A 57,444-nucleotide genomic window follows, 5' to 3' on the forward strand; every position below is an offset into this window, starting at 1 on the left:
GCGTGCAGCGCCCGGAACATCTCCAGTGACGCATCGGGCGGCGTGTAGGGGCGGGTGGGCGAGAACGGATAGGTCGAGGCCGGCCCGAAGATGTGCGTGTGGGTATCGACGCTGCCGAGCGGCGGCAGGAAGCTCGGGGTCTTCGTCGCTTGATCCGGGCCGGCGATGCTGGGGATCTTGACCTCTTCGGCGGAGAGTTGCGCAGGGACAGCGCCGAGCACGCTCGCCGCTCCCAGTCCGGCCATGGTGGCCAGCAGATTTCGTCTCAACATCAGAGCGTCCTCCTCGGAATGGCTGTGGTCGCGGGCAGGCGGCGCCTGCCGGGCTCCGGCATCGTTCGTGTTTGCTATCGTCACGCCACGATGGAGAGGTCAGGCGACCTCTCAACGTGGCGTCGTGATCATGGCGTGCTTCGGATCCGGAGCCGGCGGATCGCTGTGGTCCCAGTTGTTCCTGATCGAGGATCTTGCAGCCTCTGCAGCATGACAAGAAGCATTGGGTGAACGGTCAGTTCGCTTGTTTGGACAATGCTCTGCAGTCCAACTGCCAACGTTGCTGAGACCCTCCGTTCGAGCTGCGTTGCAGCGCGACTGGGCGAGTGCTCTTCAACCAGTCTGCGAGAAGGCAGCCCGAGCGCGCCGATCTGCAGAATTGTTCGTGCGACGGAAAGGTGAGTTGCGTCAACGCCGTGGCGTGCGTTTTGGTCATGCGCCGGCAGCTTCAAGCGCCGTTGTGAAGACCGCATGCGCAATGCTATGCGACAGCAAAGAGAGGCGTGCGGGCGCCGAGATGCTGCGCGGCTGTCAGCTCACAACAATATCGGGCAAGGGAAACACCATGGTCGACGCGCTCATCATCGATGCCTGCAGAACGCCGCGCGGTATTGGCAAGGCCGGAAAGGGCGCGCTCGCCGGGCTGCACCCGCAGCATCTCGGCGCCACCGTGCTGCGCGCGCTGGCCGATCGCACCGGCATCAACACCGGCGACGTCGAGGACGTCATCTGGGGCTGCTCGTCGCAGCGCGGTCCGCAGAGTGGCGATCTCGGCCGCATGTCGGCGCTCGACGCCGGCTACGACATCCGCGCCTCGGGCGTCACGCTCGATCGCTTCTGCGGCTCCGGCATCACCAGCGTCAACATCGCAGCAAGCTCGATCATGGCCGGGCAGGAGGACCTCGTCGTCGCCGGCGGCTGCGAGATGATGTCGATGGAGGGCCGGCGCGGCGAGGGGCCGCTGATGATGGACGCCGGCAATCTGCATCTGCGCGCGCTGCATCCGCAGTCGCACCAGGGCGTCTGTGCCGACGCCATTGCCACCATGGAAGGCATCACCCGCGCCGACGTCGACGCGCTCGGGCTGGAGAGCCAGAAGCGCGCGGCGGCTGCGATTGCGGCCGGCCATTTCAAGAAGAGCCTGGTGCCGGTGCATCGCGAGGACGGCAGCCTCGCGCTCGACCACGAGGAATACCCGCGGCCGCAGACCACGGCCGAGGCGCTGGCAGGGCTGAAGCCGGCGTTTCCGGCGATCGCCGACTACGCGCTGGACGAGAAGGGCACGACGTATCGCAACCTGATCCTGCAGCGCTATCCCGGCCTCGAGATCGACTTCATGCATCACGCCGGCAATTCCTCTGGCGTCGTCGACGGCGCGGCCGCGATCCTGCTGGCGTCGCCGTCCTATGCCCACGCCCATGGCCTGAAGCCGCGGGCACGCGTCGTGGCGATGGCCAATATGGGCGATGACCCGACCCTGATGCTGAACGCCCCGGCGCCGGCGACGCGCAAGGTGCTGGCCAAGGCCGGGCTCAAGCTTGATGACATCGACCTGTTCGAGATCAACGAGGCGTTCGCCGTCGTCGCCGAGAAGTACATCCGCGACCTCGAGCTCGACCGCGCCAAGGTCAATGTGAACGGCGGCTCGATCGCGCTGGGACATCCGATCGGCGCCACCGGTTCCATCCTGATCGGGACGCTGCTCGACGAGCTCGAGCGGCGCGATCTCAAGCGCGGCCTGGTCACGATGTGCGCGGCCGGTGGCATGGCACCCGCGATCATCATCGAGCGGGTCTGAACGGTACATCTCCTCGATTTGAGGTGCGCGCGCCCGCTGCGGAGATTCCCGCGGCGGGCGCCGTCGTCTTGTGCTCCGGCAATTTGTGATTTTGGCGGTGGCGCAGTTGAGGCGCAGGATCGCGCGAGCCGCGGCGGTTCCACTTTCCGGACCAGTCAACCACGTTTCGACCGGAAAGGAATTCGCGCTTGTTCCGCTAGTTGCGACGGGTTATTGCCACGGCGAGGCCTCATCTTAGAAGAAACGGCTCTCCGTGCTGTCGACGCTGTCGCATATCATCGATCGCAAGGCTTCGAACCGGGTGGTCACGCGGCTGCGGGCACTGCTGCGCAGCAATGAGTTCTACCTGATACCGTTGGCCCTGGTGATCGGCGTTGCGACGGGTGCGATCGTGACGGTGATGAGCCTGATCGCGCAAGTCGCGCATGTGGTCATTTACGGCATCCCGATCGATGTCCGGCTCAGCGCTCATACCTGGGTCAACCCGGTGGTCGCCCTGATCGCGCCCGCCTGCGGCGGCCTTGCGCTCGGCATCATGGAATGGCTGCGGCGGCGCTGGAAGATCGCGGCCGCGGTCGACCCCGTCGAGGCCAATGCGCTGCGCGGCGGACGGCTGTCGATGCGTGACAGCATCGTGGTGAGCGGCCAGACCCTGGTCTCCAACGGCTCCGGCGCGTCGGTCGGGCTCGAGGCCGGCTACACCCAGATCGGGGCCGGCGTCGCCTCGCTGCTCGGGCAGTATCTCACGCTCCGCCGCAACGATCTGCGCCTCATCCTCGGCTGCGGAGCGGCCGCCGCCATTGCGGCCGCCTTCGGCGCGCCGATCACGGGGGCGTTCTATGCCTGTGAGCTGATCGTCGGCGTCTACTCCGTCGGCAGCGCGGCGCCGATCCTGGCGGCCTCGCTGGCGGGTGCGCTGACCTCGCAATATCTCGCCGGCGCGCCGTATTCGCTGGAGGTCGCCAAGGTCGGCGCGGTCGGCTTCGAGCAATACATCGCGCTGTTCGTGCTGGCGCTGCTCGTCGCCGGCATCGGCATCCTGGTGATGCGCGCCTCGCCGACGGTCGAGCGGCTGTTCGTCCGCATTCCGGTGTGGCTGCGCCCGGTGATCGGGGGGGTCTGTGTCGGCGCCATGGCGATCGTGACGCCGCAGGTGCTGGCGGCAGGCCACGGCGCAATGCTGCTCGACCTGCATCGCGAGATGGCGGTCGGCATGATCGCCACCATCATCGTGCTCAAGCTCGCCGCCTGCCTGATCTCGCTGGCCTCGGGCTTCCGCGGCGGTCTGTTCTTCGCCTCGCTGTTCGTCGGCAGTCTGCTCGGCAAGCTGTTTGCGGGCCTGCTCGCGCTGGCCGGCCTCGGGCTCGCGATCGACCCGCTGGTGGCGATGCTCACCGGCATGGCGACGCTCGGTGTCGCCATCGTCGGCGGGCCGCTGACGATGTCGTTCCTGGTGCTGGAGATGACCCGCAGCGTCGACGTCACCGCCGTCGTGCTGGCCGCCTGCATCGTGACCTCGGTATGCGTCCGCGTCCTGTTCGGGCACTCGTTCTCGACCTGGCGCCTGCATCTGCGCGGCGAGACCATCCGCAGCGCCAACGATGTCGGCTGGCTGCGCAACCTCACGGTCGAGCGGCTGATGCGCTCCGACGTCGCGAAGGTGCCGACCACGACGAGCATCGCGGCCTGCCGGCGCGAGTTCGCGCTGGGCACGCGCCAGGCCGTGGTGGTGGTGAACAACAGCGACGATTATTGCGGGCTGGTCTCCTTGCCCGATTTGTTCTCGGGCGAATTGGATTCCATTGCCGACGAGATCCAGGTGGTCGAGCTCGCGAAATATTTCGATGTCGCGCTGTTGCCCGAAATGAACGTCAAGACGGCGATGAAGATCTTCGACGATTCCGGCGCCGAGGTGCTGGCCGTGCTGGAGTCGGAGAACAGCCGGAAGGTGATCGGCTTCCTGACCGAGTCCTTCGCGCGCCGCCGCTATGTCGAGGAGATCGACCAGGCGACGCGCGGCGTGCTCGGGGCGCTGTCGTGAACGCGTCCCATCGCCGCGACGCGTGATCCCTGGGCCGGCACCAGGGCAGGCTGACGGCCGATCGAGACGCGTGAGGACTGCATGACGAGACGGATGAGCACGGCTATCGTGGCCGCCTTGAGCGCGCTGGTGACGGCTGCGGCGACAGCACAGCTCGCGGTGCTCAAAGGCAAGGACGCGTTCGGCAGCTGGCAGGGCGATGCACCGGGCACGATCAGGCTGATCCGTCCCGAAGACCTGCCCAAACCGGGTGCGACGGCGTCCGCAGCCAACGTCTCCCGCGTGGTGCAACGACCGGCCTCCGCCGTACCGAAGGTCATCGACGGTTTCAAGATCGCGCTGTTCGCCGAGGGGCTGAGCGGGCCGCGCATCATCCGCACCGCGCCGAATGGCGACATCTTCGTCGCCGAGACCCGGGCAGGGCGCGTCCGCGTGCTGCGCCCGAGCGAGGACGGCAGCAAGGTCGCGTCGAGCGAGATCTTCGCCGACCGGCTCGGCCATCCCTTCGGCATTGCGTTCTATCCGAGTGCCGATCCGCAATGGGTCTATGTCGCGAGTACCGAGCGCGTCATGCGCTTTCCCTATCGTGCCGGCGACATGAAGGCGCAGGGGCCGCTGCAGGTCGTCGTGCCCGATCTGCCGGCCGGCTACGGCCATTCGACCCGCGATGTCGTCTTCACCAGGGACGACAAGCGCATGCTGGTGTCGGTCGGCTCCGTCGGCAATGTCGGCGAAGCGCTGGGAGAGCCTGGCGGCGGAATCAGTGCCTGGATCAAGGCGCATCCGCTCGGCGCGGCCTGGGGCGGGGAGGCCGACCGTGCCGGCGTGCTGGCGTTCGATCCCGACGGCAACAACCGCAGCCTGTTCGCCACCGGCATCCGCAACTGCGTCGGCCTCGCCATCCAGCCCACGACCGGAACGCCGTGGTGCTCGACCAACGAACGCGACGGGCTCGGCGACGATCTGGTCCCGGACTACGTCACGCGCGTGAAGGAGGGCGGGTTCTACGGCTGGCCCTGGTACTATCTCGGCGACAACCCTGACCCGCGCCATGCCGGCGAGCGCCCGGACCTCAAGGGCAAGATCACCGTGCCCGACGTGCTGCTGCAGCCGCATTCGGCCTCGCTCGGTCTGACGTTCTACGACGGAAATCTGTTCCCGCCGGAGTATCGCGGCGACGCCTTCGCGGCGGAGCACGGCTCGTGGAACCGGTCCAAGCGCACCGGCTACAAGGTGATCCGCGTCCGCCTCAAGGACGGCGTGCCCACCGGCGAATACGAGGATTTCGTCACCGGCTTCGTCCTCAATGACCGCGAGGTCTGGGGCCGGCCGGTCGGCGTCACCGTGGCGCGCGACGGCAGCCTTCTCATTTCCGAGGACGGCAATGGCACGATCTGGCGCGTGAGCCGCTGAGCGCCGCACCACCACCTGTGACTCACTTCTTCGGCGCGCGGCAGTTGAAGGCGCGGCGGAAGCCGGCGGCCCTTGCGTCGTCCTCGGAGCAGAACCAGCGATCGGGCTCGGTGGTCGCGGGATAGCTCGGGCAGCCCTGCAGATGATAGATGCCGATGTTGCCGGTGACGCGCGCGCGCACCGCGAACTTCCCCTTGATGCTGCAGCCCGGCGGCGCGCTCGGCGCGTCCGGGAACAGCACGGCACGGATCTCGCGGTCGCGGTCGGTGCGGCAGGCGGCGCCGAGCAGGGCGCCATCCTTCTTGTCGGTGCGGAACTCGGCCGGCGCGACGAAGCAGCCCTTCCAGAGTCCGCGCAGCGCCTCCTTGGCCGCGGCGACATCGTCCTTGACCCGCGCCTTCGCGGCCGGGTCGGCGCCGACGGCGAAACCTGCGCGCGCCATTTGCTGGTTGAGGCTGACCCTGTCGCCGTCGACGGTGCAGAGGCCGATCCTGCGGGTCTTGAGCGGCTTGTCCGGACCGAGATCGTCGCAGCGCACCGCGCTGCCGCCGATCAGCTTGCCGAGCTGCTCGCGCGCCTCGACGCCGCAGCTCCAGGAATCGGCGTGATCGTCGATGCAGAGCTGGTCGACCTCCGGCGCATCGATGCCGTCGAGCCGGAACACCGTGTCGCCGAGCTGGATCGTGTCGCCGCTGCGCACCGTGGCGCTTGCGGCCAGCGACGCGCCGGTCATGCCGGCTCCCAGCACCATGGCCCCACACAACGACAACAGCCGGTCTCGCAGCCGCATGCTTCCTCCCGCAATCACATTCATCAAATACCCGGCCGAAGTCCTATCACAGCGCGCGTGAGTCTCGCCAAGGGCGGCGCGGTCCGGCACCGCCGGACCGCCACCTTGCGCGGGGGGCGGCTGCTACCCATCTGACCGGGCGAAGGAAATCTTGCCATGTTGGACTTTACCTCCGATCTCGCCGGCGATGCGCTGTCGCCGTCGCGCGCGTCTGCTGCTGCGCCGGCCGACGACCGCGCGCTGCTCGACGCCTATTCCAATGCCGTCATCGATGTCACCGAGCGCGTCGGTCCTGCGGTCGTGCGTGTCGAAACCGGACCCAAGGCTGGGGCGACCGCCGGCTCCCGCGGCGGGCTCGGCTCGGGCATCGTGATCTCGCCCGACGGCCTCGTGCTGACCAATAGCCATGTGGTCGGCTCCTCCAAGAGCATCCGGCTGCGCGACGTCGAGGGCGTCGTCACCGACGCGCAGGTGCTCGGCGTCGATCCCGACACCGATCTGGCGCTGCTGCGCGCCAACCACGCGCGCGACCTGCGCTACGCCGCGCTCGGCAATTCCAAGAGCCTGCGCCGCGGCCAGCTCGTGGTCGCGATCGGCAACCCGCTCGGGTTCGAATCGACGGTCACCGCCGGCGTCGTCTCGGCGCTGGGGCGCTCGATCCGCTCGGTGTCGGGCCGCATGATCGAGGACGTCATCCAGACCGACGCCGCGCTCAACCCCGGCAATTCCGGCGGCGCGCTGGTGTCGTCGGCCGCCGAGGTGATCGGCATCAACACCGCCATCATCCAGGGTGCGCAGGGCATCTGCTTTGCGGTCGCCAGCAACACCGCGCAGTTCGTGCTGTCGGAGATCATCCGCCACGGCTATGTCCGCCGCGCCTATATCGGCGTGTCCGGGCAGACCGCGCCGGTGCCGCGGCGACATGCGTTGCTCGCCGGTGTCGAGAACAAGATGGGCGCGCTGTTGATGCAGATCGAGCCGGACGGGCCCGCGGCCCGCGCCGGCCTGCTGCCGGGCGACGTCGTGATCAGGCTCGACGGCGTCGAGATCAACGGCGTCGACGACCTGATCCGCGTGCTCGACCGCGACCGCATCGGCCGTACCATCGCGATGGACGTGCTGCGGCTCGGCAGGTTGCGCGGCATCGACATCGATCCGGTGGAGCGCAAGCCGGTGGCAAGGCAGGCGTCTTAGCATTGCATTCGTGAGATGCTGAGCTGCAGCCACGACCACAGCTGTCGTCCCGGCGAACGCCGGGACGCATAACCCCAGGGAGCAGTTTGAAGCAGGTGCGTCGTGAGCACCTCGCGCCACACGTCCGCCGCGGCGTATGGGTCCCGGGTCGGCGCCGCGCCGCGCTGTCGCGCGTCACGGCGTGCCCGGGACGACAGCGGTGGGTGGGGCGGATATACGCTTCAAACAGCGATCGGTATAAGGTCTCGTTCCCGCGGCGCGTCGCGCCCGAGTTCTGCGATCAGTTCGGTCCCTCCTGATAGTGCAGAGGGCGCAGGGAATGCCGGGTGAAGGCCTCACCCATGGCCCGCCTGCTGAAAAAATGCAGGCGGCAGGTACCACAGGTGCTGCCGTAGCCGGCATTCCCTGCGCGATGGTCTTCACGCTTATACGCAGTCTCCCTGGTGCGCCGGGCTTGTTGGCCACCATTCGCGACAACGCTTGCGCATTGCGCGGGACACCAGCATCGGGGTGTCAGGACGCTGCGACTTCACGTCCGCAAGCGATCGTTCGTCCGCGCATCCGAAGACACACTGCGATCTCTCGCGGCCATCGCTCCCCGCCTCGCGTGTCGTGACGATCGCGCGCAACGCTCCTCCGCAGTGAGGCGGGATGCGCGCAGACAACCGCGATTTCTGGAAATACGCAGCATGTTTCTACCCGAAGTTCAAGGTGGCCATGGACCTTGCGGGACGCTATCCGGAACGTCGGCTGGAGCCCAAATTCCGGACCGATGCACCGCTGGGCCCAAGACGGCTTGCTACACAGGATGGCCAGAGGGCGGCTGGTCAACGGTTAGCATCCACGATGATCTTAGCAAGCAACCACACTCCGAGACCAATGATCAGGATCGGAGCCAGTGGCCAAGGCAAGTTGAGAAGCGCCCAAAGCCCCCCTGCGAAGCACACGACCCCGCAAGCGACCCAGAAGCCTTCGATCCTGATGTCCATCTGCCAGCGGGCATACTCCGCCGCGAGGATGAGGATGCCAACACCCATGAGAAACCATTCCCAGGGCACCGGCACCAGCATGGCGATGCCGACCCAGATGAAGAACACGGCCCAGGCAACGGCGTCGATCTGCCCGGCGATTTCGGTGGACGATCCGCGATTGAACGCTGGCTGGCTGTTCATGCCTTTCTCCATTTCGTCGTTCGAAGGAACGAGCAACCGAAGACCTAGAGCTTGGGTTGCATGGACCGGATCATGGCCTGCGCTGGAACAAGGGCGGCAACTCTCCCCGACCCGGGGGGCGCAAGCGACCGATAGGCGGAGCTACTCCGACCACAGGATGTCGAAGTGGTTGAAGCCAATTGACTTCGTTACGAACTTGGGGGTCTTGCCGGACAGGCCTGCCAACGCGCCCGACGCGAACTTGATGAGGGCCTTGCCGGACCCGGCTAAGCCAACTGCCCTTCCGTCCTTCATCTCGATCGTTGCGGTTCCTTCCTGCATTTGGGTTAGGGCGAGACCCCCGGGCGTCCTGTGGACGCCGCCGACGAGGACCAGCTTTCCAGTTGGACCATCTCCGATCAAACTGAGCACAGAACACGTCACCATTGTAACTAATCGCTTGATCATGGAGTGTCCTACTGCGAAGTTACGCGACCTTGATCTCAATACGAGCCCGCCCATTGACCGAGATCAACAGGGCAATCATGTGCGTCGGATGCGCACTCTCTAAGCTGGAAGGCGATGGGCCGCCCCCGGACCGCGCCGCCCGGGTCAATCCATCAACAATGAGGCCCGGTCAGGTCAGGCAAGCAGACGCATTTGGACCTCGGTCGACAAGTCGGGAAAGGGCACGTGCCGACATCGGCGGGGTGACCTTAATCTCTCATGCCATCAGAAACCTTGCACGACTTGAGACCGCGAAACCAGCCTTCGATCTCCTCGGACTTCATAGGGTCTTTGTGAGCGCCCACTGAAGGGTGAGACGACACGGCATTCGTACACCCGACACACACCGGCGACTCAAAGGCGCACCAATTCTCTGCGGGGGATTTAGATGAATGCCTGAAGCAGTTAAGCCAAGGTGGCTCGGATGCGCCCATATGTCTGTCACTCCACGTAACAGGCTGCGACCGGAAATCTACAGTTTTTCGTGCGAGCGACCGCTGTTGTGGGCTGCTTGCAAGCCATGGCATGCGCGGCAGTCAGGACAAGATTCCTGCACCTTCTCGATGGCGCGGCGACATAGATCGACCGGCTTCTCTTGGCCGTCAGCCGCCGAGGCCAAGATCTTCTCGGCGAGGCATGCCATCAAGGAAGGTGTCCGCTTTGCTTCGGGTATCGTTCTTGCAGCGTCCGCCAGAACACCCCGCAATGCGGCGCGAGGATACGTTTGCGACCACTCGCTCTGCGTCAGCGCCATCAGTTCCCCCACAGACAGACAACTCACACTACTTACAAACGAAAATCGGCTGTTGAGCTTTGCTCGGCGCCTCGCGCTCGAAAATTGGGCCGTCGAATGTGACATTCGACGGCCCAATTCGTTCGGTGTCACTGGTGAACGTTCCAGGGGCGGTCACACCGAGGAGACGAAAGTATAATTAGGTCATTGAAAGCCGGACATCTTGGCTATCTCGACTTAGGTATCTCGATGCGCTTCGCGGAGGCGGGTAGTTTCCCCATTTCATTCTCGATCAGCCGGAGCAATATGCGGCTCTTATGCGGATCCGTCTCCTCTCGCAGGAGCGCTTTGTAGTGAACCAGGTTCTGGTTGACGATGAAGCTTTCCAAGTCAGTCATTCGAGCCTCGCCTTCCCACGTATCATTTATAAGGTATGCGGTGCGCGAGGCAGAACCATTTTCAGTGCCCAAATCCTGCAGACATTGCTCAATGCGCGCCGGGGGGCGTCCCCAACCGCCCTTGGCGTGCTCAATCTCGGTAGTCCGCATTGGGGCGCAAGCCGCTGCTTGGCGTTGGACTGCGGTAGATCGGCTCTGGCCTGAAGAACGGACATCGCGTTCGGGGCCGGGCGGCGCCTTGGGCCAGACGGAACCCGACAGGCGCTGCTCCATCGCCCTCCAGGGCCCCTCGCATTGTCCGATGTCAATGCTGCCGGGACCAGAGGATTAAGCTCCCGACCCGAAAGTCGTGCCGAGAGGAGGCCGCCATGTTGTTTGGTCCGTGTGGTTGATGACTCGATCGCCGTCGTTGTCGAGACGCCACCTGCTTTGCGCCGGCGGCGCGGGCTTTGTGTCCGCGATGGTGGGCACGCTGGTCGGGAGCGGGCGGAGCGCAAGGGCTCAGGCACTCGGCGGAGCCGTGCCGCAGGTCGATCGCTTGAAGGTTCGCATGGTCAGCGACATCATTGTCCGTCGCTTCGGGATCTCGCAAAAGCTCGGTGACCTCTCGATCGCGCGCATGCAGGGCAATGAAACACCGGATGTGCCGCCCCGCGCCACCCTGGTCGGGGAATGGGGCCTCTCGATGCACGCTGAATCCCAGCGTGACAATGAGGTCCGCAATATCCTCGTCGATTTCGGATACAATCCGGTCACGCTGCTGACCAACATGGAGATCCTGAAGATCCAGCCCGAAGAGTTCGACGCGCTCGTCCTCAGCCATGGCCATTACGATCACTTCGGCGGCATGGTGGGGTTTCTCTCCGCGACAAAGGGCAAGCTTAAGAAGGATCTGCCCTTCTTCGTCGGCGGTGAAGACTGTTTCTGCACGCGGACCGTCGGGAATGGTGGTCAGTTCGGGGCGCTCGATCGCTAGGCCATCAAGGAGTCGAACCTCATCCTGATGATGGCGGACGGGCTGGCCGTCGTTGCCGATCATGCGTTCACGACGGGCAAGATCGCGCAAAGCAGCTTTGAAAAGCCGCTCAGTCCCAGTCGCGAGAAGGTAGGCATCGCCAATGGCTTCGGCTGCTTCCCGGACAAGGTCTCGCCGGGGAAAAACGCCGGCGAGTTCGTCGTGGACGACTTCGAGCACGAGATCGGGACCAATTTCCTGCTGAAGGGAAAAGGTCTGGTGATTCTGACCTCGTGCAGCCACCGTGGCGTCATCAACACCATCAGGCAGGCCCAGCGCGCATCGGGAGTTGACAAGGTTCACGCGGTGATTGGTGGCTTCCACCTCGTGCCGCCGCTCGACGATGCCTACTTCAAGCAGGTCATCGCGGAGTTGAAGGACATCAACCCTGATTACCTCATGCCGGCCCATTGTACGGGCGAGCCGTTCTACGACATGGTCCGGCGCGAAATGCCGGGGAAAGTGTTCCAGTCGAACGTCGGAACGCTCTATACGTTTACGACCTAGTTGGTTGCCCCACCTTCGCGACGGGCTGACCATCGGGACCATGCGCCGCGTGCAGCGGCCGCCCAAGAAATAAGCTGAGGCGTCGGCGAGGGCGGCTGCCCGGCAATCGAGCAGCTTCAGGTCCTTTTCTCAAGTCATTGAAACGGTTGTCTCTTCCAAATCCGCGGCAAGCGCGAGCCGATTGTACACAATGGCACAGCGCTTGCTTCGTTACTTGCGAGCCATTCTCGCGGGGAGGCAATGGTCGCCATGGCGGACTCAATTGCATCGGGTGGAGTGAGCATCGCCGCCGAGCCCGAGCCGATCGCGCTCGACTGGGACGAGACCGCGCTCGTCATCATCGACATGCAGCGCGACTTCATGGAGCCGGGCGGTTTTGGCGAGACGCTGGGCAACGACGTCTCGCAGCTCGCGCGCGCCGTGACGCCGATCGCGAACGTCCTGGCGGCGGCGCGCAAGATGGGCATGCTCGTCATTCACACCCGCGAGGGCCACAAGCCGGATCTGTCCGATGCGCCGCCGGCCAAGGTCGAGCGCGGCGCCCCCAGCTTGCGCATCGGTGATCCCGGCCCGATGGGCCGTATCCTTATTCGCGGCGAGGCCGGGCACGACATCATTCCCGCGCTCTATCCTGTTGATGGTGAGGTGGTGATCGACAAGCCGGGCAAGGGCGCATTCTACGCCACCGAACTCGGTGAGGTGCTGAAGCATCACGGCATCGCCAACCTCCTGGTGTGCGGCGTCACCACCGAGGTCTGCGTCAACACCACCGTGCGCGAGGCCAATGACCGCGGCTATCGCTGCGTCGTCGTCTCCGATGGCTGCGCGTCCTACTTCCCGGAATTCCATGAGATGGGCCTGAGGATGATCAAGGCCCAGGGTGGCATCTTCGGCTGGGTCGCGGACTCGGCCGCGGTCCTGAAGGCGATGAACTGAGAGACGAGCCGAGAGACGAGTTGAGACGGATGAGTTCGACGATGTAGGCGCTGACAGCAACAGGGGAGCAAGGCGATGAGCGGAAACGGAACGGCAAGCGCGGTCAATGCGGATTTCAAGCCGGTGCTGTGGACACCCGGCGATTGGAACGCATTCTTCGGTTTCGGCACCAACATCCTCGTCAACATGCTCGTGCTCACCGGGCTCTTGCGCTTCGTGCTGAAGATGCCGGACAGCCTGGTGTTCGGTCGCATCCTGCCGGCGCTCGGCCTGATGATGTGCCTGTCGACGTTCTACTACGCCTTCCTCGCTTATCGCCTCGCGCAGAAGACCGGACGCAGCGACGTCTGTGCGCTGCCCTCGGGGGTCAGCGTGCCGCACATGTTCATCGTCACCTTCGTGATCATGCTGCCGATCACCTTGAAGACCGGCGATCCGCTGAAGGGCTGGTCGGCCGGCCTGGTCTGGGTGTTCTTCCAGAGCTTCATCCTGATGATCGGCGGCTTCGTCGCGCCCTACATCCGCAAGATCACGCCGCGCGCCGCGCTGCTCGGCACGCTCGCCGGCGTCTCCGTCACCTTCATCTCGATGCGCCCGGCGCTCGAGATGTACATGACGCCGCAGATCGGCCTGGTGTGCTTCGCGATCATTCTGGTGAGCTGGTTTGGCGGCGTGAAATATCCCAGGGGGCTGCCGGCCGGGCTCGTCGCCATCGCGGTCGGCATGGTCATCGCCTGGGGCTCGAACCTGTTCGGCCTCGGTCTCGGCGGCCTCAGCGTCAAGGGCCTCAGTGATGCCTTTGCGAGCTTCGGCTTCTCGGTGCCGCTGCCGGCGTTCGGCACGGTGTTCTCCGGCTTCGAATATCTCGGCATCATCCTGGTCACCGCGATCCCGTTCGGCATCTACGACCTCGTCGAGGCCATGGACAACGTCGAGAGCGCGGAAGCCGCGGGCGACGAATATCCGACCACGCGGGTGCTGACCGCCGACGGCATCGTCAGCCTGATCGGCTGCATGATGGGCAATCCTTTCATCAACGCGGTCTATATCGGCCATCCCGGCTGGAAGGCGATGGGCGGCCGCATCGGCTACTCCGCGGCGACCGGGCTGATGGTGATCGTGCTGTCCTGGCTCGGCATCATCTCGGTGCTGCTGGCACTCGTGCCGGTGGTCGCGATCTCGCCGATCCTGCTCTACATCGGCATGCTGATCGGTGCGCAGGCGTTCCAGACCACGCCGGTCAAGCATGCGCCCGCGATCGTGCTCGCCTTCACGCCGCATCTCGCCGCCTGGGCCAAGCTGCAGATCGACACCATGCTGGCCTCGACGGTGACGGCGGCACAAACCGTAGGCGGCCTCGCCGCCGACAAGGTCGATGCGGTCAAGACCGCTGCGATCGCCGCGCTGCCGCAGCAGGGCGTGCTCTATCATGGGTTGGAGGTGATGGGCGGCGGCTCGATCCTCGCCGGGCTCGTGCTCGGCGCGATCGGCGTGTTCGTGATCGAGCGCGACTTCGCCAAGGCGGCGGCCTTCGCGCTCGCCGGCGCCGTCATGACCTATTTCGGCTTCATGCACGGTGAAGCGGTCGGCATCGGCGGCGGCCTCGGCGTGACGCCCGCGGTGGCGCTGGCCTATGTCGTGGTCGCCGGCGGATTGTTCGCGCTGGGCCGGCTCGGCATGTCCGAGAGCTACGTTCCGCATGCGGAGATGCAGGCGGCGCCCGCGGAGTAGAGTCCGATGACGTCACGACCACCGTCATTCCGGGGCAAGGCCGCAGGCCTTGAGCCCGGAATCTCGACGTTGTCTTGCGTCCGTTTCTCACAAGCTCGGGATTCCGGGATCGATCGTCAAAGCGCAGCCGCTTTGCGCCTTCGCGTTGCCGATCGCCCCGGAATGACGGTGGAACGCCGGCAGGGCGAACAGCGACGCATCCGGGTCGGTCCGATGCGTCCCTGCGCATGCGGATCGGTGAAGGAGAGGCGGGGCATCGCGGCTCCGTTGCCCCATCAATCCGATCTTGGTTGGTTGCGTCGTGGTTTGGTTCGACGCACTCATGGCCGCACCGCCGGCGCGTCCATCGGCATGCCACGCGCGCGCGACATCAGGTAGAGCTCGAGCGCGATCATGTCGGGCGCGTCGAAGTCGAAGGCTTGCGCGCGGATGCCGGTCATGCAGCCGCGGAGGCGGCGCTGCAGCGAGCCCATGCCTTGCCATTCCAGCCGGTAGATCGGATAGCCCGTCGGCTGTCCCTGCGTGATCGCGGAGCCGGCAAGATGCTTGCTCCAATTGTCATCGTGACAATTGGAGCAGGCGAGGTTGAGCTGGCCCTGCCGCTGCATGAACAGCTCGCGCCCGCGCGCAACTGACGGCTCCAGCCGCGGATCGTCGCCGGCGGTGATCGGCATGCCGCGCGATTGCCGGGCGATCAGCGCTGTCAGAGCCAGCAGCTCGCGGCTCTCAGGGGCGAACGGCTCAGCTTCCTGATGCTGCCTGCGGCAGAGATTGACGCGCTGGCCGAGATCGACCGGAGCGGCGCTGGCGGCATTGAAGGCCGGATAGCGCGCGGCGACGCCCTTCATGCTGACGTCGACCTCGCCATGGCAATCGTTGCAGGATTTGTTCGCCGTGCCCGCTTTCGTCGTCCACAGCGTCTCACCATCGAGCACCGACAGCATCGCGGGATTGGCGGTGTCGTCGTCCTGCATCGCCCTGGTGTCGGACGACATGAAGTCATAGCCGGAGCGGCGCGCGGATTCCGCAATCTCACCCGCGACGACAGGCAACGCTGCGCCCAGCAAAGCTGTGACCGCGAGAAGCGCGCTCCGCATCATTCGACCGTGATCGCCGCCGAGGCGCTGGAAACGAAGCCGTTGTCGCCGATCCATTCGAACTCGAAGCGGCCGCTCTCGCGCGCGGTGGTGAAGAACGACAGGAACGGATTGGCGGCGATGGCGGGAAACAGATCGGCCCGAAAGATCTCGGTGCCGTTGAAGCGGCAGGTGAAGCTGGTGATGATGTCGCGCGGGACGGCTTCGCCCGCCGCCGTATGGCGATAGCCCGGCTCCATGACGTGGCTCATCAGCGTCTTGATCTCGACGACGGCGCCGCGCTTGGCCTTGGCGGGAACGTTGACGAGGGCGGCAGGCATCACGGCATCTCCTCGGTGCAGGCGGCCAAGGTCACGATGACGTCGACGCTCGCCGACCAGAACGAGCCGTCGGACAGTCTTGCGATCGCCACCACCTTCTGCGTGTCGGCGAGCCGGATGCGGGTCGTCACCTGGGCGCGGCCGGCACTCGCTGTCAGGTGAAAGTTGGCGACGTTGGGCTGCGGATTCTTCTCGTTGAAGACGTGGATGCTCTTGACGAAGCTCTCGGGCGCCATCGGGTGATCGACGCTGACGGTCATCGGCACGGTGTTGCCGTTCTCGACCAGCGGCGGGATGTCGAGCCGGACCTTGCCGACCGTCACATTGGCTTCGCCGACGAGATTGCGGATCGCGGACGCCAGCATCGCCGGCGTCGCCTGCGCCGGCCGGACCGTGATCAGCGGCAGCGCGCCGGCGGCGGTCAGCGTTCCCGCCAGTTGCAGCAGGTGGCGGCGCGAGATGTGGGACGATTCGAACATGCCGATCATATGGGCTCACTCGCGCAAGGTCGCGAGATAGGCGACGATGTCTTCGATCTGCTCCGCCGACAGGATCGGCTTGTCGCGCCAGGCGGAACCGACGCGCGTCAGCCCATCCACGCGGTAGTAGGACGGCATGATCGTTTCCGGATTGAGCCTGGAGGCATCGACCAGCCGCAAGCGGAGCTGCGCGGGCGTGGAACGGCTGCCGGCGCCGGCAAGGCTGGGCGCGAGATCGCCCTGGAAGCGTACCTCCGCAAACGGGCCGGAGTGACAGAGGAGGCAGGTCGAGCTGCGCGCGACCACCAGCGCGCGGCCGCGGGCGGCGTCGCCGGGCCGTCCGGTGAGGGAAGAGGCGATGCCGTCGCCGGTGATCGTAGTGGGCGCGAGTGCCTGCGCCGCGACAGCGGCGGGCAGGGCGGCGACGATCGCGGCGATCACAACGCTAGCCGAAGGCATCATGGGTCAGCACCTTGAACCAGGCCGTCGCCGCGTCGGCCTCACGCGCGCGCGTCTCGCGCGGGGCGTCGACCGGGCTGCTCCGGCCGCCCTCGACCTCGGCGAAGATGTCTCCCTTGGGCTGATAAACGCCTGCCAGCGAGAACGCGTAGTCCGGCGCGACGATGCTGTAACAGATGCCGGTCAGCGGCGGCGGCTCCGACGGCCGTCCCGTCAGATCGCGCACGATCACGCCCGCACACGCCTTGCCCTGCGCCTGCGCGGCGCCGGCCGATTTCGGGATGCCGCCGCCGAGACAGGCGTCGCCGATGACGTGGACATCCGGGACGAGCTTCGAGGCGAAGGTCGCGGCATCGATCGGGCACCAGCCGGTGCGGTCGGCCGCGCCGGCGAGCGAGGCAATGCGCCCGGCCTTCTGCGGTGGGATGATGTTGGTCACATCGGGATTGTAGTTGCCGAACTCGGTGACGACGGTGCGCGTGGCAACGTCGACGCCGGTGACGCGGCCGCCCTGCGACAGCGGGATACGCTCGATCATTCCGGCATAGAGCTGCTGCCACGCCTGCTCGAACAGCTTCTGCTGCGAGAAGCTGTCCTTGGCATCGAGGATCAGCACCTTCGACTTCGGCTTGTGCGTTTTCAGGTAGTGCGCGATCAGGCCGGCGCGCTCGTAAGGCGCCGGCGGGCAGCGCGACGGATTGGCCGGCACCGCGATGGCGACGGTGCCGCCATCCGGCATCGCCTCGATCTGCTTCCGCAGCAGCAGCGTCTGCTCGCCGGCCTTGTAGGCGTGCGGCATCGCTTCTGATGCAGCTTCGTCGTAGCCCTGCAGGGCCGTGAAATCGAGATCGATGCCGGGCGCCAGCACGAGGCGGTCATAGGCCAACGTGGTGCCGTCGGCGAACGTGACCTTGTGGGCCGGCGCATCGATCGCCGTGGCCGTCTGCAGCACGACGCTCACGCCTTCGGCTGCGATCTTGTCATAGCCGAACTGCTGGGCACTGATATCGCGCAGGCCGGCGATGACCTCGTTGCTGAGCGGACACGCCGTGAAGGTCTTGTTGGCTTCAACCAGGGTGACGTCGAGCTTTGCATCCGCCTGGCGCAGCGCGCGGGCGCAACTGGCGCCGCCGAAGCCGCCGCCGATCACGACCACGCGCGCCATCGCTTGTGCGCGCAGCACGGCAGGGGCGGCGATCATGGCAACGCTTGCCGCGATCAGGCCGCCGACCTCTCTGCGCGTGCGCTGCCGGGACATCGTCATCATCTTGCAATAGCACGGCGGCGGCCATTGTTCCCAACGGCTGCCGCCACGCGGGTCATGCGAAGGTGATGTTCTGGGCGCGCAGCGGCACCGAGCGGATGCGCTTGCCGGTGGCAGCGAAATACGCATTCAGCACCGCGGGCGCGGCGACGCCGATGGTCGGCTCGCCGACGCCGCCCCAGAAGCCGCCGCTCGGGATCATGATCGCTTCCACCTTCGGCATCTCGCTGATCCGCATCGAGTTGTAGCTGTCAAAGTTGGTCTGCTCGATGCGCCCGTCCTTCACGGTGCAGCCGCCGTAGAACAGCGCCGACAGGCCGTAGACGAACGAGCCCGCGATCTGCCGCTCCACCTGCGCCGGATTGACCACGTAGCCGGGATCGGTCGAGGCGACGATGCGGTGGATCTTGATCTTGCTGCCGTCGATCACCGAGATCTCGGCGGCGCCCGCGACATAGCTGCCATAGCCATGGAGCTGCGCCAGCCCGCGATGAACGCCGTCCGGCGCCGGCGTGTCCCAGCCGATCTTCTCGGCCACGGCGTTCAGCACCGCCAGATGCTTGGGATGATCGGCCATCAGTTTGCGGCGGAATTCCAGCGGATCCTGGCCGGCCGCATTGGCGAGCTCGTCCATGAAGCATTCGAGATAGATCGCGTTCTGGTTCACGTTGACGCCGCGCCAGAAGCCCGGATTGATGTGCGGGTTGCGCATCGCGTGTTCGATCAGCAAATTCGGCACGGAGTAGCCGATCGTGGCTTCGCCCGATGGCGCGAGCCCCTGGAAGGTCGCGGGGTCCTTGCCGTTGACCAGCGCGTCGGGCCGCAGGCTGAACAGGATCGACTGGCCGGAGATGCGCATGTGCAGCGCGGTCAGATTGTTGTCGGCGTCGAAGCCGCCGGTCAGCTTGCACTGCGTGATCGGGTGATAGCGGCCGTGGGTCATGTCCTCCTCGCGCGACCACAGCAGCTTGACCGGCGTGCCCGGCATTTCCTTGGCGATCTTCACGGCTTGGCGGACATAGTCGGTCTGGCCGCGCCGGCCGAAGCCGCCGCCGAGAATCAGCTTGTGCACCTCGCACTTGTCCGCCGGAAGCCCTGAGGCTTCGAGCACCGCGGCGAACGCCGCCTCGCCGTTCTGCGTGCCGCACCACACCTCGCAGCGATCGGCCGTGTAGAGCGCGGTCGCGTTCATCGGCTCCATCGTGGCGTGGTTCTGGTAGGGATAGTCGTAGACCGCCTCGACCTTCTTCACCGCGCTCGCCAGCGCGGCCTTGGCATCGCCGTTCTCGTTGCCGACGAAGGCCGGCCCGGAGTCCAATCCTTCCGCGAGCCATTTGGCGATCGACGCCGAAGAGACCTTGGTGTTCTCTCCTTCGTCCCAGACAATCGGCAGCGCATCGAGCGCCGTCTTCGCGTGCCACCAGGTGTCGGCGACCACGGCCACGGCGGTGCCGTCGATCGCCACCACCTTCTTGACGCCATTCATGCCGGCGATCTTGGCCTCGTCATAGCTCTTCAGCTTGCCGCCGGTGACCGGACAGTCCTTGATCGCGGCGTTGAGCATGTTCGGCAGCTTCATATCGGCGCCGTAGATCATCGCGCCGGTGACCTTGTCGGCGGTGTCGAGCCGTCTCACGCCCTTGCCGATCAGGGTCCAGTCCTTCGGATCCTTCAGCTTGACGTCGGCAGGCGGCGTCAGCTTCGCGGCGGCTTCCGCCACCTTGCCGTAGGTCGTCGTGCGGCCCGAGGCCTTGTGGGTGATGACACTGTTGGCGGCGGTGCATTCGGCCGCCGGAACCTTCCATTCGTCGGCGGCCGCCTGGATCAGCATCATGCGCGCGGCGGCGCCGCCCTTGCGGACGTAGTCCTGCGAAGAGCGGATGCCGCGGCTGCCGCCGGTGGAGAAATCGCCCCACACGCGCTTGCGGGCGACGTTCTGGCCGGGCGTCGGATATTCGGTCGTCACCTTGCTCCAGTCGCAGGCAAGTTCTTCCGCGACGAGCTGGGCGAGACCGGTGAGCGAGCCCTGGCCCATCTCCGAGCGGGCGATGCGGATCACCACGGTGTCGTCGGGCCGGACTACGACCCAGGCATTGACCTCGGGCGAGCCATCCGCGGCGCGCACGATTTGCGGCCCGCCGAACGGGATGTCGAGGCCGAGCGCGAGGCCGCCGCCGAGCGCGGCGGTGCCGATGACGAAGGACCGGCGGCTGAGGCGCGGCGTCACATGCTGGTTCATGCCGTCCTCCTCAGGCGTTGGCAGCGGCGTGGATCGCCTCGCGCACCTGCGCGAAGGTTCCACAGCGGCAGATGTTGGTGATGGCGTCGTTGATGTCCTGGTCGCTCGGCTTCGGATTGTCCTTCAACAGCGCGGCGACCGCCATGATCATGCCGCTCTGGCAGTAGCCGCATTGGGGAACGTCGTTCTCCAGCCACGCCTGTTGCACCTTGTGCAGGCCGCCGTCGCTGGCGAGCCCCTCGATGGTTGTGATCTGCTTGCCCTGGGCCTCGGAGACGGTGACGCCGCAGGAACGCACGGCGGTGCCGTCGAGATGCACGGTGCAGGCGCCGCATTGTGCGATGCCGCAGCCATATTTGGTGCCGGTCAGTCCGGCGTTCTCGCGGATCGCCCACAGCAGCGGCGTGTCGGGCTCGACGTCCAGAGCATAGGATTGTCCGTTGATCGTGAGGTTTGCCATCGCAGATCCCTTTCGTTCAACTCGCCAGTTGAACAGAAGGCTGCAATGTGGCGCGAACGTTTGCATCCTTCAAATCAAGAATATGCGTTTGCCGCGCGGGAAGATTTGTGATGAGCCGGGGTTGTAGTTGCTTCGGCTCATGGGCCGCGCGGCGGAGCTACGGCAAGCCGCAGGAAGCTCATCACGCTGCCCAGCGCGGCGAAACCTGCGCCGAGGGCCAAGGCAAGGGTGGCACCTTCGCGCCCCGCAAGGCTGAAGCACAGGGCGGCCAGCGCCGCGCCGGTGGTCTGGCCGGTCAACCGGGCCGTGGCGACGATGCCGCTGGCGCCGCCGCTGCGATGGGGCGGGGCGCTCGACATGATGGCCTTCATGTTCGGCGCCTGGAAGAAGCCGAACCCGATGCCGCAGATCAGCATGCGCCAGACGATGTTCGCGACGCTCGGGCTCTCCGGCAGCATGGCCAGCAGCGCCATGCCGGATCCGAGCATCACCAGGCCGATGCCGCCAAGCAGGCAGGCGGGAAAACGGTCTGACAGCCGCCCGGCGATCGGGGCCATGATCGTGACCGCGAGCGGCCAGGGTGTCATGAAGAACCCGGTCTCGACCTGCGAGCGCTGGAGAATGTCCTCGAAGTAGAACGGCAGCGACACGAAGCCGAGGCCCTGCACCGAGAAGGAGCAAACCGCGGTCGCCGCCGACAGCGCGAAAACCCCGCGGCGGAACAGGTCGATGGGCAGCATCGGCGCCGGGTGATCGGCCTGGCGGCGGGTCAGGATGACGCCGAGCACGAGCGCGCCGACAAGCTCTGCCACCACCATGGCCGGCGTCGCGCCATGCGCGGCGCTGCCGATGCCGGTGATGAACAGGCCGAGGCAGAGCGCAGCGAGCCCGGCGCCGAGAAAGTCGAAGCCATGCTCGGCGCGCGGCGTTCGCGGCAGCATCTTCATGCCGATCGCGATGGCGATCAGGCCGAAGGGGAGGTTGATCGCAAACAGCCAGGGCCAGGAGCCGAGCGAGAGAATGGCGGACGCAATGGTCGGGCCGAAGGTGAAGGAGATGCCGACCACGAGCGCGTTGTGGCCGAGGCCGCGTCCGAGCATCTTTCCGGGATAGACGAAGCGCACCAGCGCGGTGTTGACGCTCATGATGCCGCTGGCGCCGAGGCCCTGCAACGCGCGGGCGACGACCAGGGTCGGTAGCGACCACGCCAGCGCGCAGCCGACCGAGGCCAGCGTGAACAGCAGGAGGCCGCCGAGATAGATGCGCTGATGGCCGACGATCTCGCCGAGCGCGCCGAGCGGCAGCAAGGTCGCCACCAGCGCGATCTGGTAGATGTTGACCACCCAGACCACCTCGGCCGGGGAGACGTGGAGATCGGCCGAGATCGACGGCAGCGCGATGTTGGCGATGGCGACGTCGAGCGAGGCCATCGACAGCGCCGTGAAGATCGCCGCGATCGCCCAGGGACGCTGGCCCGGCGGCAGGCCGTCGGCGGTGCCGTCGCCGGCAAGCCTCGAAGCGTGGTGGCGGTTGGACATGGAGACCTTTGGAGACGTTCGGTTCGCGGGGCGCGTCCAGATCAGCATGTACACGGGAGCAGGCGAGCACCCCAGCCGTCGCGGGCGCATGGCGGTATGCGCCCGGTCGCAAGGAACGGGTTGAAGCCGGCTACACGCCCGGCCTTGCCAATCGCTCGATCGTCTGGTTGTGCCGCGTCAGCAGCTCGCAGGCGTGGCCGATCTGGCGGGCGCGCAGGGCCTGCAGGATCAGCCGGTGATCCTGGTTGGTGCGCGGACGCCAGCCGGCATTGCGCGCCATCGCCAGCACGAGGCGCGAATTCGCGAGGCGTAGTCCGTCGAGGCTCGCCAGCAGCCGCGGCATCGCGCAGGGCGCGACCAGCGCGCGGTGGAAGGCGCGGTTCGCGGTCTCGAACTCCTGAATGGTCTCGGCATTGTCGGCTTCGATCAGCGCGAGCTCGATCGCGGCGAGATGCGTCGGCGTATAGCGCGGCGCGGCATTGCGCAGCGCGATCACCTCGAGCGCTGTGCGCATCTCGACGATCTCCCTGGTCGACTTCGCATCCAGCGGCGCCACCCGCACGCCGCGTCGCGGTGCCGCGACCACCAGATAGAGCGCTTCGAGCTGCCGAAATGCCTCGCGCACCGGCACGTGGCTGGAGTTGAACTCGCGCGCGACGTGGTCCTGCCGCAACGGCGCGTCGGGCGGCAGCGCACCGCTGACGATGCGGTCGGTGATGGCTTCGGCGATCCGCTGAGCGGTGGTGAGATTCTCGTCCGGCATAGTCATAGATTATCTATCGAAAAAACCAATGCAGCGGAAGCTCTCGTCCGATACGGTGCTCAAATACAGAAAAATCATAGATAATATCTATGATAATCTATAATTTGCTGTGGAGCGAGCATGATAGATCGAAGCGGCGCGGGCCCTGATCGAATGGCGGTTGGCAATGCCATCCGTCATGACTGGACCAGAGACGAGGCCGAGGCGCTCTACCGCCTGCCATTTCCGGAACTGATGTTCCTGGCGCAGTCGGCGCATCGTCGGCAGTTCGATCCCACCCGCGTCGAGACGGCGAGCCTGCTCAGCATCAAGACCGGCGGCTGCCCGGAGGATTGCGGCTACTGCTCGCAGAGCGCGCACTACGACACCGGGCTCAAGGCGACGAAGCTGCTGGATCGCGACGAGGTGGTCGCCACCGCGCGGCGTGCCAAGGCAGCGGGAGCCGAGCGCTTCTGCATGGCCGCGGCCTGGCGCAGTCCGAAGGATCGTGACCTCGATCAGGTCTGCGACATGGTCAGCGCAGTGAAGGGTCTCGGCATGGAGACCTGCGTCACGCTGGGCATGCTGACCCCGCCGCAGGCGGAGCGGCTCAAAGCGGCCGGGCTCGACTTCTACAATCACAATGTCGACACCTCGCCCGAATTCTACGATCGCATCATCACCACGCGCACGCTGCAGGACCGCATCGACACGCTCGCGCATGTGCGCCAAGCCGGCATCAAGGTGTGCTGCGGCGGCATCATCGGCATGGGCGAGGAGGTCGATGACCGGGTCGGCATGCTGGTGCTGCTGGCCAATCTCGCTGAGCATCCCGACAGCGTGCCGATCAACCTATGGAACGAGGTGAAGGGCGTGCCGGTCAACGATACGGCCGCGCGCCCCGATCCGATTGCGCTCGTGCGATTGATCGCGGTCGCGCGGATACTGATGCCGGCCAGCGTGGTGCGGCTGTCCGCGGGCCGCCAATATATGAGCGACGAGCTGCAGAGCCTGTGCCTGCTCGCCGGCGCCAATTCCATCTTCATCGGCGACGTGCTGCTGACCACGGCCAATCCGCAAGCCCAGCGCGACGCCGATCTGCTCGCGCGTCTCGGCATGACCTCGTCGCTGTCGGCGCGCCCGGCCGTGCCGGCCGCCGCCAGAGAGAGCGCGGACGCGCCGTCCCCAGCCTGATTCGAGCCTGATCGCGATCTCGGGGCGACCGCGCCCACGGAACTGCCTTGTCGTGCCGGTCCACGCCTGCGGCTGACCGAAACAGAGCGGAGCCATGTCCATGCCGTCCGACAGATTGGCGATCTATTCCGACGGTCTGCAGAGACTCGCGGCCGATGACCGGTTGCGGCGCCTCAGTCCACGGGCCGGTCTCGATTTCTCCTCCAACGACTATCTCGGTCTCGCACAGGCTCCGCGGATGAAGCGCGCGGTCGGCGCGGCCATGGAGGCCGGCACGCCGGTCGGCGCCGGCGGCTCGCGCCTGCTGCGGGGCAATTGCGAGGAGCACGAACGGCTCGAGGCGGAAGCGGCGCGCTTCTTCGGTGCCGAGAGCGCGCTGTTCTTCGGCTCCGGCTACATGGCGAACTTCGCCGTGCTCACCACGCTGCCGCAGCGCGACGACCTGCTGGTGCTCGATGCGCTGGTTCATGCCAGCACCCATGAAGGCGCGCGCGCCGGCCGTGCCGAGACGTGCCAGTTCAGCCACAACAACGCCCAGTCGGCCGAGGACGCGATCCTGATCTGGCGCAGGGGCGGCGGGGTGGGCCGGCCCTGGATCGTCGTCGAAAGCCTCTACAGCATGGATGGCGATCTCGCGCCGCTGGCGGATTTGATCGTGATCGCCGAGCGCCACGATGCCTTTCTGCTGATCGACGAGGCCCATGCGACCGGGGTCCACGGCGCGCAGGGCCGCGGTCTTGCCGCGGCCTACGAGGGACGCGAGAGCATCGTGACCGTTCACACCTGCGGCAAGGCGTTGGGCGCCGCCGGCGCGCTGGTCACCGCAAGCCGCGTGCTGTGCGACACGCTGATCAATCGCTGCCGCCCCTTCGTCTTCAGCACGGCGCCGTCGCCGCTGATGGCGGTGGCCGTGATGGAGGCGCTTGCGATCCTGCGGGAAGAGCCGGAGCGGCGGCGGAGGCTGGCGCAGCTCGTTGCCTTCGCCCATGGCGCGATCGCCGCGCGCTTCGGTGAAAGCTGGTCGCCGTCGCAGATCATTCCCTGCGTCGTCGGCGACAATGCGCGCGCGATGAACCTGGCTGCCGCGCTGCAGGCGCGGGGCTTCGACGTCCGCGGCATCCGCCCGCCGACGGTGCCGCCGGGCACGGCGCGGCTCAGGCTGTCGCTGACCTTGAATATCGACGAGGCGGCCATCGCGGCGCTGCTCGATGCGCTCGCCGACGAGATCGGAGGGCTGCGGCCATGACGCTGCGCATCGTGGTCACCGGGACCGACACCGGGATCGGCAAGACGGTGTTCGCCGCCGGCCTCACGGCGCTGCTCGGTGCCTGCTATTGGAAGCCGGTCCAGGCCGGCCTTGCCGAGGAGACGGATGCCCGCTGCGTCCAGCGGCTCGCCGAGCTCGGCGACGACCGCGTGCTGCCCGAAGCCTATCGGCTGGCCGAGCCGGCCTCGCCGCATCGCGCGGCGCGCCTCGCGGGCATCAGCATCGATCCGCTCCGCCTCCATCCTCCGCGGGCCGCCGGCCGGCCTGTCGTGATCGAGGGAGCCGGCGGCGTCATGGTGCCGCTCGATTCCGGAACGCTCTATCTCGATGTCTTCGCGCAATGGCAGCTCCCGGTCGTGCTCTGCGCGCGCACCAGTCTCGGCACGATCAATCACTCGCTGCTGTCGCTGGCTGCGCTGCGCAGTCGCGGCATCGACGTGCTCGGCATCGCCTTCATCGGCGACGGCCACGACGACAACGAAGATACGATCTGCCGGCTCGGCGAGGTGAGGCGCCTCGGCCGGTTGCCCTGGGTCACGCCGCTGACGGCGCGATCGCTGCAGCACGTGTTCGGTACTCAATTCCAGCGCACGGATTTCGAAGGATGACGCGCAACGCAGCCTCGCCGATCTGGCATCCCTTCACGCAGCACGCCCTCCAGCCCGAGATGACACCGGTCGCGCGCGGCGAGGGCGCCTATCTCTTCACCGCCGACGGCAGGCGGATCATCGATGCGATCGCGTCCTGGTGGGTGGTCACGCACGGCCATTGCCATCCGCATATCGTGCGCGCGATCCAGGATCAGGCCGAGCGGCTGGATCAGGTCATCTTCGCCGGTCATACCCATGAGCCGGCCGAGCAGGTTGCCGCCGGGCTGCTCGCGCTGGTGCCGCCGAGCCTCACGCACGTGTTCTTCTCCGACAGCGGCGCCACCAGCGTCGAGGTCGCGCTGAAGATGGCGCTCGGCTATTTCAGGAACATCGGCGAGTCGCGCACGCGCATCGTGGTGATGCAGCATTCCTATCACGGCGACACCATCGGCGCGATGTCGGTCGGCGCGCGCGGCGTGTTCAATGCGGCCTATGAGCCGCTGCTGTTCGACGTCGCCGTCGTCCCGTTTCCAGCGCAAGGCAGGGAACAGGCGACTCTGGATGCGCTCGCTACATTTTGCGAGAAGGACCGGCCGGCCGCCTTCATCGTCGAGCCCTTGGTGCTCGGCGCCGGCGGCATGCTGATGTATCCGGCCGCGGTGCTGCGCGAGATGCACCGGATCTGCAAGGCGTTCGGCGTGCTGTTCATCGCCGACGAGGTGATGACCGGCTGGGGCCGCACCGGCACGTTGTTCGCCTGCGAGCAGGCGGACATCGCCCCCGATATCGCCTGCTACGCTAAAGGACTGACTGGAGGCGCGATGCCGCTTGCGGTTACGCTGTGCAGTCCTGCCATCTTCGAGGCGCACTATTCGACCGACCGCGCCTGCACGTTCTTTCACTCCAGCTCCTACACCGCCAATCCGATCGCCTGCGCGGCGGCGAGCGCCAATCTCGAGCTGTTGCGGCAGCCGCAGACGCGCGCCCGGATCGCCGCCGTCGCGGCCGCGCAGGAGCGCTGCCTCGACCGCTTGCGTTACGACGAGCGATTTGCCGACCTGCGGCGCTGCGGCACCATCACGGCGCTCGATCTCCACGCCGACGAGCCTGGCTACCTCGCCGAGGTCGGCCCCAAGCTGCAAGCCTTCTTTCGCGACCGCGACGTCCTGCTGCGTCCGCTTGGCCACACGATCTACGTCATGCCGCCTTACTGCGTCACCGCTGGGGACGTCGAGACGGTGTATGCCGCCATCGACGAGGCCGTCGATCACGTGCTCTGAGGGGCTGTTCTGCGGACCGCGATTTGCGCTCCGCGATCCCGCGCACTAGCATCGTGCCAACGTCGTTGCGGAGGAAGCGGTCATGAACGCGCCGGTCAGCGGAGATGGCACCAAGGAGTGCAAGGAGGCCAGCGCAGCCGTGGGCGCGGCGCAGCAGGCTCTGCTGGAGGCGCTGCCGTTCGGCGACACCGCCGATTTCGATGATGCCGCCCGCGGCTTTCTCGGCACGATCGATCAGGCCAAGGTGGCGACGGCGCAGGGGCGCACCGTCTGGAGCCTAGCGCCTTACGGCTTCCTCGACGCGGAGCAGGCGCCGCCGACCGTCAATCCCAGTCTGTGGCGGCAGGCGAAGCTCAACATGCATCACGGCCTGTTCGAGGTCGTGCCCGGCGTGTACCAGGTGCGTGGGCTCGACATCGCCAACATGACGCTGATCGAGGGGGACACCGGCGTGATCGTGGTCGACACGCTGACCTCGATCGAGGGCGCGCAGGCTGCATTGGAGCTGTACTACCAGCACCGCGGCGTCAGGCCGGTCACGGCGGTGATGTTCACGCATACCCACACCGATCATTGGGGCGGCGCGCGCGGCGTGGTCGACGATGATGCCCTGGCCAGCGGCCGCGTGCCGCTGATCGCGCCGAACCTGTTTATCGAGCATGCGGTCTCCGAGAACATCATCGCCGGCCCCGCGATGCTGCGCCGGGCGCAATATCAGTTCGGGCCGCTGCTCGCGAAGGGTCCGAAGGGCCATGTCGATTGTGGGCTCGGCAAGACCATGGCGGCGGGGGCCGTTGCGCTGCTGCGGCCGACCGACCTGATCATGGCGACCGGTGACACCAGGACCATCGACGGTCTCACCTTCGAATTCCAGATGGCGCCGAACAGCGAGGCGCCGGCGGAGATGCATTTCTTCGTGCCGCGCTATCGCCTGTTGAACCTCGCGGAGAACTGCACGCACAACTTCCACAACCTGCTGCCGTTTCGCGGCGCCGACGTGCGCGACGCGCTGGCGTGGTCGAAATATCTCGGCGAGGCGCTGCAACTGTGGGGCGGCAAGGCGGAGGTGATGTGCGGCCAGCATCATTGGCCGATATGGGGCGCGAGCCGTGTCGACGGCATGATCCGCGAGCAGCGCGACCTCTACAAGTTTGCCCACGACCAGACGGTGCGGCTGATGAATCATGGCCTGACCGCAAGCGAGATCGCCGAGCAGATCAGGCTGCCCCGGAGCCTCGAAGGGGCATGGCATGCGCGCGGCTATTACGGCCACATCCGCCACAACGTGAAGGCGATCTACCAGAAATATCTCGGCTGGTATGATGCCAATCCGGTCAATCTCGATCCGCTGCCGCCGGTCGAGGCCGGCCGGAAATACGTCTCCTATATGGGCGGGGCCGAGGCGCTGCTGGCGCGGGCGAGCGCGGACTTTGCCAACGGCGAATTCCGCTTCGTCGCGCAGGCCGTGGGTCATCTCGTCTTCGCCGAGCCGGACAATGCCGAGGCGCGCGCGCTGCTGGCCGACACGCTGGAGCAGCTCGGCTATGCCGCCGAGAGTGCGACCTGGCGCAATGCCTATCTGTTCGGCGCGCAGGAGCTGCGCCAGGGTATGCCGGAGGTTCCGGCCCGGCCCGGCCTGCCGCGCGAGACGCTGGCGGCGCTGCGCACCGAGCAGCTATGGGACGTGCTCGGGGTCAGGCTGAACGGGCCCAAGGCGGAGGGCAAGCACATCGTGCTGAACTGGACGTTCACCGACACCGGCGAGCGCTTCGTGCTCACCTTGCAGAATTGTGCGCTGACCTATGCGGTCGGCGTGCAGGCGTCGACCGCCGATGCGGGGTTCACGCTGGCGCGTTCGACGCTTGATGCGGTCATTGCCAAGGCCACGAGCTTTCCGGAAGCGGTCGCCGCCGGAAAGATCAGCTTCGCGGGCAATCCGATGCGGCTGGCCGAGCTGATGTCGCTGATGGATGAGTTCCCGCGCATGTTCGAGATCGTCGAGCCGAAGCGAGGTGCCGTGACCTGAGTTGAGGCGGAGGCCGGGCTGCCGACTTGCCCGGCCTCCTCGTGCTATTCGGCGCTGCTGACCAGCCGGATGCGCGGCTTCGCGATGTCGATCAGGCTGCGATACGCGGCGAGATAATCGAGCGCCATGCGGCGCGCGGTGAAGCGGCGCTCGAACTGCTCGCGCACGCGGGCGCGGCTCAGGTCGGGCAGGCGATTGACGGCCGCGACCGCGCTGAGCTCGTCCTCGACGATGAAGCCGGTCACGCCGTCGTCGATCACTTCTGGAACCGAGCCGCGGTTGTAGGCGATCACGGGCGTGCCGCAGGCCATCGATTCGATCATCACGAGGCCGAACGGCTCCGGCCAATCGATCGGCAACAGCAGTCCGAGCGCGCCAGACAGGAACTCCGGCTTCTCACGATCGCCGATCTCGCCAATGAACTCGACGAGCGGATTGTCGTGGATCAAGGGACGGATCGTCTGCTCGTAATAGTCTTGGTCAGCGCGATCGACCTTGGCCGCGATCTTCAGCGGAATCCCGCAGCGCATGGCGATCTTGATGGCACGGTCGACACCCTTTTCCGGGGCGATGCGTCCGAGCACGGCGAGATAGCTCGGCGTCACCGGCTTGGGCATCAGGAGCGTTGCGGGCAGTCCATGCAGCACGGTGCGCACCCAGTTCGCATTCGGCACTGGCCGGCGCTGTGAGTCCGAGATCGAGACGACGGGAACATCCTTGAAGACCGAGAACACCGGCTGGTGCTCCGGAAGATCGAGCCTGCCGTGCAAGGTGGTCAGGAACGGTGTGGGTTGCCGGTGGAACAGGGAGAACGGGTAGTAGTCGAGGTGGAAGTGCAGAATGTCGAACTGTTCGTCGTCGCATTGCTGCCGGACGTTTTCGAGCATCACCATGTGCAGCGCGTTCGGATCCCTCACCGATCCGTCGAGGCGCAGAGCTTTCGGCCATGTCGGAGAGAGCTTCGCCGAGGTCTGAGAATCGCCGCTGGCGAATAGGGTGACGTCGTGTCCGAGGGCAACGAGCTCTTCGGTCAACCAATGAACGACCCGCTCAGTGCCGCCGTAGAGCTTCGGAGGCACGGCCTCCGTCAATGGAGCTATTTGCGCAATGCGCATCTCGTCGTCTCCTGTTCGTGACCGATCATGGATGAATCCCCAATGGCGCCGGCACTGCCACAGCGGGAACGTTGTCGCATGTGCGAAGTTCCATTCACGCGATCACTCTTTCTTCGACACAACGTGTTCCGCGCCGTCTCATTGATGCCATCCCCGCTCTCCAACGCTGCCCGCCGCGGCATCACCGGAGGGCAGGGTTGCGCTGCGAAGGCGCACGGAACCGGAGAAATGGTTCATCGTTCATCTGGCCCCATCAGGTGTCGCCACGACCTCGCTCATCAAGGGGAAGACCATGGATCAGCTTTCAGGCTACGCGCACCGACCCTTTCCCTTCGTGATGCGCTATCTGCGCAAGCGTCCCACCGCCCATCTCGTTATCCTGATGGCCGTCATCGGTGCGGTTGCCTGTTCGGTAGGCACGCAATATGGCGTGAAATCCCTCGTCGACAGCCTCTCCGCCGGGCCTGCGGGGGGCGGCAACGTCTGGGCCGCGTTCGTGCTGCTGATGGCGCTGATCGCGACCGACAACATTCTGTGGCGCGTCGCCAGCTGGATCGCGAGCTTCACCTTCGTCCGTGTCACCGGAGATCTCCGGCGCGACATCTTCCGTCATCTCACCGGGCATTCGCCGAGCTATTTCGGCGACCGTTTGCCCGGCATGTTGTCGAGCCGCATCACGGCGACGTCGAACGCCGTGTTCACCGTCGAGAACATGTTCGTCTGGAACGTCTTGCCGCCATGCCTCGCCACCGTCGCGGCGATCTGTCTGATCGGAACCGTGAGCGGCCCGATGGCCATCGGCCTGCTGCTGATCGCGGCGATGATGGTGGCGGCGATGTTCCGTCTGGCGGCAGCCGGCAAGCCGCTGCATGACGATTTCGCCGACAAGGCGGCCATGGTCGACGGCGAGATGGTCGACGTGATCTCGAACATGCCGCTGGTGCGCGCGTTCTGCGGCCTGCGCCACGAGCATGACCGATTCGATGCGACGGTCGACAGGGAGCTGGAGGCGCGCGGGCGCAGTCTTCGCTACCTCGAGAAGCTGCGCATTCTGCACGCGACGGTCACGATCGTGCTGACGGTCGCGCTGATGGCTTGGGCGATCTCGCTGTGGCAGCGGGGCGGGGCGACGACGGGCGACGTCGTGCTGGTCTGCACGCTCGGCCTCTGCATTCTCAACGCGACGCGCGATCTGGCGGTGGCGCTGGTCGACGTCACCCAGCACGTGGCGCGCATGAGCGAGGCGATCGCGACTCTGCTGCAGCCGCACGAACTGCGCGATCACCCCGAGGCCGAGCCACTGGTCAAGAGCGGTGCGGCCATCGCCTTCGACAACATCACCTTCCACTATCCAGGCGGCGACAAGCTGTTCGACAATTTCACGCTGCGTCTGCAGCCGGGCCAGCGCGTGGGCCTGGTCGGACAGTCCGGCGGCGGCAAATCGAGCCTGTTCACGCTGCTGCAACGGTTCTATGATCCGCAAGCCGGGCACATCAGGATCGATGGTCAGGACATCGCCAAGGTCACCCAGCAGAGCCTGCGTGAGGCGATCTCGGTGGTTCCGCAGGACATCTCGCTGTTCCATCGCTCCATTCTGGAGAACATTCGCTACGGACGTCCGAGTGCGACCGACGACGAGGTGTTACGGGCGGCGATCGCGGCGCGCTGCGACTTCGTCGAGACGCTGCCGGAAGGACTGCAGACGATGGTCGGGGATCGTGGCGTCAAGCTGTCGGGCGGGCAGCGCCAGCGCATCGCGATCGCGCGGGCGTTCCTCAAGGACGCGCCGATCCTGCTGCTCGACGAGGCCACGGCTGCGCTCGACAGCGAGTCCGAGGAGGCCATCCGCGAGGCGTTGAGTCGGCTGATGCGCGGCCGCACCGTCATCGCGATCGCGCATCGGCTCGCGACCTTGCGGAATTTTGACCGCGTGGTGGTGCTGAAATCGGGCAGGATCATCGAGGACGGCGCGCCCGACCGGCTGATGCAGGACGAGGGCCCGTATCGGGATCTCGTGACCCAGGAGATGAACCGGCTCGCCAAGTTCGCCGCCTGATCGTAGCGTCGGGTCGCGTCGAGAACGTGCACTCTCGGTTGTCTGGGCACTTCAACATTGCATGAGGCCAACATGTCCGCCGAAGTCGCAAGCACACTGTCGTCGATCACCCAGACGGACGAGCCCGCGGAGCAGCCGTTCTATATTCCCATGACGGGGCCGGCGTCCCGGCCGCGGCGCTCGCTCAAGCACGACGATACGTTTATCGTCCTCGACGGCCACGGCGACATCGGCGCCTCGGCCGGCGGACCGGACGGTCTCTTCAACGCTGATACGCGCTATCTCGCGCGGCTCGAATTGACGCTGGACGACGTTCAGCCCCTGCTGCTCGGCTCGAGCCTGCGCGACGACAACTCCGCGCTGACCGTCGATCTCACCAATCCCGACATCTACAGCCAGGGCCGCCTGGTGCTGCCGAAGGATATGCTGCACATCGTGCGCACGATCTTTCTGTGGCATGGCACGGCCTATCAGCGCATCGGGCTGCAGAACCATGGCGATCGCCATGCCAGCTTCGATCTCAAGCTGACATTCGACAATGATTTTGCCGACCTTTTCGAGGTGCGAGGCACCGTGCGGCCGCGGCGCGGCATCAGCGCGAGCCGGCTGGTGGACCCGTCCGAGGTCGTCCTGCGCTATCGCGGCCTGGACAACGTCCTGCGCACCACCGACGTGAGCTTCGATCCGCGTCCGACGCATCTCACCGTCAATGCCGCAACCTATCATTTCGATCTTGCCCCGCAGGAATCCGCCTCGCTGTTCGTGGCCGTGATGTGCAACGCCAAGGCCGGCGAGCGGCCCCGGCGCTTCTTCCGCAGCCTGCTCGCCCATCGCCGCGAGATGCGCCGATGCACCGTTGGCGCCGCCAGCATCGAGACCTCCAACGACATCCTCAACGAGGTGCTGTGCCAGGCAGCGGCCGATCTGAACATCCTGATGACGGATACGCCGGAAGGGCGTTATCCCTATGCCGGCATTCCCTGGTATTCGACGACATTCGGTCGCGACGGGCTGATCACCGCGCTGCAGATGCTGTGGGTCGATCCGCGCATTGCCCGCGGCGTCCTGCGCCGGCTCGCCGTGCATCAGGCGCGCACGACCGATCCGCTGTCCGATGCCGAGCCCGGCAAGATCCTGCACGAGATGCGCGGCGGCGAGATGGCGGCGCTGCGTGAGGTGCCGTTCGGCTGCTATTATGGCAGCGTCGATTCCACGCCGCTGTTCGTGCTGCTGGCCGGGCTCTACATCGAGCGCACCGGCGACATCGACACCCTGAGGGAGCTATGGCCGGCGATCGAGCTGGCGTTGCGCTGGATCGACGGCCCCGGCGATCCCGATCGCGATGGCTTCGTGGAATATCAACGCGCCTCCGAGCAGGGTCTCGCCAACCAGGGCTGGAAGGACTCCTACGACGCGGTGTTCCATGCCGATGGACGTCTCGCGGAAGGTTACATCGCGCTTGCGGAGGTGCAGGGCTATGTCTTTGCCGGCAAGCAGCTGGCGGCGCGTTGCGCCCGTCGGCTCGGCAAGGCCGAGATGGCGGACCGGCTCCAGGCCGAGGCCGCTGATCTCGCGGAACGGTTCGAGGACGCCTTCTGGTGCGAGGATCTGAACACCTATGCGCTCGCGCTCGACGGCCACAAGCAGCCCTGCCGCGTCCGGACGTCCAACGCCGGGCAGCTGCTGTTCAGCGGCATGGTGCGCGAGGATCGCGCCCGCAAGCTTGCCGCCGAACTGCTGCGGCCGCATTTCTTCTCGGGCTGGGGCATCCGCACCGTCGCCTGCGGCGAGCCGCGCTACAATCCGATGTCCTATCACGACGGATCGATCTGGCCGCACGACAACGCGCTGATTGCGCTCGGCCTGTCGCGCTATGGCCTGAAGCATGCGGTCGAGCAGGTGTTCGGCGGCCTGTTCGAAGCAGCGTCCTACATGGATCTGCGCCGGCTGCCGGAGCTGTTCTGCGGCTTCCGGCGCGAGAAGCATCGCGGCCCGACGCTCTATCCGGTGGCCTGCGCGCCGCAGGCCTGGGCCAGCGCAACCCCATTCACCTTGCTCGAGGCGGCGCTCGGGCTCGAGTTCGACGCCGCGCGCGGCGAGATCCGCCTGCGCAATCCGCGGCTGCCGGCGTTCCTGGACTGGGTGGTGCTGCGCGATCTCAGGCTCGGCAACTCGACGATCGACCTGCGGATTCGCCGCCATGGCGAGGACATCTCCATGGAGGTGCTGCGGCGGCGCGGTCAGATCCAGGTCTCGCTGGTGCTGGCGCAATGATGACGCTGAAACACGCCCTCCGCCGAGCTGCTCGCAGCTGCCTCCTCATGCTGCCGCTGCTGATCGGTCTGCATGCGACTCATGGGCATGCGCAGCAGCCGTCGCCGACACCGCCCGCCAAGGATGCGGCGGCGCCCGCGAAAGAGCCGGCACCACCCCCTTCGGTCACGATCCTCGGCGCGCGCGATGCGCATGGCGTGCTCGGTCGCGACGTGCGCAGCTCGACCGGCGAGGACATGGGCCACATCGTCGACGTCATCGTCGATCTCACCGGCACGGTGCGCGCCGCGGTGATCGATTTCGGCGGCTTCCTCGGCGTCGGCAGCCGCAAGATCGTGGTCGACTGGACCGCGCTCGATTTCAAGCACATCGCCGAGAAGAGCGACCAGGTCACGCTCGACCTCACCAAGGAGCAGGTGAAGGCCGCGCCCGAATACAAGGAGGACAAGCCCGTCGTCGTGCTCGGCGCGTCCGGCAAGCTGTCACCCTGGGATTTCGATCATTGAGTTGATGCGTGACATTGCCGGTCCGGCCTGCGCGTGCAGCGGAACAGGGTGGGGATGTTCTGTCCCGTCAGCCTCATGAGTTGAGATGAGTTGAGATGTGAGAGCCATGCCGATTGCACGGCCGTCGAGATCGCCTGACCGGGAGCCCGAGCCTGACGGCGCGGCAGAGGCGGGTGCGCGTCCGGATGCTGGGGAGGTTCATGGCCAGACTTCAAAACCAGCGCCGTCGCGGCAGAGCCTGCGCGGGCTGGACTGGTTCATCTTCTTCCTGGCCGACGTGCAGACCGGCTTCGGTCCCTTCATCGCGGTCTATCTGACGACGCAGAAATGGACGCAGGCGCAGATCGGTCTGGTGCTGTCGATCGGCGGCATCGTCGGGCTGATCGGGCAGATGCCGGGCGGCGCGATCATCGATGCGGCCAGATCCGAGCGCCGCGTCGCCGGCCTTGCCATCGCGGCCATCGGCGGCTGCGCGCTGGCCTATGCGGCTTGGCCGATCTTTCCCCTGGTCGCGGCTGCCGCAACGTTGCATGCGGCGGCGAGCTGCGTGCTGGGACCTGCGATCGCGGCGATCAGCCTCGGCCTGGTCGGGCCGCGCGGCATGGCGGAGCGGCTCGGCCGCAATGCGCGGTTCGCGTCGCTCGGCAATGGCGTGGCCGCGGCCGTGATGGGCACCTGCGGCTATCTGCTGTCCAGCCGCGCCGTGTTCCTGGTCACCTTCATTCTCGCCTTTCCGACGCTGATCGCGTTGTCGCGAGTCCGCGAGCGCGAGATCGACGTCGCGCGGGCGCACGGCCGGGCCGATCACGAGGACAAGGAGGTCGCGCGGCTGTCCAATCTGCTCGGCCTGCTGCGTCAGCGCGCGCTGCTCGTCTTTGCGCTCGGCGTGTTCCTGCTGCAACTCGCCAATGCGGCGATGCTGCCGCTGATGGCCGGCGTGGTGACGACGAAATCGAGCGAATGGGCGCCGATGCTGATCGCGTTCTGCATCGTGGTGCCGCAGGCGATCGTGGCGCTGACCTCGCCCTCGGTCGGCGCGGTGGCGCAGCAATGGGGCCGCAGGCCGCTGCTGATGCTGGGGTTTGCCGCGCTCGCGATGCGCGGCGCGCTGTTCGCGGTCGTGCACGATCCCTACGTGCTGGTGGCGGTGCAGATCTTCGACGGCGTCACCGCGGCCGTCTTCGCCGTGATGATTCCACTCACGGTGGCCGACGTCGCCTTCGGCAGCGGGCACTTCAATCTGGCGCAGGGAATTGTCGGGACGGCGTCGGGGATCGGCGGATCGCTGTCCACCGTCGTCGCCGGCTTCGCCAGCGACCGCTACGGCAGCGCCACCGCCTTTATGGGTCTGTCGGGCGTGGCGCTGACAGGTCTTCTTCTGATTGCGCTGCTGATGCCCGAGACCGGGCACCGCCGGCGCAGGGCGTGAACGGGCAGGGCGCCTCAGGCGTCCATGCTGCGCAGGCGCTGGCGGTTGCGCAGCACGATCTGGCGGGCACCGGAGAAGCCGAGAACCCCCTGGCTGTGCAACTGCGACAGCGCGCGCGACACGGTCTCCAGGGTCAGGCCGAGATAGTCGCCGATATCGCGGCGGCACATCGGCAGCGCCATCATGCCGGCGACGGCGAGGCGGCGGTCCATCTCGAGCAGGAAGGTGGCGACGCGCTCCATCGCGGTCTTGCGGCCCAGCAGCAGCATGTGGTCCTCGGCATGGCGGAGATCGCCGGCCGTCATGGTCCAGAGCTTGCGGGCGACCGTGACGTCGACGCCTGCGGCCTGTTCGAGGCTGCGGCGTTTCACCAAGCGCACGGTGGTGTCGATGATGGCTTCGGCGGCGAGACGGTGCATGGAGCCGAATTCGAGGCCGAAAACGTCCCCTGGAAGATGGAAGGCGCCGATCTGGCGGCGGCCGTCGGAGAGCAGCTTGTAGCTGCGAACCGCGCCGGAGATCACCTGGTAGACGTACTCGGCCGGCTCGTCCTCGCCATAGATCTCCTCGTCCTTCTTGTACGAGAACTCGCTGGCGATCAGCCCGGTGTGGCCGGTGATCTCGGCAAAGGGATTGGCCGCAGGAGAGGGGACGGTGTGGGGAACGTTGGTGCTGACGACCGAATTGATAATCGACTGATTGAGCATGACCATCTCCTTGCGGCGGATGGCGATGTGGTACACGGCGGCTCCCGTTAAGGACATTTCGCGCGATATCTTAAGGGGGGCCCCTTACGTAGATATACGTAGGCCGGCCGGGTCAGGAGACGCGCTGTGCGGTACCCGAATGGTCGTTGGCGATCGCTTTGCGGATCCGCTTCACCAGATTGTCGTCGAGCAGCGGCTTGAGCAGGAAATCCTGGATCCCGACGGCCGCCGCGCGCGCCGCAAGCCTGTCATCGTAGTGGCCGGTGATCAGCACCACCGGAGCGGTGGCGCCCTGCTTGCGCAACCGTTCGGCGAGCTCGACCCCGTTGATCTCCGGCATCTTGTAGTCGACCACGAAGCAGTCGACGGGCGCGTGGTCGGAGGCCTTGAGCAGCGCGGTGCCGCTGCGAAACGTGCGCACGTCGAAGCCGTCAGCCTCCAGCAGGAAGCGCAGCGAGCCGAGGACGTCAGCATCGTCGTCGGCTACGTAGACCGTAAGTTTTGTGTGAGCCGACATCGCACGTGCCGCGAGAATGTGATGTTGAACCGAGGCACAACATAACACTCGATTCTGTCAAGGTATCTTGATCTAGCTCAATCCTTCAGCGCGCCTGCGCGCATCGCCAGACGCACCAGCTCGGAGAGGCTGTTCGCTCCCATCTTGGTCATCACGTTGGCCCTGTAGACCTCGATGGTGCGCGGACTGATGTCGTATTCGCGCGCGATCAGCTTGTTGGAGAGCCCGGCCATCAGTCCATCCATCACCTGTCGCTCCCGGGGGCTCAGGCTGGCGACGCGTGCCAGGACGTCCTGCGTGACCGATTCGTTCTTCGCGGCCGGCTCGGCCTGCTGGATCGCCGTTTCGATCATGGCAACCAATCGCTCGTCCTCGAACGGCTTCTCCAGAAAATCGACCGCGCCGAGCTTCATCGCCTCGACCGCGAGCGGCACGTCGCCATGGCCGGTCATCACCAGGATCGGAAAGCTGCTGCCGGCGGCCTTCATGCGCTTGAGCAGCTCGATGCCGTCGATGCCGGGCATCCGCACGTCTGAGACGACGCAGCCGAAAGGGAGCGTCGGCAGTCGGCCGAGGAAGACCTCCGCGTTCTCGAACAGCGTGACGTCGAAGCCTGATGAATCGAGCAGGAAGTTGAGCGAATCCCGCATCGCCTCGTCGTCGTCGATCACATAGACCTTGGCCCGTTCAGCCATCGTGCTCAACCCTGGTCGAGGCCGCCGGCAGGGTGAAGCGGAACGTCGCTCCGCCCGCCTCGTTGTTCTCGGCCCACATGCGCCCCCCGTGGGCCTCGATGATGGACCGGCTGATCGAGAGGCCGACTCCCATTCCAGTGTCCTTGGTGGTGAAGAAGGTCTTGAAGAGGTTGGGCATGACGTCGTCGTGGAATCCCGTTCCGGTATCGGAGACCGAGACCTCGATCAAGTCGTCGCCGAGTCTGCGATTTGTCGCACTGAGCTCGCGGCGTCCGGAATGAGACATCGCCTCGAGCGCATTGCGGAACAGATTGACCAGGACCTGCTGGACCTGGACCCGGTCGGCCAGCACGAGGTCGGCCTCCGGATTGAGCTGGAAGCGCAACTGGACGTTCTGCTCGCGGGCGCCGGAAAGGCCGAGCGCGCCGGCTTCCTCGATCAGCTTCGACAGGCTCTCGACCCGCTTCTCCGATTCGCCGCGCGAGACGAAGTCGCGCAGACGGCGGATGATCTGGCCGGCGCGAATCGCCTGCTCGGCGGCGCGGTCCATCGCGCTCTCGATCTTGGGCGTGTTCGGATCGCCGCTGCCAGCCAGCAGCCGGCGCGAGCCTTTCATGTAATTGCTGATCGCGGCGAGCGGCTGGTTCAGCTCATGCGCCAGCGCCGAGGCCATCTCGCCCATGGCGCTGAGGCGCGACACGTGGACCAGCTCCGACTGCAATTCGCGCAGCCGCGCCTGGGTCTGCTGATGCTCGGTGAGATCATGGGCGAAGCCGGTGAAATAGGGCTTGCCGCCGGACTGCATCTCGCCGATCGACAGATGCATCGGGAATGTCGTGCCGTCGCGGCGGCGGCCGGTCACGATACGGCCGATACCGATGATACGGCGCTCGCGGCTGGCGTGGTAGCGGGTGAGGTAGCCGGCATGGCGGGAGCGGTCCGGCTCGGGCATCAATTCGCTGACGTCGAGGCCGACCGCCTCCGCCTCGGTGAGGCCGAACATGCGCTCCGCCGCGGAGCTGAAGAACTGGATCGTACCGCTGCCGTCGATCACGATCATCGCGTCCGGCACGGTGTCCAGGATCGAGCGGAAATGCTGCTCGCGCAGCCGCAGCGTCTCCTCCAGCCGCTTCTCCTGGTCGATGTCGAGGGCGATGCCGCGCAGACGGTGCGGTGTGCCGGCCTCGTCGGGGACCACGCCGGCAAGCACGCGAATCCAGTGGCCGCTGCCGGACATCTTGAACGACATGTCGAACCCGGTGCTCTGACGGCGCGAATCCTCGATCGCCGCCTCAACCGGCGCGCGATCCTCGGGCGCCAGCAGCGCCAGGAAGGAGCCGTAGGTCACCGGCTCGTCGGCCGCCACGCCGAACAGCTTCCGCGTCGTCACCGACCAGTAGAACTCGCCCGACGCCAGATCGAGATCCCACGCGCCGAAGCCCAGCGTCCGAGCGTCGTCGGGTCTGGCGGATGCATCCGGGAAGGGTTGGGTGAAGCCGCGCAATTCGAAGCCTTTGATCGATTCGCCGTTGTTCGATTCGCCGTTATCGCCGCAGCCGGGAGGCCGACCACCGCGGTATCCTATACCAGATTGCGCCCCTGCAACCCGGCCCGACTTAAACTTTGGTTCGACAATTCAAGGCTTTCTCCGATCGTGGGCCGGGTTCCAACGGTGTCCTGCCGCCCGTGCTTTACCGCCGCACCTTGATCTATCTCATCACGGCAGGTGATTTCACCTCTAAGAGCTGCATGGAAGCAATGTTTGGAGAGACGGGATGACGTTCGCGACTGTGATGGTGAGCCTTGCGCTCAGTCAGCCGAATGAGGCCCGCCTTCAGGTCGCGGCCGACCTTGCGGCGCGCTTTGACGCGGGTGTCATCGGCGTGGCGGCTGCGGAATTCGCGCCGCCGCTCTACTTCACGACCGGCGAGCAGGCGCAGGATCTGATCGAGCAGGGCGAGGCCGCGCTGCGGAATCGACTGGCCGAGCTCGAACAGCAGTTCCGCACCGCCGTTGGTGACCGGGCTGCGTCGTTGAGCTGGCGCGGCGCTGTAGATTTTCCCGCGCGCCATGTGCTTGCGCAGGCCCGTGCCGCCGACATTCTCGTCACCGGCAGCGTGCCGCCCGGGATGTCCGATGCGTTCGCGGTCGCCAATCCCAAGGATCTCGTCATGCAGGCCGGGCGCCCGCTGCTCGTGGTGCCGGACAACGCCAGTTCGCTCGATCTTGGGACCGTGCTGGTGGCCTGGAAGGAGACATCGGAGGCGCGCCGGGCCCTGACCGATGCCCTGCCGCTGCTCGCCAAGGCGAGCGGCGTCGTGGTCGTCGAGATCCTGGAGACCGCCACGGAATATGACGCCTGCGCAGCGCGTCTTGCGGACGTGGTCGCATGGCTCGGCCGTCACAAGATCGTCGCATCGGCGCGCGTCGCGGAGCCGGGGCAGGGACGGAACGTTGTGGCCACGCTCGACGCCGTCGCCGCCGATCTTTCGGCAGGCCTCGTGGTGGCCGGCGCCTATGGCCATTCCCGGTTCCGCGAGCTCGTGCTCGGCGGGGTTACCGAGCATCTGATGACGCGCAGTGAGCGTTGCGTTCTGCTGTCGCACTGAAATTCGACCCGCTCCATCCGAGAACAGGATTGCCGCCTTGTACAGATTTCTCGAGGAAACCGCCGGCAACTACATGACGCGCAACGTCACGACCGTGAGCCGGGAGACGACGATCCGCGAGCTCGGCGAGATGTTCGACCGCGACGATTTCAACACCTACCCCGTCGTCGAGAACGACGAGGTGATCGGCATCGTCACCAAGTTCGACGTGCTGAAATGCTTTGCCTTCACGCCGAATCAGATGCTGCCGCGCTACAGCGACCTGATGAACCGGACGGTCGCCGACGTGATGACGTCCGAGTTCATCTACGTCAGGCCGGATACGAAGCTGACGCGCGTGCTGCAGCTGATGGTCGAGCATCGCATCCGCAGCCTTCCCGTGACCGATGCCGACAACCGCGTGGTCGGGATCGTCGCCCGCGAGGACATCGTGCGAGCGCTGGCGGCTGCCGCCAAGGATTAAGCGCGGCGCGCTGAGTCCGAAGCCTGCTACGAACGTCTAATGACGGCCGGCACGCATTGCTGCATGCCGGCCGTCGCCGTGTCTGCGACCGAAACCGCGTCGTCGTGCAACACTCCGCCTGTTTACCGGCGAACCGGTCGCAAAGTTGATTTCGATCAATTCCACGTGTGAACGATTGTGGTTGCTGGGCTCGTGTTCTTTCAGCGAGATTCCGCATGAGCGCGTCCTCATCCACAAAATCCATGACCATCGGCGAAAGTGGCTTGTCGCTCACTTTTGCCGTCACCGCCTTCCTGTGCGTCTTCGCTGCGGCGAAGGCACTGGATACGGCCTTCGCGTTCCACGCCTCGCTCGCGGCTGCCGCCAGCGCGGCGTCCGTCTTCTTCATCCTCAACCGCTACTTCGAGCGCGGCGAGCTGCCTCCACAGGAGATCAATGGTCGGCCGAACTACAATCTCGGTCCGATCAAGTTCGCCTCGTTCATGTCGATGTTCTGGGGCATCGCCGGCTTCACGGTCGGCCTCATCATCGCCTCGCAACTGGCCTGGCCCGCGCTGAACTTCGACCTGCCGTGGACCAGCTTCGGCCGCCTGCGGCCGCTGCATACCTCGGCGGTGATCTTCGCCTTCGGCGGCAACGTGCTGCTGGCGACGTCGTTCTACGTCGTGCAGCGGACCTGCCGCGTGCGCCTCGCCGGCGATCTCGCGCCCTGGTTCGTGGTGATCGGCTACAACTTCTTCATCCTGATCGCGGGCACGGGCTATCTGCTCGGTGTCACCGAGGGCAAGGAGTACGCCGAGCCCGAATGGTACTCGGATCTTTGGCTGACGATCGTCTGGGTGGTCTACCTGCTGGTCTTCCTGACGACGATCATCAAGCGCAAGGAGCCGCACATCTTCGTGGCGAACTGGTTCTATCTTGCCTTCATCGTCACGATCGCGGTTCTGCACCTCGGCAACAACCCGGCGCTTCCGGTGTCGTTGTTCGGCTCCAAGTCCTATATCGCCTGGGGTGGCGTGCAGGATGCGATGTTCCAGTGGTGGTATGGCCACAACGCGGTCGGCTTCTTCCTGACCGCCGGCTTCCTCGCCATCATGTACTACTTCATCCCGAAGCGGGCGGAACGGCCGGTCTATTCCTACCGGCTGTCGATCATTCACTTCTGGGCGCTGATCTTCCTCTACATCTGGGCCGGCCCGCACCATCTGCACTATACGGCGCTGCCGGACTGGACGCAGACCCTGGGCATGACCTTCTCGATCATGCTGTGGATGCCCTCCTGGGGCGGCATGATCAACGGCCTGATGACCCTGTCGGGAGCGTGGGACAAGCTGCGGACGGACCCCGTGCTGCGCATGCTGGTCGTCTCGGTCGCCTTCTACGGCATGTCGACCTTCGAAGGTCCGATGATGTCGATCAAGGTGGTCAACTCGCTCAGCCATTACACTGACTGGACCATCGGTCACGTGCACTCCGGTGCGCTCGGCTGGGTCGGCTTCGTCTCTTTCGGCGCGCTGTACTGCCTGGTGCCGTGGATCTGGAACCGCAAGGGTCTCTATAGCCTCAAGCTCGTGAACTGGCACTTCTGGACGGCCACGCTGGGCATCGTGCTCTACATCTCCGCGATGTGGGTCTCGGGCATCCTGCAGGGTCTGATGTGGCGGTCCTACACGGCGCTCGGCTTCCTCGAATACTCGTTCATCGAGACCGTCGAGGCGATGCACCCCTTCTACATCATCCGTGCCGCTGGTGGCGCACTGTTCCTGATCGGCTCACTCATCATGGCCTACAATCTCTGGATGACGGTCCGTGTCGGTGAGGAAGAAGTTCAGTCGCCCGTCGCCCTTCAGCCGGCGGAGTGAGGTATCAACCATGTCTTTCTGGCAACGACACCAAGTCTTCGAGAAGAACTCGATCATCCTGGTCATCGGCATCCTGCTGGTGATCGCGATCGGCGGCCTCGTCGAGATCACTCCGCTCTTCTACCTGAAGAGCACGATCGAGGCGGTCGACGGCGTGCGTCCCTATACGCCGCTCGAGCTGGCCGGCCGCAACATCTACGTCCGCGAGGGCTGCTATCTCTGCCATTCGCAGATGGTTCGTCCGCTGCGCGACGAAGTGGAACGCTACGGCCACTTCTCGCTCGCCGCGGAGAGCATGTACGACCATCCGTTCCAGTGGGGCTCCAAGCGTACGGGTCCTGACCTCGCCCGCGTCGGCAACAAGTACTCCGACGACTGGCATGTCACCCACCTGACCAACCCGCGCGCCATCGTCCCGCAATCGATCATGCCCGGCTATCCCTTCCTGAAGGAGACCGAGCTGAACGCCGACAACGTCGCCGATCACCTGAAGACGCTGCGGGCGGTGGGTGTGCCCTACACCGACGACCAGATCGCCAACGCCGCCGCCGACCTCAAGGCGCAGGTCGATCCGGACGGTGCCGGTGCCGAGGCGCTCACCAAACGCTATCCGAAGGCGGTGGTGCGCAACTTCGACGGCAAGGCGGGTGCTCCGACCGAGATGGATGCGCTGGTTGCGTACCTGCAAATGCTCGGCACCTTGGTCGACTTCAAGATCTACAACGAAAAAGCCAATCTGCGCTGAGATCAGAGGCGAACATCATGAAGCCCATCATTGCAGTCGAAAACATCGCGTCGTCACTCGTGACGACGCTGTGGACCCCGATCTTCGTCGCGATCTTCATCGCGATCGTGACCTATGCCCTCTGGCCTCGCAACAAGGCCGCTTTCGACGAGGCGGCGAGCATGCCGTTGCGGGAGGATTAATTCATCATGGCTGACCATACCGAAGTCGACAGTGTCTCCGGCACCCCCACCACCGGCCACGCCTGGGACGGCATCAAGGAGCTCAACACCCCGCTGCCGCGGTGGTGGGTGATCACCTTCTACATCACCATCGTCTGGGCGATCGGCTACTGGATCGTGTATCCGGCCTGGCCGACCATCTCCAGCAACACTCAGGGCCTGTTCGGCTACTCGTCCCGTGCGGACGTGGCGGTCGAGCTTGCCAATCTCGAGAAGATCCGCGGCGCCAAGATGGCGGCGCTCGCGACCGCCTCGCTCGCCGACATCGAGAAGGATCCGGCGATGCTGGCCCTGGCGCGTGCCAAGGGCAAGACCGTGTTCGGCGACAACTGCGCCGCCTGCCACGGGACCGGCGCGGCCGGCGCCAAGGGCTTCCCGAACCTGAACGACGACGACTGGCTGTGGGGCGGCTCGCTGGAGCAGATCCAGCAGACCCTGCTGTACGGCGTGCGCTCGGGTCACCCGAAGACGCGTGAGGGCCAGATGCTCGCCTTCGGCAAGGACGGTGTCCTGAAGCCGGCGGAGATCGTCACGGTCGCCAACTACGTTCGGGAGCTGGCGGGCCTGCCGACCCGGCCGGGTTATGACGCCAAGGCCGGCGCCAAGGTCTTCGCCGAAAACTGCGCGGCCTGCCATGGCGACAACGCCAAGGGCAATCCGGACCTCGGGGCGCCGAACCTGACCGACAAGATCTGGCTCTACGGTTCCGACGAGGTGACCCTAATCGAGACCATCACCAACGGTCGCGCCGGTGTCATGCCGGCCTGGGAGGGCCGTCTCGACCCGACCACGATCAAGGCGATGGCCGTCTACGTCCACTCGCTGGGCGGAGGAAAGTAACGGAAATCCAACGGAACCTTTCCTTCAATTGAGCTGGATCAACTGCGCGGCCGGAGGTGGGAATACCTTCGGCCGCAACTGCGAGAAGATCCCCCAGCCATGACCCGCCAGCCATGAACCAGACGGTAAGACCGGACGACCTGAAGCCTCAGGACCTGCAGCCGGTGGACGATTACGGTCCGCTCTATGCCGCGCACAAGAAGGTCTATCCACAGAGCGTCTCAGGAACCTTCCGCCGGATCAAATGGGGCCTGATGGGCTTCTGTCTCGGTGTCTATTATTTCCTGCCGTTCGTGCGCTGGAATCGCGGCTTCGGCGCGCCCGACCAGGCGGTGCTGATCGACTTCCCGAACCACCGCTTCTATTTCTTCTTCATCGAGCTATGGCCGCAGGAGGTGTACTACTTCACCGGCCTCCTGATCATCGCCGCCATCGGCCTGTTCTTGATGAACGCGATCGGCGGCCGCATCTGGTGCGGCTATCTGTGCCCTCAGACAGTGTGGACCGACCTGTTCTACGCGGTGGAGCGCCTGATCGAGGGCGACCGCCGGGAGCGCATGAAGAAGGATGCCTCCAGCGACCCGATGAAACTGGAGCGGATCTCGGAGCTCGTGCTCAAGCATTCGATCTGGCTGATGATCGCGTGGTGGACCGGCGGCGCCTGGGTGCTGTATTTCAGCGATGCGCCGACGCTCGTGAAGGATCTCATCACCTTCCAGGGGCCGATGCTCGCCTATGTCTGGATCGCGATCCTGACCGCGACGACCTATACGCTCGCCGGCTTCATGCGCGAGCAGGTCTGCGTGTATATGTGCCCGTGGCCGCGCATCCAGGCGGCACTGACCGATGAATGGGCGCTCAACGTCACCTACCGCTACGACCGCGGCGAGAGCCGCATGTCGGTCAAGAAGGCCGCCGAATTGCGCGCGCTCGGCCAGCCGGCCGGCGACTGCATCGATTGCAAGCAATGCGTGGCGGTGTGCCCGACCGGCATCGACATCCGCGACGGCGCCCAGATGGACTGCATCCAGTGCGGCCTCTGTATCGACGCCTGCGACACCGTCATGACCAAGATCGGCCGCCCGACGCGGCTGATCGGCTATGACAACGACATCAACATCCATCGCCGGCAGGAAGGCAAGCCGCCGATCTACAAGCTCGTGCGCCCGCGGACCATCGTCTATGCCGCGATCATCGCCGCGGTCGGCGGTGCCATGGCCTACAAGCTCGCGACCCGGTCGCTGCTCGAGGTCAACGTGCTGCACGATCGCAATCCGATTGCGATCAAGCTGTCCGACGGCTCGATCCGCAATGCCTATACGGTGCGCGTCCTCAACAAGCACGGCTTCGATCGCGTCATCGCCATCGACATCGAGGGTCCCGTCAATTCGACCGTTCACGTCGTCGGCGCCGACTCCGTCACGCCGGATCGACCGATGATCGTGGTCGGCCGCGACCAGACCGAGGAGCTGCGCCTCCTGGTGACCGCGCCCGAGGAGAGCAATCCTGCGAAGTCCATCCCGGTGAAGTTCCACGTGACGGATATCGGTCTTGGCGTCGTCGCCTCCGCCACCGACAATTTCGTCAGCCCGTAGAGCTAAGGAGCCTGTCAATGGCCAGCCGTTCCAATCCTTCTTTCCAGCTGACCGGAGGCATGGTGCTCGCGATGCTCCTTGCCTTCTTCGGGACCGTGATCGGCGTCAACGTCTACATGATGAAGATGGCGATCTCGACCTTGCCGGGCACCGAGGTCGACAGCGCCTACAGCGCCAGCCTCGGCTACGAAAAGGAGATCGCGGCGGCGCGCGCCCAGGAGGCGCGGCGCTGGCAGGTCGAGGCGCATATCGAGCGTGGCGCCGGAGGCGCCGCCATTCTGCAGGTCAACGCGCGCGACGCGAGCGGCAATCCCGTCTCGGGCCTGACCTTCCAGGGCCGGCTCGAGCGTCCCGCCGACAAGCGCGCGGATCAGGAGGTCGCGCTCGCCGAGGTCGGCATCGGCATCTATCGCGGCACGGCGGAGGCGATCGCGCCGGGCCAGTGGGACCTCGTGCTCGAAGGCGATTCCAGCGGCCGACGCCTGTTCATGTCGAAGAACCGCGTGCTGCTGAACTGAAGGGATTTCGATCATGCATGCGACGCGTGACTTCTCTCACTACGTCAAGGATCTCGGGGCAGGGCTGAAGCATATCGACCTCGCGGTCGAAGGCGTCAGCTGCGCCGGCTGCATGGCCAAGATCGAGCGCGGCCTCTCCGCGCTGCCCGACGTGACGCTGGCGCGCGTCAATCTCACCGACCGCCGCGTCGCGCTGGAATGGAAGCAGGGCACGCTCGATCCGGCCAAGTTCATCGATCGGCTCGCCGAGCTCGGCTACAAGGCCTATCCGTTCGAGAAGGCGAGTGCGGAAGCCACCGAGGCCGAGGAGTCGCGCTTCCTGCTGCGCTGTCTTGGCGTCGCGGCGTTCGCGACCATGAACGTGATGATGCTGTCGATCCCGGTCTGGTCCGGCAATGTCAGCGACATGCTGCCCGAGCAGCGCGACTTCTTCCACTGGTTGTCGGCCGTGATCGCGCTGCCGGCTGCGGCCTATGCCGGCCAGCCGTTCTTCCGCTCCGCCTGGCGTGCCTTGAAGACCGGTAACGTCAACATGGACGTGCCGATCTGCATCGGCGTGATCCTGGCCTTGGGCATGTCGATCGTCGAGACGTTTCATCACGCCGAGCACGCCTATTTCGACGCCGCGATCATGCTGCTGACCTTCCTGCTGGTCGGCCGCTATCTCGACCAGAACATGCGGCGGAAGACCCGCGCCGTCGCCGGCAATCTGGCCGCGCTGAAGGCGGAGACCGCGACCAAGTTCATCGGCCCCGACGAGATTTCGGAGGTGCCGGTCGCCGCCGTTCGCGCCGGCGATCTGGTGCTGCTGCGTCCCGGCGAGCGCTGCGCGGTCGACGGCGTGGTCGTCGAGGGCCGCTCCGAGATCGACCAGAGCCTGATCACCGGCGAGACGCTCTACGTGCCGGCCGAGCAGGGCACCGCGGTCTATGCGGGTTCGCTCAACATTTCCGGCACGCTGCGCGTCCGGGTCTCGGCCGCCGCCGAGGGCACCTTGCTCGCCGAGATCACGCGCCTGCTCGACAACGCGCTGCAGGCCCGCTCGCGCTATATGCGGCTGGCCGACCGCGCCTCGCGGCTGTATGCGCCGGTGGTGCATGCGACCGCAGCGCTCACCGTGCTCGGCTGGGTGCTGATGGGGGCGAGCTGGCACGACGCCATCGTCACCGGCATCGCCGTGCTGATCATCACCTGTCCCTGCGCCCTCGGGCTCGCGATTCCGACCGTGCAGACCGTGGCGTCGGGCGCGATGTTCAAGTCCGGCGTGCTGCTCAATGCGGGCGATGCGATCGAGCGCCTCGCCGAGGCCGATCACGTCATCTTCGACAAGACCGGCACCTTGACGCTGCCGGAGCTCGAGGTCGTCAACGCCGCCGACATTCCTGCAGACGTGTTCGCACTGGCCGGCCAGCTCGCGCTGTCGAGCCATCATCCGGTGGCGTCGGCGGTGGCCCAGGCTGCCAATGCGCGTTCGCCGCTGATGGGCGCGGTCGAGGAGCCGGGGCAGGGTGTCCGCGCCGTCGTCGACGGCGTCGAAATCAGGCTGGGGCGTCCGGCTTTCTGCGGCGCGGAGGCGCTGGTTGCGCAGACCAGCAGCGTCGATCCCGAGGCTTCGGTGGTTGCCTTCAGCCGCGGCGATAGCAAGTACCTGTTCTCGGTGCGCCAGGGCCTGCGCCCTGACGCTGCCAAGATCGTCGCCGGCCTGCAGCGGCGCGGCATCAAGGTCGAGATCCTCTCGGGCGATCGCGAGGCGGCGGTGGCCGCAGCCGCCATGGCGCTCGGCATCAGCGAGTGGCGCGCCGGCGTGACGCCGGCCGACAAGATCGCGCGCATCGAGGAGCTGAAGCGGGCCGGGGTCAAGGTCATGATGGTCGGCGACGGCATGAACGATGCGCCGTCGCTCGCCGCCGCGCACGTTTCGATGTCGCCGATTTCGGCCGCGCATCTCAGCCAGGCCACCGCCGATCTCGTCTTTCTCGGTCGTCCCCTGGCGCCGGTGCTGGCCGCGATCGACTACGCGCGCAAGGCGCTGCATCTGATGCGGCAGAATCTGTGGCTCGCGGTCGGCTATAACGTCCTGGCGGTGCCGCTTGCGATCAGCGGCGTCGTCACCCCGCTGATCGCGGCAGCCGCGATGTCCGGCTCATCGATCATCGTCATGCTGAATGCGCTGCGTGCCCGCAAGGTGGCTGGGGAGGCCGTGTCATGGAAGTGATGATCATTCTCGTTCCGCTCGCTTTGGCGCTCGGCCTTGCCGGTCTGGTCGGCTTTCTCTGGTCGCTGAAGAGCGGCCAGTACGACGATCTCGAAGGGGCGGCTTGGCGCGCGATCGCCGACGACGATGAGCAGGCCCCGCCGGCTCAATCCGAGCCCGCGCCGAGCCGGTCCTGAACGCCCGGCAGCGTCAACCAACGCGCCAGACATCCCGCGAGCGCGGCGGCGATGCCTGCTCGGCGCAGTTGCCGGCATATTCGATGGCCTCGCCCTGCTGAACGAAGATCAGCGATCGCTATCGATAGGCAGGCGCTATCATCGCGATTGGACAACGGCATTTCTCAAGCAGCGCAGGCCGCGCGTGCAATGCGAACGCCCGATGACGGGCGACGGCATTCATGAGGACGAGAGCCACGACCCGCCCGTGCAACATCCTGGAGCGCAGGCCCTGGTCGGGCGAGCACGATCCGCTCTCCGGCGAGGTGTTACGCGATTCGTCGGTGACGCTCGCAGCGGCTGCGGAGTAGAGGGGCCGATGCGCTGAGTCGATCCGATTAGTGCGGCATCTCGGCATTCCGATACCGCTCGGATCAACTCAGTTTAAGGGATTAGTCGCCATTCGTTCTTAATCATTATGGCGCGGCGGCGTCGCCGCGATCCTTGTTTGCCGACCGTGCGAAGACGTCGCCGGAGGGCCGCTGCGCAAGCGCGTATCGGCCGATGCGAGCGTGACCGGCCGGGCAGCGGTATTTGATTGGGATTGGCCAATGTCCGAACGCGCGGTGCTGCAGAATGAGACGGTTGAGCCGGAGACCGGTGCGGTCAGCCTCAAATGGAAAATTCTCGCCGGCAATCTGCTGACCGGCTTCTTCGCGATGGCCTTCGCCTTTGCGCTCGCATGGAGCGGGTGGGGCGACTTGCGCAAGCGCGAGCAGGCGGCCCGGGTTCTGGACGCCTTCGAGCTGGCACTGAAGGTCAATGCGCAGATCCCGCTCGAGCGCGGCCAGTGGAATCTGCTCGCGGCGGCCGGGTCCGCGTCGGCGGATGATGTCGCCAAGCTCGACAAGGCCATCGCCACGACGGACGAGTCGCTGGTCCAGGCCAAGACCGCCGCGCAAGTAGCGGGACTGCCGACTACCAATCTCGATGCCGCAGCGACGACATTGCGCGGCGTCCGTTCCGCGGCGCGCAGCGCGGCACCGCTTCCGGCCGCGCAGCGTCCGGCGAACATCCAGGCGACGACCACGGATGGCCTCGGTCGCGCGGCCGAGTCTCTGAATGCCGCCATCGACGAGTCCGCGATCGAGCTGTCGCGGGCCGGCGGCGAGATCGAGAACCTGTTGCCGTCGGCCCAGCTTGCGCAATTGGCGCAATCGATGCGCACGATCAACGGCGCGCGCTCCGCCGTGTTGCGCTTCTTCATCCAGAACACCAGCTGGACCCCGGCGCGTCTTGCCGAGGTGACCGAGCAGAGCGGCCAGGTGACGTTGCTGTGGCAGCAGATCGAGCTTGCGGCGCGCAGCGTTCGCAATACGCCGGAAGTGTCCGCAGCGCTCGAGCACGTTCGCACGACCCTGATGGGCGCGGGCGAACAGCGCTACCGTCAGATCGTCACGGCGGGGCGCGACGCACAGCCGTCGCCGGTCACGGCGGAGGAGTGGGGCCGCTGGACGACGCCGATGCTGAACAACGTCATCGTGCTGCGCGATGCGGCGCTCAAGTCCGCGCATCAGGCCATCGATCAGGCCATTGGCGCGGCGCGGCTGCGGCTGTTCATCGCGCTCGGCGTTCTGCTGCTGGTGGCGATCGTGTCGGTCGCCGTGGTCATCGGCATCGTCCGTGGCGTCGTCGGCCCGCTGGTCGGACTGACCGGCGTGACCCTGCGGCTCGCCAACGGCGAGCTGAGCGCCGACATTCCGAACGAGTCCCGCAAGGACGAGATCGGCGCGATGGCGCGCGCCCTGAAGATCTTCAAGGATGCGCTGATCGCCAAAAAGGCCTCGGACGAGGCCGCGCAGCGCGACGCACAGGCGCAGATCGATCGGGCCCGGCGGCTGGATGCGCTGACGCGCAACTTCGAGTCGACGATCGCCGACATCGTCAACACCGTGTCGTCGGCGGCCTCGGGCCTCGAAACGTCGGCGGATATGCTGACAAACACCGCCAACCGCTCGCAGGAGCTCAGCACTGTGGTGGCGGCTGCGTCGGAGGAAGCTTCCGCCAACGTTCAGTCGGTCGCCTCCGCCACCGAGGAGCTCTCCTCGTCGGTGACCGAGATCAGCCGTCAGGTCCAGGCGTCGGCGCGCATGGCCGGCGACGCCGTGCAGCAGGTGCGCCAGACCAATGGGCGCGTCGCAGAATTGTCGCAGGCCGCAGCCCGCATCGGCGACGTCGTCGAGCTCATCAACAGCATTGCCGGACAGACCAATCTGCTCGCACTCAACGCCACCATCGAGGCGGCGCGCGCCGGCGACGCCGGGCGCGGTTTCGCGGTGGTCGCGACCGAGGTCAAGGCGCTCGCCGAGCAAACGGCGAAGGCGACCGAGGAGATCTCGCAGCAGATCTCGGGCGTGCAGGCCGCGACGCAGGAATCGGTGAATTCGATCCAGGCGATCAGCTCGACGATCGAGCGGCTTGCCGAGATCGGCGCAGCCATTGCGGCGGCGGTCGAAGAGCAGGGGGCTGCGACGCAGGAAATCTCCCGCAACGTGCAGCAGGCCGCCCACGGCACCCAGCAGGTCTCGTCCAACATCACGGACGTGCAGCGCGGCGCCTCGCAGACCGGCTCGGCCTCCGCCGAGGTGCTGTCATCGGCCAAGTCGCTCGCCGGAGATTCCAACCGCCTCAAGCGTGAGGTCGGCAGCTTCCTGGAAGCGGTCCGCGCAGCGTAAGAAGCCCGCCTTTCAAGCGCACAAGAAAAAGCCCGGACAACGTCCGGGCTTTTGTTGTTTGACCGTAGCCCGGATGACCGAAGCGATATCCGGGGCCTGTTCGACAGGACGAGATGAACCTGGATGTCGCTTCGGTCATCCGGGCAACGGGAGCGGGCTACGACGCCAGCATCTTCCGGTACAGCGCGTTGTAGCAGGCGGCCGACAGGTTCCAGCTGAAGGAGCGTGCCATCGCCGACAGCCGCATCTCGTTCAGCCGTTCGGTGCTGGTGAACGCCGAAAACGCGCGCTTCACCCCGCCGAGGAAGGATTCCGCCGACGGCTTCTCGAACAGGAATCCGGTCTCGCCATCGGTGATGGTCTCGGCGAGGCCGCCGGTCTGGTGGCCGATCGGCAGCGAGCCGAAGCGCTGGGCATACATCTGGCTCAGGCCGCAGGGCTCGAAGCGCGACGGCATCAGGGTGAAGTCGCTGCCGGCGAAGATGCGCCGCGCCTGCGCATCGTTGAAGCCAATGGCGACCCCGATCGCGTCCGGCCGGCGGCGGTGAGCCTCCAACAGCGCGCGCTCGATGGCGGGCTCGCCGGTGCCGGTGACCACGATCTGGCCGCCGGCGCCGACGATCTCATCGGCGGCTTCCAGCACCAGGTCGATGCCCTTCTGATGAACGAGGCGCGCGACGATGCCGAACATCGGACCGCGCGACACGGCGAGGCCGAACTGCTTGCGGACGTAGTCGGCGTTGGCCTTCTTGCCCTTCCAGTCGCCGGCGGCGAAGGGCTGCGCCAGCTGCTGGCAGTATCGGGGATCCCAGCTCTCGTCGATGCCGTTGAGAATGCCGGTCAGCTCATGGGCATTGGAGCGCTGCCGGAGCAGGCCCTCCAGCCCGCAGCCGAGCTCGGGTGTCGTGATCTCCTGCGCATAGGTCGAGCTGACCGTGGTGAGATGCGACGCATAGACCAGGCCGCCCTTGAGAAAGGACAGCTTGTCGTAGAACTCCAGACCGTCGATGTGGAACGAGGATTCGGGGGCGCCGATCCGGCGCAGCGACTCGCGCGGGAACAGGCCCTGATAGGCGAGGTTGTGGATGGTCAGGATCGAGGGAACCTCGACCCCGCGCCATGCCAGATAGGCCGGCACCAATGCGGCCTGCCAATCGTTGGCGTGCACCAGATCGGCTGCCCAGTTCTCATCCAGCGTGCCCGCCGCCAGCTCGGCGGCGGCGGCGGCGAGACGGCCGAAGCGGATGTCGTTGTCCGCCCAGTCCTGCCCGTTCTCGTCGCCGTAAGGATTGCCCGGACGGTCATAGAGCTCGTCGCAGAGCAGGACGTAGACCGGCAGGCCGTCGCGGGTCGACGAACGTCCCAGCGCGCAGCCTGGCATCTCTGCCAGAGGAGCGCATTGGCCGACGATCTCGATGTGAGTGAGTTGCTCGATCACGTCCCGGTAGCCGGGCAGCATGATCCTGACGTCGGTGTGTGAGCGTAGTGCCCGGGGAAGTGCCGCCGAAACGGCAGCCAGTCCGCCCACCCGGACGAAATCGTCCATTTCGGTCGTAACGAACAGAACCCGCAAGAGATGTCCTCGATCAAGCCCCATGTTCGTCCTATGCAAGAAAAGGTCCAAATTCAGTCGTGAAGAAAAGCGTCGCCCCACCGCGGCGGAAGGCCAAACGCTTTCGACATCGAATGGTTCGAACTAGACTCCCCGCGCACCGCGCCCGATGGCTTACGCTTCGTGAATCGGCGAAGAGGAAATGGATCATGCCGGCATCGGCGTGCGGAAAAGAGAACTCCACCAGGGAGCTGCGCTCGTGAGTCTAGTTGGAAACGATGAGAGCCGTTTGACAGGATGCTTCGCGGGGCTGCGCGTCCTGGATTTTTCGACCACGATCGCCGGCCCGCATTGTGCACGCATGCTTGCAGACATGGGTGCGGAGGTGATCAAGATCGAGTCAGCTGAAGGTGAAACGATGCGCATCCGGCCTCCGATGCGCGGCGGCTGCTCCACCGCCTTCGGCCAGCTCAACGTCGGCAAGAAGAGTGTCGTGCTCGATCTGAAATCGCGCGATGGCCGCGACGCGGTGCGTCGGCTCGTCACAGGTGCCGACATCCTGGTCGAGAATTTCCGCCCCGGCGTGATGCAGCGGCTCGGGCTCGACGATGCGACCTTGCGCAAATTGAACCCGCGGCTGATCTACTGCTCGATCTCCGGCTACGGCCAGACCGGCCCCTCGGCGGAGCTCCCGGCCTATGCGCCGGTGATCCACGCGGCCTCGGGCTACGACATGGCGCATCTCGCCTACCAGCCGGGGCGCAGCCGGCCTGACTATTGCGGCATCTATCACGCCGACGTGGTGACGGGGACCTATGCCTTCGGCGCCATCGCCTCCGCCCTGTATCAGCGCGAGCGCACCGGCCGCGGCCAGCACATCGACTGCTCGATGCTGGAATCGATGCTGAGCCTGACCTTGAACGAGATCCAATGGTCGCAATTTCCCGTCGCGCAGCCGTCGCGGCCGACCTTCGGCCCGGCGGAGTGTCGCGACGGCTTCGTGATGATCGCCATCGCCAGCGAGAAGACGTTCCAGAACCTGATGACGGTGATCGGACATCCGGACTGGGTCGATGATCCCAGATTCGCAAAATATTCCGACCGGCGGGCAAACTGGGGCGCGCTGATGGATGGCGTCGAGGCCTGGTCGCGCCGGCTCACCGTCGCCCAATGCCTGGACGCATTGAACGCGGGCGGCGTGCCCAGCTCGGCCTACCGCAGCGTGGCCGATGCGCTGGCTGATCCGCAGATCGCGCATCGCGGCGCGCTGGCCGACGTGGAGGATGCCGCCGGGACCTTCAAGGTCGTCAACCTGCCGTTCCGGATGTCGGAGGCAAAGGTTGCGGCGGGCCCGCGGGCTGCAAGCCTCGGAGAGCACACCGTGGAAATCCTGCGGGGGGCTGGCGTAAGCGACTCTGCAAAACCTTGAGCTCGTGAGCCAATCCGCTGCAGGGCTGCCATGACCGCACATGTTGCGCGCAGCCTTGCCGCTCCACGTGTTTCCAGCCAATGTCGCGATATCGCAAGAACAGTCCGGACCAGCCGGACGCGCTCATGCCGGGAGGAGGTCCAAGGCGACGTTGCCGCGCGCAGCCTCGCCGCTCGTCCCGTAGATGCGCCGTCCGGTCCCGCCCGCATCGGACTACGGGAGTGAAAGCATGAAGAGCTTCAAGGTCACCGATTTCAATGCACCGCTGACCGAGGTCGACGAGCCGACACCGCAGCCCTTCGGCAAACAGGTGCTGATCAAGGTGAAGGCGGCCGGCGTCTGCCATAGCGATCTGCACATCTGGGAAGGCGGCTATGATCTCGGCCACGGCCGCAAGCCGCTGTCCCTCAAGGATCGCGGCGTGTCGCTGCCGCGGACCATGGGCCATGAGAGCGCCGGTGAGATCGTGGCGTTCGGGCCCGAGGTCACCGAAGCCGAGAAGGGCGGGCTGAAGGTCGGCGACGTCGTGCTGGTCTATCCCTGGATCGGCTGCGGCAAATGCGCCACGTGCCTTGCCGGCGACGAGAACATGTGCCTGAAGCCGGCCTCGCTCGGCGTCTATTGCGACGGCGGCTATGCCGACCACATGACCGTGCCGCATCCGCGCCACCTGATCGACCTCAAGGGCCTCGATCCGGTGACGACCGCGCCCTACGCCTGCTCGGGCGTGACGACCTACAGCGCGCTCAAGAAGGTCGAGAAGGATTTCGACACGCCGATCGTGATCTTCGGCGCCGGCGGGCTCGGGCTGATGGCGCTGTCGCTGTTGAAGGCCATGGGCGGCAAGGGCGCGATCGTGGTCGATATCGACGCGCGCAAGCGCGAGGCCGCGTTGGCGGCCGGCGCGCTGGCGGCGGTCGACGGCAAGGCGCCGGATGCGCTCGAGCAATTGAACAAGGCCGCAGGTGAGCCGATCCGGGCTGTCATCGACCTGGTCGGCAATGCCGCCACCGCGCAGCTCGGTTTCGACTGCCTGACAAAGGGCGGCAAGCTGGTCATCGTCGGCCTGTTCGGCGGCGGTGCGCCGTGGGCGCTGCCGCTCATTCCGATCAAGGCGGTCACCATCCAGGGCAGCTATGTCGGCAATCTCCGCGAGACGAAGGAGCTGCTCGAGCTGGTCCGGACCAAGAACATCGCGCCGATCCCGGTGACGCCGATGCCGCTCGCCAAGGCCAACGATGCCCTGCGCGAGCTGCAGAAGGGCCAACTCGTCGGCCGCGCCGTGCTGACGCCGTAACTCCCAGCCACTTCCGTCATTGCGAGGAGCGAAGCGACGAAGCAATCCAGAGTCTCAACCTGAGCCCTGGATTGCGTCGCTTCGCTCGCAATGACCGAGCTAACTCACTCGTATTGTGAAGAAAACATGCCCTCCACCAACGCACTCCACATCGCAGTCCTTCCCGGCGACGGCATCGGGCCGGAGGTCATGGCGCCAGCGCTCGAGGTGCTGCGCAAGGTCGAGGCGAGGGCCGGCCTGTCGTTCCGTTTCACCGAGGCCCAGGCCGGCGCCACCAATTATCTTGCGACCGGGGTCTCGATCGCCGAATCCACGGTCCGGCTGTGCGAGCAGGCCGACGCGATCCTGCTTGGCGCCTGCGGTCTGCCGTCGGTGCGCTATCCCGACAACACCGAGATCGCGCCGCAGATCGAGCTGCGCTTCCATTTCGATCTCTATGCCGGCGTGCGGCCGGCGCGGCTGATTCCG

At 66.1% G+C, this 57,444-nt stretch carries 51 protein-coding genes (2 of these 51 only partly in view); 32 read left to right on the plus strand and 19 right to left on the minus strand.

Annotation, left to right across the window (positions count from 1 at the left end; all coding sequences use genetic code 11):
• Nucleotides 1–272, minus strand: the start of a protein-coding gene (locus QX121_RS18830; protein WP_315812730.1) for an amidohydrolase family protein. It extends 700 nt beyond the left edge of the window; only the first 272 of its 972 coding nucleotides appear in the window; the start codon lies at nt 270–272; the stop codon falls past the left edge of the window.
• A gap of 565 nt (nt 273–837) precedes the next feature.
• On the opposite strand from QX121_RS18830, the gene QX121_RS18835 reads away from it, so the two are divergent.
• The 3 genes from QX121_RS18835 (at nt 838) to QX121_RS18845 (ending at nt 5,524) form a co-directional block, all read left to right on the plus strand.
• Nucleotides 838–2,070: an acetyl-CoA C-acetyltransferase gene (locus QX121_RS18835; RefSeq protein ID WP_315812731.1), complete on the plus strand. Its 1,233-nt coding sequence runs from the start codon at nt 838–840 to the stop codon at nt 2,068–2,070.
• A 253-nt stretch (nt 2,071–2,323) separates the two neighbouring features.
• A complete protein-coding gene (locus QX121_RS18840) occupies nt 2,324–4,111 on the plus strand; it encodes a chloride channel protein (protein WP_315812732.1) in 1,788 nt (595 codons plus the stop codon).
• 81 nt (nt 4,112–4,192) lie between these two features.
• Entirely contained in the window at nt 4,193–5,524 is a 1,332-nt protein-coding gene (locus QX121_RS18845) for a sorbosone dehydrogenase family protein (protein ID WP_315812733.1), read from the plus strand.
• 22 nt (nt 5,525–5,546) lie between these two features.
• Here QX121_RS18845 and QX121_RS18850 read toward each other — a convergent pair whose 3' ends face one another.
• Nucleotides 5,547–6,314: a thermonuclease family protein gene (locus QX121_RS18850; RefSeq protein WP_315812734.1), complete on the minus strand. Its 768-nt coding sequence runs from the start codon at nt 6,312–6,314 to the stop codon at nt 5,547–5,549.
• A gap of 156 nt (nt 6,315–6,470) precedes the next feature.
• Between QX121_RS18850 and QX121_RS18855 the strand changes: the two genes are divergently transcribed.
• Entirely contained in the window at nt 6,471–7,508 is a 1,038-nt protein-coding gene (locus QX121_RS18855) for a S1C family serine protease (RefSeq protein WP_315812735.1), read from the plus strand.
• Between the two features lie 827 nt (nt 7,509–8,335).
• Here QX121_RS18855 and QX121_RS18860 read toward each other — a convergent pair.
• Both QX121_RS18860 and QX121_RS18865 read right to left on the minus strand, forming a co-directional pair.
• Complete coding sequence (locus QX121_RS18860; protein ID WP_315737124.1) at nt 8,336–8,680, minus strand: hypothetical protein; 345 nt, start codon at nt 8,678–8,680, stop codon at nt 8,336–8,338.
• A 141-nt stretch (nt 8,681–8,821) separates the two neighbouring features.
• A complete protein-coding gene (locus QX121_RS18865) occupies nt 8,822–9,127 on the minus strand; it encodes a hypothetical protein (RefSeq protein ID WP_315812736.1) in 306 nt (101 codons plus the stop codon).
• Between the two features lie 1,579 nt (nt 9,128–10,706).
• On the opposite strand from QX121_RS18865, the gene QX121_RS18870 reads away from it, so the two are divergent.
• The 4 genes from QX121_RS18870 (at nt 10,707) to QX121_RS18885 (ending at nt 14,486) form a co-directional block, all read left to right on the plus strand.
• Nucleotides 10,707–11,273, plus strand: coding sequence for an MBL fold metallo-hydrolase (locus QX121_RS18870; RefSeq protein WP_315812737.1), 567 nt, complete (start codon nt 10,707–10,709; stop codon nt 11,271–11,273).
• 27 nt (nt 11,274–11,300) lie between these two features.
• Entirely contained in the window at nt 11,301–11,819 is a 519-nt protein-coding gene (locus QX121_RS18875; protein WP_315812738.1) for an MBL fold metallo-hydrolase, read from the plus strand.
• A gap of 249 nt (nt 11,820–12,068) precedes the next feature.
• Nucleotides 12,069–12,755, plus strand: a complete 687-nt coding sequence (locus QX121_RS18880; RefSeq protein WP_315812739.1) for an isochorismatase family cysteine hydrolase — start codon at nt 12,069–12,071, stop codon at nt 12,753–12,755.
• A gap of 75 nt (nt 12,756–12,830) precedes the next feature.
• Nucleotides 12,831–14,486, plus strand: coding sequence for a regulator (locus QX121_RS18885; RefSeq protein WP_315812740.1), 1,656 nt, complete (start codon nt 12,831–12,833; stop codon nt 14,484–14,486).
• Nucleotides 14,487–14,806: 320 nt separating this feature from the next.
• Here the strand turns inward: QX121_RS18885 and soxA are convergent, their stop codons facing one another.
• The 9 genes from soxA to QX121_RS18930 all read right to left on the minus strand — a co-directional run bounded on the left by soxA (nt 14,807) and on the right by QX121_RS18930 (nt 23,105).
• Complete coding sequence (gene soxA / locus QX121_RS18890) at nt 14,807–15,583, minus strand: sulfur oxidation c-type cytochrome SoxA (protein ID WP_315776540.1); 777 nt, start codon at nt 15,581–15,583, stop codon at nt 14,807–14,809.
• Nucleotides 15,583–15,903 (minus strand): thiosulfate oxidation carrier complex protein SoxZ, encoded by a 321-nt coding sequence (soxZ, locus tag QX121_RS18895; protein ID WP_315812741.1) that lies wholly within the window; start codon nt 15,901–15,903, stop codon nt 15,583–15,585. Before soxZ ends, soxA begins: the two co-directional genes overlap by 1 nt.
• Nucleotides 15,903–16,382 carry a SoxY-related AACIE arm protein gene (locus QX121_RS18900; RefSeq protein WP_409999354.1) on the minus strand — a complete coding sequence of 160 codons (480 nt, stop codon included), beginning with the start codon at nt 16,380–16,382 and terminating at the stop codon, nt 15,903–15,905. Before QX121_RS18900 ends, soxZ begins: the two co-directional genes overlap by 1 nt.
• A gap of 15 nt (nt 16,383–16,397) precedes the next feature.
• Nucleotides 16,398–16,841 (minus strand): sulfur oxidation c-type cytochrome SoxX, encoded by a 444-nt coding sequence (gene soxX / locus QX121_RS18905; protein WP_409999355.1) that lies wholly within the window; start codon nt 16,839–16,841, stop codon nt 16,398–16,400.
• Nucleotides 16,828–18,105 carry an NAD(P)/FAD-dependent oxidoreductase gene (locus tag QX121_RS18910; protein WP_315812771.1) on the minus strand — a complete coding sequence of 426 codons (1,278 nt, stop codon included), beginning with the start codon at nt 18,103–18,105 and terminating at the stop codon, nt 16,828–16,830. Before QX121_RS18910 ends, soxX begins: the two co-directional genes overlap by 14 nt.
• 55 nt (nt 18,106–18,160) lie before the next feature.
• Nucleotides 18,161–20,344, minus strand: coding sequence for a xanthine dehydrogenase family protein molybdopterin-binding subunit (locus QX121_RS18915; protein ID WP_315812744.1), 2,184 nt, complete (start codon nt 20,342–20,344; stop codon nt 18,161–18,163).
• 10 nt (nt 20,345–20,354) lie between these two features.
• On the minus strand, nt 20,355–20,804 hold the full coding sequence (locus QX121_RS18920; protein WP_315812745.1) for a (2Fe-2S)-binding protein: 450 nt from the start codon (nt 20,802–20,804) through the stop codon (nt 20,355–20,357).
• Nucleotides 20,805–20,941: 137 nt separating this feature from the next.
• Nucleotides 20,942–22,342 (minus strand): MFS transporter, encoded by a 1,401-nt coding sequence (locus tag QX121_RS18925; RefSeq protein ID WP_315812746.1) that lies wholly within the window; start codon nt 22,340–22,342, stop codon nt 20,942–20,944.
• A 130-nt stretch (nt 22,343–22,472) separates the two neighbouring features.
• Nucleotides 22,473–23,105, minus strand: coding sequence for a GntR family transcriptional regulator (locus QX121_RS18930; protein WP_315758544.1), 633 nt, complete (start codon nt 23,103–23,105; stop codon nt 22,473–22,475).
• 120 nt (nt 23,106–23,225) lie between these two features.
• On the opposite strand from QX121_RS18930, the gene bioB reads away from it, so the two are divergent.
• The 5 genes from bioB to QX121_RS18955 all read left to right on the plus strand — a co-directional run bounded on the left by bioB (nt 23,226) and on the right by QX121_RS18955 (nt 29,441).
• Nucleotides 23,226–24,278 (plus strand): biotin synthase BioB, encoded by a 1,053-nt coding sequence (gene bioB / locus QX121_RS18935; protein WP_409999351.1) that lies wholly within the window; start codon nt 23,226–23,228, stop codon nt 24,276–24,278.
• 100 nt (nt 24,279–24,378) lie between these two features.
• Nucleotides 24,379–25,524, plus strand: a complete 1,146-nt coding sequence (locus tag QX121_RS18940) for an 8-amino-7-oxononanoate synthase (RefSeq protein WP_315812773.1) — start codon at nt 24,379–24,381, stop codon at nt 25,522–25,524.
• Entirely contained in the window at nt 25,521–26,153 is a 633-nt protein-coding gene (bioD, locus tag QX121_RS18945; protein ID WP_315812747.1) for a dethiobiotin synthase, read from the plus strand. Before QX121_RS18940 ends, bioD begins: the two co-directional genes overlap by 4 nt.
• Nucleotides 26,150–27,415 carry an adenosylmethionine--8-amino-7-oxononanoate transaminase gene (locus tag QX121_RS18950; RefSeq protein WP_315799021.1) on the plus strand — a complete coding sequence of 422 codons (1,266 nt, stop codon included), beginning with the start codon at nt 26,150–26,152 and terminating at the stop codon, nt 27,413–27,415. Before bioD ends, QX121_RS18950 begins: the two co-directional genes overlap by 4 nt.
• A gap of 82 nt (nt 27,416–27,497) precedes the next feature.
• The gene (locus QX121_RS18955; protein WP_315812748.1) at nt 27,498–29,441 is read left to right on the plus strand and encodes an alkyl/aryl-sulfatase; all 1,944 of its coding nucleotides are present in this window, start codon (nt 27,498–27,500) and stop codon (nt 29,439–29,441) included.
• 44 nt (nt 29,442–29,485) lie between these two features.
• On the opposite strand, the gene QX121_RS18960 is transcribed toward QX121_RS18955, so the two are convergent.
• Complete coding sequence (locus QX121_RS18960; RefSeq protein ID WP_315737139.1) at nt 29,486–30,556, minus strand: glycosyltransferase family 4 protein; 1,071 nt, start codon at nt 30,554–30,556, stop codon at nt 29,486–29,488.
• Between the two features lie 292 nt (nt 30,557–30,848).
• Between QX121_RS18960 and QX121_RS18965 the strand changes: the two genes are divergently transcribed.
• The 4 genes from QX121_RS18965 to QX121_RS18980 all read left to right on the plus strand — a co-directional run bounded on the left by QX121_RS18965 (nt 30,849) and on the right by QX121_RS18980 (nt 36,821).
• A complete protein-coding gene (locus tag QX121_RS18965) occupies nt 30,849–32,612 on the plus strand; it encodes an ABC transporter ATP-binding protein (RefSeq protein ID WP_315779511.1) in 1,764 nt (587 codons plus the stop codon).
• 72 nt (nt 32,613–32,684) lie between these two features.
• Entirely contained in the window at nt 32,685–34,886 is a 2,202-nt protein-coding gene (locus tag QX121_RS18970) for an amylo-alpha-1,6-glucosidase (RefSeq protein WP_315812749.1), read from the plus strand.
• A gap of 47 nt (nt 34,887–34,933) precedes the next feature.
• Nucleotides 34,934–35,392 (plus strand): PRC-barrel domain-containing protein, encoded by a 459-nt coding sequence (locus tag QX121_RS18975; protein WP_315737142.1) that lies wholly within the window; start codon nt 34,934–34,936, stop codon nt 35,390–35,392.
• Between the two features lie 106 nt (nt 35,393–35,498).
• Complete coding sequence (locus tag QX121_RS18980; protein ID WP_315812750.1) at nt 35,499–36,821, plus strand: MFS transporter; 1,323 nt, start codon at nt 35,499–35,501, stop codon at nt 36,819–36,821.
• 14 nt (nt 36,822–36,835) lie between these two features.
• Here QX121_RS18980 and QX121_RS18985 read toward each other — a convergent pair whose 3' ends face one another.
• From QX121_RS18985 to fixL, 4 genes are all read right to left on the minus strand, one after another.
• The gene (locus tag QX121_RS18985) at nt 36,836–37,528 is read right to left on the minus strand and encodes a helix-turn-helix domain-containing protein (protein WP_315737706.1); all 693 of its coding nucleotides are present in this window, start codon (nt 37,526–37,528) and stop codon (nt 36,836–36,838) included.
• A gap of 112 nt (nt 37,529–37,640) precedes the next feature.
• Entirely contained in the window at nt 37,641–38,045 is a 405-nt protein-coding gene (locus tag QX121_RS18990; protein ID WP_315737144.1) for a response regulator, read from the minus strand.
• Between the two features lie 77 nt (nt 38,046–38,122).
• Entirely contained in the window at nt 38,123–38,740 is a 618-nt protein-coding gene (fixJ, locus tag QX121_RS18995) for a response regulator FixJ (RefSeq protein WP_315772439.1), read from the minus strand.
• Entirely contained in the window at nt 38,733–40,244 is a 1,512-nt protein-coding gene (gene fixL, locus QX121_RS19000) for a sensor protein FixL (protein WP_409999352.1), read from the minus strand. Before fixL ends, fixJ begins: the two co-directional genes overlap by 8 nt.
• 271 nt (nt 40,245–40,515) lie before the next feature.
• On the opposite strand from fixL, the gene QX121_RS19005 reads away from it, so the two are divergent.
• The 12 genes from QX121_RS19005 (at nt 40,516) to QX121_RS19060 (ending at nt 52,698) form a co-directional block, all read left to right on the plus strand.
• Nucleotides 40,516–41,349: a universal stress protein gene (locus QX121_RS19005; protein ID WP_315812751.1), complete on the plus strand. Its 834-nt coding sequence runs from the start codon at nt 40,516–40,518 to the stop codon at nt 41,347–41,349.
• A 37-nt stretch (nt 41,350–41,386) separates the two neighbouring features.
• Nucleotides 41,387–41,812, plus strand: coding sequence for an HPP family protein (locus tag QX121_RS19010; RefSeq protein ID WP_315737147.1), 426 nt, complete (start codon nt 41,387–41,389; stop codon nt 41,810–41,812).
• A 215-nt stretch (nt 41,813–42,027) separates the two neighbouring features.
• Complete coding sequence (ccoN, locus tag QX121_RS19015; RefSeq protein ID WP_315737148.1) at nt 42,028–43,674, plus strand: cytochrome-c oxidase, cbb3-type subunit I; 1,647 nt, start codon at nt 42,028–42,030, stop codon at nt 43,672–43,674.
• 10 nt (nt 43,675–43,684) lie between these two features.
• Complete coding sequence (ccoO, locus tag QX121_RS19020) at nt 43,685–44,419, plus strand: cytochrome-c oxidase, cbb3-type subunit II (protein ID WP_172236801.1); 735 nt, start codon at nt 43,685–43,687, stop codon at nt 44,417–44,419.
• A gap of 17 nt (nt 44,420–44,436) precedes the next feature.
• Nucleotides 44,437–44,601 (plus strand): cbb3-type cytochrome c oxidase subunit 3, encoded by a 165-nt coding sequence (locus QX121_RS19025; RefSeq protein ID WP_315715702.1) that lies wholly within the window; start codon nt 44,437–44,439, stop codon nt 44,599–44,601.
• Between the two features lie 6 nt (nt 44,602–44,607).
• Nucleotides 44,608–45,480 (plus strand): cytochrome-c oxidase, cbb3-type subunit III, encoded by an 873-nt coding sequence (ccoP, locus tag QX121_RS19030; RefSeq protein ID WP_315737150.1) that lies wholly within the window; start codon nt 44,608–44,610, stop codon nt 45,478–45,480.
• A 113-nt stretch (nt 45,481–45,593) separates the two neighbouring features.
• Entirely contained in the window at nt 45,594–47,075 is a 1,482-nt protein-coding gene (ccoG, locus tag QX121_RS19035; protein ID WP_315799028.1) for a cytochrome c oxidase accessory protein CcoG, read from the plus strand.
• A gap of 17 nt (nt 47,076–47,092) precedes the next feature.
• Nucleotides 47,093–47,593, plus strand: a complete 501-nt coding sequence (locus tag QX121_RS19040) for a FixH family protein (RefSeq protein WP_315737152.1) — start codon at nt 47,093–47,095, stop codon at nt 47,591–47,593.
• Nucleotides 47,594–47,606: 13 nt separating this feature from the next.
• Nucleotides 47,607–49,808, plus strand: a complete 2,202-nt coding sequence (locus tag QX121_RS19045) for a cation-translocating P-type ATPase (RefSeq protein WP_315812752.1) — start codon at nt 47,607–47,609, stop codon at nt 49,806–49,808.
• Nucleotides 49,799–49,984 carry a cbb3-type cytochrome oxidase assembly protein CcoS gene (gene ccoS, locus QX121_RS19050; protein WP_315737154.1) on the plus strand — a complete coding sequence of 62 codons (186 nt, stop codon included), beginning with the start codon at nt 49,799–49,801 and terminating at the stop codon, nt 49,982–49,984. Before QX121_RS19045 ends, ccoS begins: the two co-directional genes overlap by 10 nt.
• Nucleotides 49,985–50,205: 221 nt before the next feature.
• The gene (locus tag QX121_RS19055) at nt 50,206–50,334 is read left to right on the plus strand and encodes a hypothetical protein (protein ID WP_315737155.1); all 129 of its coding nucleotides are present in this window, start codon (nt 50,206–50,208) and stop codon (nt 50,332–50,334) included.
• A 240-nt stretch (nt 50,335–50,574) separates the two neighbouring features.
• Nucleotides 50,575–52,698 carry a HAMP domain-containing methyl-accepting chemotaxis protein gene (locus QX121_RS19060; protein ID WP_315812753.1) on the plus strand — a complete coding sequence of 708 codons (2,124 nt, stop codon included), beginning with the start codon at nt 50,575–50,577 and terminating at the stop codon, nt 52,696–52,698.
• Nucleotides 52,699–52,855: 157 nt separating this feature from the next.
• Here the strand turns inward: QX121_RS19060 and glgA are convergent, their stop codons facing one another.
• Nucleotides 52,856–54,271 carry a glycogen synthase GlgA gene (gene glgA, locus QX121_RS19065; protein WP_315812754.1) on the minus strand — a complete coding sequence of 472 codons (1,416 nt, stop codon included), beginning with the start codon at nt 54,269–54,271 and terminating at the stop codon, nt 52,856–52,858.
• A gap of 340 nt (nt 54,272–54,611) precedes the next feature.
• Here glgA and QX121_RS19070 point away from each other — a divergent pair, with 340 nt between their 5' ends.
• The 3 genes from QX121_RS19070 to QX121_RS19080 form a co-directional block, all read left to right on the plus strand.
• Nucleotides 54,612–55,679, plus strand: a complete 1,068-nt coding sequence (locus tag QX121_RS19070; RefSeq protein ID WP_409999353.1) for a CaiB/BaiF CoA transferase family protein — start codon at nt 54,612–54,614, stop codon at nt 55,677–55,679.
• 229 nt (nt 55,680–55,908) lie between these two features.
• The gene (locus QX121_RS19075; RefSeq protein ID WP_315812756.1) at nt 55,909–56,976 is read left to right on the plus strand and encodes an alcohol dehydrogenase; all 1,068 of its coding nucleotides are present in this window, start codon (nt 55,909–55,911) and stop codon (nt 56,974–56,976) included.
• A gap of 126 nt (nt 56,977–57,102) precedes the next feature.
• On the plus strand, nt 57,103–57,444 hold the start of the coding sequence (locus tag QX121_RS19080; RefSeq protein ID WP_315812757.1) for an isocitrate/isopropylmalate dehydrogenase family protein. 738 nt of this gene lie beyond the right edge of the window; 342 of the gene's 1,080 nt are visible here — the first part of the coding sequence; it begins with the start codon at nt 57,103–57,105; its stop codon lies beyond the right edge, outside the window.

This window comes from Bradyrhizobium sp. SZCCHNR2028, assembly GCF_032380995.1.
Taxonomy (GTDB): Bacteria; Pseudomonadota; Alphaproteobacteria; order Rhizobiales; family Xanthobacteraceae; genus Bradyrhizobium.

Coding starts and splice junctions, on each gene's coding strand:
- QX121_RS18835 (WP_315812731.1), top strand. CDS start 838: ATGGTCGACGCGCTCATCATCGATGCCTGCAGAACGCCGCGCGGTATT.
- QX121_RS18845 (WP_315812733.1), top strand. CDS start 4,193: ATGACGAGACGGATGAGCACGGCTATCGTGGCCGCCTTGAGCGCGCTG.
- QX121_RS18850 (WP_315812734.1), bottom strand. CDS start 6,314: ATGCGGCTGCGAGACCGGCTGTTGTCGTTGTGTGGGGCCATGGTGCTG.
- QX121_RS18855 (WP_315812735.1), top strand. CDS start 6,471: ATGTTGGACTTTACCTCCGATCTCGCCGGCGATGCGCTGTCGCCGTCG.
- QX121_RS18860 (WP_315737124.1), bottom strand. CDS start 8,680: ATGAACAGCCAGCCAGCGTTCAATCGCGGATCGTCCACCGAAATCGCC.
- QX121_RS18865 (WP_315812736.1), bottom strand. CDS start 9,127: ATGATCAAGCGATTAGTTACAATGGTGACGTGTTCTGTGCTCAGTTTG.
- QX121_RS18875 (WP_315812738.1), top strand. CDS start 11,301: ATGATGGCGGACGGGCTGGCCGTCGTTGCCGATCATGCGTTCACGACG.
- QX121_RS18880 (WP_315812739.1), top strand. CDS start 12,069: ATGGCGGACTCAATTGCATCGGGTGGAGTGAGCATCGCCGCCGAGCCC.
- QX121_RS18885 (WP_315812740.1), top strand. CDS start 12,831: ATGAGCGGAAACGGAACGGCAAGCGCGGTCAATGCGGATTTCAAGCCG.
- soxA (WP_315776540.1), bottom strand. CDS start 15,583: ATGCGGAGCGCGCTTCTCGCGGTCACAGCTTTGCTGGGCGCAGCGTTG.
- soxZ (WP_315812741.1), bottom strand. CDS start 15,903: ATGCCTGCCGCCCTCGTCAACGTTCCCGCCAAGGCCAAGCGCGGCGCC.
- QX121_RS18900 (WP_409999354.1), bottom strand. CDS start 16,382: ATGTTCGAATCGTCCCACATCTCGCGCCGCCACCTGCTGCAACTGGCG.
- soxX (WP_409999355.1), bottom strand. CDS start 16,841: ATGCCTTCGGCTAGCGTTGTGATCGCCGCGATCGTCGCCGCCCTGCCC.
- QX121_RS18910 (WP_315812771.1), bottom strand. CDS start 18,105: ATGACGATGTCCCGGCAGCGCACGCGCAGAGAGGTCGGCGGCCTGATC.
- QX121_RS18915 (WP_315812744.1), bottom strand. CDS start 20,344: ATGAACCAGCATGTGACGCCGCGCCTCAGCCGCCGGTCCTTCGTCATC.
- QX121_RS18920 (WP_315812745.1), bottom strand. CDS start 20,804: ATGGCAAACCTCACGATCAACGGACAATCCTATGCTCTGGACGTCGAG.
- QX121_RS18925 (WP_315812746.1), bottom strand. CDS start 22,342: ATGTCCAACCGCCACCACGCTTCGAGGCTTGCCGGCGACGGCACCGCC.
- QX121_RS18930 (WP_315758544.1), bottom strand. CDS start 23,105: ATGCCGGACGAGAATCTCACCACCGCTCAGCGGATCGCCGAAGCCATC.
- bioB (WP_409999351.1), top strand. CDS start 23,226: ATGATAGATCGAAGCGGCGCGGGCCCTGATCGAATGGCGGTTGGCAAT.
- QX121_RS18940 (WP_315812773.1), top strand. CDS start 24,379: ATGCCGTCCGACAGATTGGCGATCTATTCCGACGGTCTGCAGAGACTC.
- bioD (WP_315812747.1), top strand. CDS start 25,521: ATGACGCTGCGCATCGTGGTCACCGGGACCGACACCGGGATCGGCAAG.
- QX121_RS18950 (WP_315799021.1), top strand. CDS start 26,150: ATGACGCGCAACGCAGCCTCGCCGATCTGGCATCCCTTCACGCAGCAC.
- QX121_RS18955 (WP_315812748.1), top strand. CDS start 27,498: ATGAACGCGCCGGTCAGCGGAGATGGCACCAAGGAGTGCAAGGAGGCC.
- QX121_RS18960 (WP_315737139.1), bottom strand. CDS start 30,556: ATGCGCATTGCGCAAATAGCTCCATTGACGGAGGCCGTGCCTCCGAAG.
- QX121_RS18965 (WP_315779511.1), top strand. CDS start 30,849: ATGGATCAGCTTTCAGGCTACGCGCACCGACCCTTTCCCTTCGTGATG.
- QX121_RS18970 (WP_315812749.1), top strand. CDS start 32,685: ATGTCCGCCGAAGTCGCAAGCACACTGTCGTCGATCACCCAGACGGAC.
- QX121_RS18975 (WP_315737142.1), top strand. CDS start 34,934: ATGCTGCCGCTGCTGATCGGTCTGCATGCGACTCATGGGCATGCGCAG.
- QX121_RS18980 (WP_315812750.1), top strand. CDS start 35,499: ATGCCGATTGCACGGCCGTCGAGATCGCCTGACCGGGAGCCCGAGCCT.
- QX121_RS18985 (WP_315737706.1), bottom strand. CDS start 37,528: ATGCTCAATCAGTCGATTATCAATTCGGTCGTCAGCACCAACGTTCCC.
- QX121_RS18990 (WP_315737144.1), bottom strand. CDS start 38,045: ATGTCGGCTCACACAAAACTTACGGTCTACGTAGCCGACGACGATGCT.
- fixJ (WP_315772439.1), bottom strand. CDS start 38,740: ATGGCTGAACGGGCCAAGGTCTATGTGATCGACGACGACGAGGCGATG.
- QX121_RS19005 (WP_315812751.1), top strand. CDS start 40,516: ATGACGTTCGCGACTGTGATGGTGAGCCTTGCGCTCAGTCAGCCGAAT.
- ccoN (WP_315737148.1), top strand. CDS start 42,028: ATGAGCGCGTCCTCATCCACAAAATCCATGACCATCGGCGAAAGTGGC.
- ccoO (WP_172236801.1), top strand. CDS start 43,685: ATGTCTTTCTGGCAACGACACCAAGTCTTCGAGAAGAACTCGATCATC.
- QX121_RS19025 (WP_315715702.1), top strand. CDS start 44,437: ATGAAGCCCATCATTGCAGTCGAAAACATCGCGTCGTCACTCGTGACG.
- ccoP (WP_315737150.1), top strand. CDS start 44,608: ATGGCTGACCATACCGAAGTCGACAGTGTCTCCGGCACCCCCACCACC.
- ccoG (WP_315799028.1), top strand. CDS start 45,594: ATGAACCAGACGGTAAGACCGGACGACCTGAAGCCTCAGGACCTGCAG.
- QX121_RS19040 (WP_315737152.1), top strand. CDS start 47,093: ATGGCCAGCCGTTCCAATCCTTCTTTCCAGCTGACCGGAGGCATGGTG.
- QX121_RS19045 (WP_315812752.1), top strand. CDS start 47,607: ATGCATGCGACGCGTGACTTCTCTCACTACGTCAAGGATCTCGGGGCA.
- ccoS (WP_315737154.1), top strand. CDS start 49,799: ATGGAAGTGATGATCATTCTCGTTCCGCTCGCTTTGGCGCTCGGCCTT.
- QX121_RS19055 (WP_315737155.1), top strand. CDS start 50,206: ATGAGGACGAGAGCCACGACCCGCCCGTGCAACATCCTGGAGCGCAGG.
- QX121_RS19060 (WP_315812753.1), top strand. CDS start 50,575: ATGTCCGAACGCGCGGTGCTGCAGAATGAGACGGTTGAGCCGGAGACC.
- QX121_RS19070 (WP_409999353.1), top strand. CDS start 54,612: ATGCTTGCAGACATGGGTGCGGAGGTGATCAAGATCGAGTCAGCTGAA.
- QX121_RS19075 (WP_315812756.1), top strand. CDS start 55,909: ATGAAGAGCTTCAAGGTCACCGATTTCAATGCACCGCTGACCGAGGTC.